This window comes from Psychroflexus longus (genome assembly GCF_020164595.1).
Lineage (GTDB): Bacteria > Bacteroidota > Bacteroidia > Flavobacteriales > Flavobacteriaceae > Psychroflexus > Psychroflexus longus.
In genome coordinates this window covers 1-57671 of record NZ_JAIQZE010000004.1, presented here as the reverse complement: position 1 = coordinate 57671, position 57671 = coordinate 1, and the positions used below count along the sequence as shown (strand labels likewise).

At 37.2% G+C, this 57671-nt stretch carries 49 protein-coding genes and 2 other RNA genes (1 of these 51 running past the window's edge); 18 read left to right on the top strand and 33 right to left on the bottom strand.

The features are described from left to right. Positions 1-805, top strand: the 3' portion of a protein-coding gene (locus tag LB452_RS05280; RefSeq protein ID WP_224460686.1) for a lysophospholipid acyltransferase family protein. Its footprint begins 68 nt before the window's first position; the window shows 805 of its 873 coding nt (coding positions 69-873); its start codon lies beyond the left edge, outside the window; the stop codon is at positions 803-805. A gap of 204 nt (positions 806-1009) precedes the next feature. Here the strand turns inward: LB452_RS05280 and glmM are convergent, their stop codons facing one another. Beyond that, a complete protein-coding gene (gene glmM / locus LB452_RS05275) occupies positions 1010-2395 on the bottom strand; it encodes a phosphoglucosamine mutase (RefSeq protein ID WP_224460685.1) in 1386 nt (461 codons plus the stop codon). A gap of 101 nt (positions 2396-2496) precedes the next feature. Between glmM and LB452_RS05270 the strand changes: the two genes are divergently transcribed. Both LB452_RS05270 and LB452_RS05265 read left to right on the top strand, forming a co-directional pair. Beyond that, positions 2497-3084 (top strand): acyl carrier protein phosphodiesterase, encoded by a 588-nt coding sequence (locus tag LB452_RS05270; protein ID WP_224460684.1) that lies wholly within the window; start codon positions 2497-2499, stop codon positions 3082-3084. A 5-nt stretch (positions 3085-3089) separates the two neighbouring features. Beyond that, positions 3090-3782: a hypothetical protein gene (locus LB452_RS05265; RefSeq protein WP_224460683.1), complete on the top strand. Its 693-nt coding sequence runs from the start codon at positions 3090-3092 to the stop codon at positions 3780-3782. Here LB452_RS05265 and LB452_RS05260 read toward each other — a convergent pair. The 5 genes from LB452_RS05260 to LB452_RS05240 form a co-directional block, all read right to left on the bottom strand. Further along, positions 3779-4147 carry a DoxX family protein gene (locus LB452_RS05260; protein ID WP_224460682.1) on the bottom strand — a complete coding sequence of 123 codons (369 nt, stop codon included), beginning with the start codon at positions 4145-4147 and terminating at the stop codon, positions 3779-3781. The genes LB452_RS05265 and LB452_RS05260 overlap by 4 nt on opposite strands. An 80-nt stretch (positions 4148-4227) precedes the next feature. Further along, entirely contained in the window at positions 4228-4764 is a 537-nt protein-coding gene (locus LB452_RS05255) for a DUF4252 domain-containing protein (protein ID WP_224460681.1), read from the bottom strand. Between the two features lie 2 nt (positions 4765-4766). Then, positions 4767-5300 (bottom strand): DUF4252 domain-containing protein, encoded by a 534-nt coding sequence (locus LB452_RS05250; protein ID WP_224460680.1) that lies wholly within the window; start codon positions 5298-5300, stop codon positions 4767-4769. A 6-nt stretch (positions 5301-5306) separates the two neighbouring features. Continuing rightward, positions 5307-5738, bottom strand: coding sequence for a hypothetical protein (locus tag LB452_RS05245; protein ID WP_224460679.1), 432 nt, complete (start codon positions 5736-5738; stop codon positions 5307-5309). After that, on the bottom strand, positions 5725-6234 hold the full coding sequence (locus LB452_RS05240) for an RNA polymerase sigma factor (RefSeq protein ID WP_224460678.1): 510 nt from the start codon (positions 6232-6234) through the stop codon (positions 5725-5727). The genes LB452_RS05245 and LB452_RS05240 overlap by 14 nt, the downstream gene beginning before the upstream one ends. A 98-nt stretch (positions 6235-6332) precedes the next feature. Between LB452_RS05240 and LB452_RS05235 the strand changes: the two genes are divergently transcribed. Together LB452_RS05235 and LB452_RS05230 are read left to right on the top strand one after the other, a co-directional pair. Continuing rightward, positions 6333-7757, top strand: coding sequence for a S41 family peptidase (locus tag LB452_RS05235; RefSeq protein ID WP_224460677.1), 1425 nt, complete (start codon positions 6333-6335; stop codon positions 7755-7757). After that, positions 7754-8437, top strand: coding sequence for a hypothetical protein (locus LB452_RS05230; protein ID WP_224460676.1), 684 nt, complete (start codon positions 7754-7756; stop codon positions 8435-8437). The genes LB452_RS05235 and LB452_RS05230 overlap by 4 nt, the downstream gene beginning before the upstream one ends. On the opposite strand, the gene LB452_RS05225 is transcribed toward LB452_RS05230, so the two are convergent. Continuing rightward, positions 8430-9077 (bottom strand): response regulator, encoded by a 648-nt coding sequence (locus tag LB452_RS05225; RefSeq protein ID WP_224460675.1) that lies wholly within the window; start codon positions 9075-9077, stop codon positions 8430-8432. The two genes, LB452_RS05230 and LB452_RS05225, sit on opposite strands and share 8 nt — an antisense overlap. 169 nt (positions 9078-9246) lie before the next feature. Between LB452_RS05225 and gcvT the strand changes: the two genes are divergently transcribed. The 4 genes from gcvT to LB452_RS05205 all read left to right on the top strand — a co-directional run bounded on the left by gcvT (position 9247) and on the right by LB452_RS05205 (position 12268). Continuing rightward, positions 9247-10329 carry a glycine cleavage system aminomethyltransferase GcvT gene (gcvT, locus tag LB452_RS05220; protein WP_224460674.1) on the top strand — a complete coding sequence of 361 codons (1083 nt, stop codon included), beginning with the start codon at positions 9247-9249 and terminating at the stop codon, positions 10327-10329. 100 nt (positions 10330-10429) lie between these two features. Then, positions 10430-11230: a sugar nucleotide-binding protein gene (locus LB452_RS05215; protein WP_224460673.1), complete on the top strand. Its 801-nt coding sequence runs from the start codon at positions 10430-10432 to the stop codon at positions 11228-11230. Between the two features lie 48 nt (positions 11231-11278). Then, positions 11279-11563, top strand: coding sequence for a 4a-hydroxytetrahydrobiopterin dehydratase (locus LB452_RS05210; RefSeq protein WP_224460672.1), 285 nt, complete (start codon positions 11279-11281; stop codon positions 11561-11563). An 81-nt stretch (positions 11564-11644) separates the two neighbouring features. After that, entirely contained in the window at positions 11645-12268 is a 624-nt protein-coding gene (locus LB452_RS05205; protein WP_224460671.1) for an NAD(P)H-dependent oxidoreductase, read from the top strand. 208 nt (positions 12269-12476) lie between these two features. On the opposite strand, the gene LB452_RS05200 is transcribed toward LB452_RS05205, so the two are convergent. Beyond that, a complete protein-coding gene (locus LB452_RS05200; protein WP_224460670.1) occupies positions 12477-13682 on the bottom strand; it encodes an NAD(P)-dependent oxidoreductase in 1206 nt (401 codons plus the stop codon). A 182-nt stretch (positions 13683-13864) separates the two neighbouring features. On the opposite strand from LB452_RS05200, the gene LB452_RS13525 reads away from it, so the two are divergent. Further along, the gene (locus LB452_RS13525) at positions 13865-13993 is read left to right on the top strand and encodes a hypothetical protein (protein WP_262902969.1); all 129 of its coding nucleotides are present in this window, start codon (positions 13865-13867) and stop codon (positions 13991-13993) included. Continuing rightward, positions 13952-14353, top strand: a transfer-messenger RNA (tmRNA) gene (gene ssrA, locus LB452_RS05195). The genes LB452_RS13525 and ssrA overlap by 42 nt, the downstream gene beginning before the upstream one ends. Positions 14354-14474: 121 nt before the next feature. Here the strand turns inward: ssrA and yjjX are convergent. The 8 genes from yjjX to LB452_RS05155 form a co-directional block, all read right to left on the bottom strand. After that, complete coding sequence (gene yjjX / locus LB452_RS05190; RefSeq protein ID WP_224460669.1) at positions 14475-15002, bottom strand: inosine/xanthosine triphosphatase; 528 nt, start codon at positions 15000-15002, stop codon at positions 14475-14477. 38 nt (positions 15003-15040) lie between these two features. Next, a complete protein-coding gene (locus LB452_RS05185) occupies positions 15041-16399 on the bottom strand; it encodes an NAD-dependent succinate-semialdehyde dehydrogenase (protein WP_224460668.1) in 1359 nt (452 codons plus the stop codon). A 70-nt stretch (positions 16400-16469) separates the two neighbouring features. Beyond that, entirely contained in the window at positions 16470-17612 is a 1143-nt protein-coding gene (locus tag LB452_RS05180; RefSeq protein WP_224460667.1) for a C45 family autoproteolytic acyltransferase/hydolase, read from the bottom strand. Between the two features lie 62 nt (positions 17613-17674). Beyond that, complete coding sequence (locus tag LB452_RS05175; protein ID WP_224460666.1) at positions 17675-19321, bottom strand: biotin carboxylase; 1647 nt, start codon at positions 19319-19321, stop codon at positions 17675-17677. 7 nt (positions 19322-19328) lie between these two features. Then, on the bottom strand, positions 19329-22076 hold the full coding sequence (locus tag LB452_RS05170) for an aminotransferase class I/II-fold pyridoxal phosphate-dependent enzyme (RefSeq protein ID WP_224460665.1): 2748 nt from the start codon (positions 22074-22076) through the stop codon (positions 19329-19331). 3 nt (positions 22077-22079) lie between these two features. Further along, positions 22080-22484, bottom strand: a complete 405-nt coding sequence (locus LB452_RS05165) for a VOC family protein (protein WP_224460664.1) — start codon at positions 22482-22484, stop codon at positions 22080-22082. A gap of 15 nt (positions 22485-22499) precedes the next feature. Next, positions 22500-23438, bottom strand: coding sequence for a carbon-nitrogen hydrolase family protein (locus tag LB452_RS05160; RefSeq protein WP_224460663.1), 939 nt, complete (start codon positions 23436-23438; stop codon positions 22500-22502). A 61-nt stretch (positions 23439-23499) separates the two neighbouring features. Further along, positions 23500-24840, bottom strand: a complete 1341-nt coding sequence (locus LB452_RS05155; protein ID WP_224460662.1) for an aspartate aminotransferase family protein — start codon at positions 24838-24840, stop codon at positions 23500-23502. A gap of 714 nt (positions 24841-25554) precedes the next feature. Here LB452_RS05155 and LB452_RS05150 point away from each other — a divergent pair. Continuing rightward, positions 25555-27759, top strand: a complete 2205-nt coding sequence (locus tag LB452_RS05150; RefSeq protein WP_224460661.1) for a DUF5916 domain-containing protein — start codon at positions 25555-25557, stop codon at positions 27757-27759. Positions 27760-28169: 410 nt separating this feature from the next. Here the strand turns inward: LB452_RS05150 and ggt are convergent, their stop codons facing one another. Next, on the bottom strand, positions 28170-29906 hold the full coding sequence (ggt, locus tag LB452_RS05145) for a gamma-glutamyltransferase (RefSeq protein WP_224460660.1): 1737 nt from the start codon (positions 29904-29906) through the stop codon (positions 28170-28172). Between the two features lie 163 nt (positions 29907-30069). On the opposite strand from ggt, the gene LB452_RS05140 reads away from it, so the two are divergent. Both LB452_RS05140 and LB452_RS05135 read left to right on the top strand, forming a co-directional pair. Beyond that, the gene (locus tag LB452_RS05140; protein ID WP_224460659.1) at positions 30070-30960 is read left to right on the top strand and encodes a transporter substrate-binding domain-containing protein; all 891 of its coding nucleotides are present in this window, start codon (positions 30070-30072) and stop codon (positions 30958-30960) included. A 55-nt stretch (positions 30961-31015) separates the two neighbouring features. Next, on the top strand, positions 31016-32221 hold the full coding sequence (locus LB452_RS05135) for a PorT family protein (RefSeq protein ID WP_224460658.1): 1206 nt from the start codon (positions 31016-31018) through the stop codon (positions 32219-32221). 28 nt (positions 32222-32249) lie between these two features. On the opposite strand, the gene LB452_RS05130 is transcribed toward LB452_RS05135, so the two are convergent. The 3 genes from LB452_RS05130 to LB452_RS05120 form a co-directional block, all read right to left on the bottom strand. Continuing rightward, positions 32250-33470 (bottom strand): Nramp family divalent metal transporter, encoded by a 1221-nt coding sequence (locus LB452_RS05130; RefSeq protein ID WP_224460657.1) that lies wholly within the window; start codon positions 33468-33470, stop codon positions 32250-32252. Beyond that, the gene (locus tag LB452_RS05125; RefSeq protein ID WP_224460656.1) at positions 33467-34573 is read right to left on the bottom strand and encodes a DUF2891 domain-containing protein; all 1107 of its coding nucleotides are present in this window, start codon (positions 34571-34573) and stop codon (positions 33467-33469) included. The genes LB452_RS05130 and LB452_RS05125 overlap by 4 nt, the downstream gene beginning before the upstream one ends. Before the next feature lie 72 nt (positions 34574-34645). Beyond that, on the bottom strand, positions 34646-35596 hold the full coding sequence (locus LB452_RS05120) for a calcium/sodium antiporter (protein ID WP_224460655.1): 951 nt from the start codon (positions 35594-35596) through the stop codon (positions 34646-34648). Positions 35597-35696: 100 nt separating this feature from the next. On the opposite strand from LB452_RS05120, the gene LB452_RS05115 reads away from it, so the two are divergent. Then, positions 35697-36452 carry an SDR family NAD(P)-dependent oxidoreductase gene (locus LB452_RS05115; RefSeq protein WP_224460654.1) on the top strand — a complete coding sequence of 252 codons (756 nt, stop codon included), beginning with the start codon at positions 35697-35699 and terminating at the stop codon, positions 36450-36452. Between the two features lie 197 nt (positions 36453-36649). Here LB452_RS05115 and LB452_RS05110 read toward each other — a convergent pair whose 3' ends face one another. Beyond that, positions 36650-38143, bottom strand: a complete 1494-nt coding sequence (locus tag LB452_RS05110; protein ID WP_224460653.1) for a sodium/proline symporter — start codon at positions 38141-38143, stop codon at positions 36650-36652. A 159-nt stretch (positions 38144-38302) separates the two neighbouring features. On the opposite strand from LB452_RS05110, the gene LB452_RS05105 reads away from it, so the two are divergent. Continuing rightward, entirely contained in the window at positions 38303-39769 is a 1467-nt protein-coding gene (locus tag LB452_RS05105) for an aminoacyl-histidine dipeptidase (protein WP_224460652.1), read from the top strand. Positions 39770-39979: 210 nt separating this feature from the next. Here LB452_RS05105 and LB452_RS05100 read toward each other — a convergent pair whose 3' ends face one another. The 11 genes from LB452_RS05100 to katG all read right to left on the bottom strand — a co-directional run bounded on the left by LB452_RS05100 (position 39980) and on the right by katG (position 53828). Continuing rightward, positions 39980-41128 (bottom strand): TonB-dependent receptor, encoded by a 1149-nt coding sequence (locus LB452_RS05100; protein ID WP_224460651.1) that lies wholly within the window; start codon positions 41126-41128, stop codon positions 39980-39982. 83 nt (positions 41129-41211) lie between these two features. Then, positions 41212-41865 (bottom strand): hypothetical protein, encoded by a 654-nt coding sequence (locus LB452_RS05095; protein WP_224460650.1) that lies wholly within the window; start codon positions 41863-41865, stop codon positions 41212-41214. Beyond that, positions 41852-42415, bottom strand: coding sequence for an RNA polymerase sigma factor (locus LB452_RS05090; RefSeq protein ID WP_224460649.1), 564 nt, complete (start codon positions 42413-42415; stop codon positions 41852-41854). Before LB452_RS05090 ends, LB452_RS05095 begins: the two co-directional genes overlap by 14 nt. Before the next feature lie 177 nt (positions 42416-42592). Then, positions 42593-42922: RNase P RNA component class A (gene rnpB, locus LB452_RS05085), an RNA gene on the bottom strand. Between the two features lie 421 nt (positions 42923-43343). Then, positions 43344-44264 carry an SMP-30/gluconolactonase/LRE family protein gene (locus tag LB452_RS05080; protein WP_224460648.1) on the bottom strand — a complete coding sequence of 307 codons (921 nt, stop codon included), beginning with the start codon at positions 44262-44264 and terminating at the stop codon, positions 43344-43346. Between the two features lie 182 nt (positions 44265-44446). After that, complete coding sequence (locus LB452_RS05075; protein WP_224460647.1) at positions 44447-45355, bottom strand: glycerophosphodiester phosphodiesterase; 909 nt, start codon at positions 45353-45355, stop codon at positions 44447-44449. Continuing rightward, positions 45355-46311, bottom strand: a complete 957-nt coding sequence (locus LB452_RS05070; protein WP_224460646.1) for an alpha/beta hydrolase — start codon at positions 46309-46311, stop codon at positions 45355-45357. Before LB452_RS05070 ends, LB452_RS05075 begins: the two co-directional genes overlap by 1 nt. A 24-nt stretch (positions 46312-46335) precedes the next feature. After that, positions 46336-48840 (bottom strand): TonB-dependent receptor, encoded by a 2505-nt coding sequence (locus LB452_RS05065; RefSeq protein WP_224460645.1) that lies wholly within the window; start codon positions 48838-48840, stop codon positions 46336-46338. A gap of 139 nt (positions 48841-48979) precedes the next feature. Further along, positions 48980-49993, bottom strand: a complete 1014-nt coding sequence (locus LB452_RS05060; protein WP_224460644.1) for an endonuclease/exonuclease/phosphatase family protein — start codon at positions 49991-49993, stop codon at positions 48980-48982. A 149-nt stretch (positions 49994-50142) separates the two neighbouring features. Then, complete coding sequence (gene ald / locus LB452_RS05055; protein ID WP_224460643.1) at positions 50143-51231, bottom strand: alanine dehydrogenase; 1089 nt, start codon at positions 51229-51231, stop codon at positions 50143-50145. Positions 51232-51506: 275 nt separating this feature from the next. Further along, positions 51507-53828: a catalase/peroxidase HPI gene (katG, locus tag LB452_RS05050; RefSeq protein WP_224460642.1), complete on the bottom strand. Its 2322-nt coding sequence runs from the start codon at positions 53826-53828 to the stop codon at positions 51507-51509. 286 nt (positions 53829-54114) lie between these two features. On the opposite strand from katG, the gene LB452_RS05045 reads away from it, so the two are divergent. Further along, the gene (locus LB452_RS05045; protein ID WP_224460641.1) at positions 54115-54534 is read left to right on the top strand and encodes an ABA4-like family protein; all 420 of its coding nucleotides are present in this window, start codon (positions 54115-54117) and stop codon (positions 54532-54534) included. A 99-nt stretch (positions 54535-54633) separates the two neighbouring features. On the opposite strand, the gene LB452_RS05040 is transcribed toward LB452_RS05045, so the two are convergent. Beyond that, positions 54634-56724 carry a M28 family peptidase gene (locus tag LB452_RS05040; RefSeq protein WP_224460640.1) on the bottom strand — a complete coding sequence of 697 codons (2091 nt, stop codon included), beginning with the start codon at positions 56722-56724 and terminating at the stop codon, positions 54634-54636. Between the two features lie 183 nt (positions 56725-56907). Here LB452_RS05040 and LB452_RS05035 point away from each other — a divergent pair, with 183 nt between their 5' ends. After that, positions 56908-57144, top strand: a complete 237-nt coding sequence (locus tag LB452_RS05035) for a hypothetical protein (protein ID WP_224460639.1) — start codon at positions 56908-56910, stop codon at positions 57142-57144. The last annotated feature ends 527 nt before the right edge of the window (positions 57145-57671 follow it).

Here is a 57671-nt window from a genome sequence, read left to right as displayed (position 1 = left end):
TATTTACCTTCTCTCCGATGCAGTTTACATATTGGTTTACAACATATTCGCTTATCGCAAAAAAGTAGTTCTCAGTAATTTAGAACTCGCATTCCCTAACTATTCAAAATCACAACAAGAAGCTATCGCTAAGAAATTTTATAAGCATTTGTGCGACATGATTTTCGAGGCAATAAAATCGATTTCAATTTCAAAAGAAGAAGCCCAAAAGCGTTTTCAGTTGGAAAACCTCTCCATTTTTTCAGATTTGGAAAAGAAAAATAAAAGTGCAATTTTAATTTTAGGACATTATGGAAATTGGGAATGGATTTTCATTTTACAAACCTTCATAAATCATAAAGGTTACGGTATTTATAAGCGATTGAAAAACAAGTATTTTGATAGATTAGTAAAACGTATAAGAGCAAAATATGATACTTACCTCATCACTACAAAGGAAACAGTGAAAGTATTAAACGAAGTCAATGCAAAAGGGGAACTCACAGTTAGCGGTTTTATTTCGGACCAATCTCCAAAAAGAGATAAAGCCCATCATTGGCAGAAATTTATGGGAGTAGAGGTCCCAGTTTACACAGGTGCCGAGATGATGGCCAAAAAACTAGACCATGCCGTTGTATTTACAAAAATCTCTAAAGTGAAACGTGGGCACTACAAATGTAGTTTTGAGCTGATCACCAATCAACCTAAGAATGTTCCTGACTACAAAATCACTGATCAGTTTCTAAATTTGCTGGAACAACAAATACATGAGGAACCCGCATATTACCTCTGGACCCACAAGCGCTGGAAACACAGGAAGGTATAAATTCAATCATATCTTTTACCTAAACTGCATTCCCAGCTAACCATCCTCTAATTTTTTCTGATTTTGCCATAGTTAACACCAAACTATATAGAAGTAAAGTATTAAAGCAGAAAATGAATTGAAAGCTAGCGTCTGATTTAAAAGAAAATCATCTATTCAGAAGACCTTAAAACTCTGCGTTCACCTGAAGTCTTATCAGGTTTTTTACTTGCTTAGTTCTTCAAGTTCAGATATAAAACGCTGAGCTAGCTCATCGGCTTCTTTTTGACTTTTAGCTTCAGTATATATTCTAACAATAGGCTCAGTATTCGATTTTCTTAGGTGAACCCAGTTATCTGGAAAGTCAATTTTTACACCATCAATCGTTGTTATATCCTCGTTTTTATATTTTTCCTGAATTTTATCCAGTAATAAATCAACATTAAGATCCGGAGTTAATTCTATCTTTTCTTTGGCCATGTAATAAGAAGTATAGGTTTGTCTTAGTACAGACACTTTCATTTGTTTCTCAGTTAACAAACTCAGAAACAAAGCAACACCAACCAAACTATCCCTTCCGTAGTGCAGTTCAGGATATATGACACCTCCGTTTCCTTCTCCTCCTATCACGGCATTGACTTCCTTCATTTTAGCAACGACATTCACTTCACCAACAGCACTAGCAAAGTACTCGCATCCATGTTTTTCAGTAATATCTCTTAGCGCTCTGGACGATGATAAATTACTAACCGTAGCACCTTTTTTTCTGCTCAGAACATAGTCTGCTATGCTTACCAAAGTATACTCTTCACCAAACATTTCACCATTTTCGTCAACAAATGCTAGTCTATCCACATCGGGGTCTACGGCGATCCCAAAATCTGCATGTTGATCTTTTACCTTTTCAGACAATTCAGAAAGATGTTTGGCAAGTGGCTCTGGGTTATGAGGAAATTCTCCATTGGGTTCACAATAAAGCTTAACTACCTCAACACCAAGCATCTCTAAAAGTGGTGGAATGGAAATCCCACCAGTGGAATTGACCGCATCTACCACAACTTTTATGTTAGCTTCTTTGATACGATCTACCTCTACTAATTCCAAATCTAATATTTCTTCAATATGAAGATCGATGTAAGCATTGTGATAGGTGATCTTACCCAAATCGTCTACGTCCGAAAATTCAAAATCTTCTTCATCTACAAATTTTAAAATCTGTTCGCCCTCCTCTGCATTCAAAAACTCGCCATCCTTATTTAGGAGCTTTAAAGCGTTCCATTGTTTAGGATTATGACTGGCTGTTAGAATAATACCTCCGTCTGCATGTTCCATTTTTACAGCTACTTCCACTGTTGGGGTAGTAGAAAGTTCTAAATCGACAACATGAATGCCCATTCCAGACAAAGTTTGCATAACAAGAGATTGAACCATTTTACCAGAAATTCTTGCATCCCTTCCAACGACAACTTTGTAGTTTTCTTTATTCCTTTGAGTCTTTATCCATTGGCCATAAGCTGCCGAGAATTTTACGACGTCGAGAGGGGTAAGATTGTCTCCCACTCTTCCGCCAATAGTTCCTCGGATTCCAGATATAGATTTGATAAGTGTCATAATTTTGGTTTTGATGAAATTTTTGTGGGGTAAAGATACAAGTCAAAAGATTTAACTCATAAAATATTTGCTAAAACTGCTTAATAATATACTTTAGAGCAATGAATTATTTGGCTCACATCTATCTTTCCGGAAATAACGATTTGCTGAAGCTTGGAAACTTCATGGCAGATGAAATCAAAGGGAAGTCTTACTTAAAATATCCTGAAGAAATTCAGAAAGGAATTTTGCTGCATAGAGCTATTGACGACTTTACCGATCATCACCCATTAGTTTCCAAGGGAGCTCACCGCTTTTTTCATGAACTTAGACATTACAATGGCGTTGTTATCGATATGATTTATGATCATATTCTAGCTAAAAATTGGGATAAGTATTGTGATGTGAAATTATCTAGCTTCGCCGAAGAATTCTATCTTCTGCTGGATAGTAATCAGCATTTGCTGCCAGAAAAAATTAGCAAAGTTGTTCCTTACATGATAGAACACAACTGGCTTCTCAGTTATGCTGACCTTGACAACTTAACTAGGATTTTAAAACAGATGAACAACAAAACCAAACATGAAACTCAGCTTCACAAAGGCGTTGACATCTATTTATTGCATCAAAATGAATTTGAAGCAGAGTTCAAAAGTTTCTTTGAAGATATAAGAGCATTTTGCATGAAAAAGATTAATGAACAGAAATAACAGTTATGAAACTCTTACTTAAAATATTAAAGGTTATTGGAATAGCCTTACTTAGTCTCATTTTAATAATAACAATTACAGGCTATTTCTTATCAGAAAAATTACCAGAAGGCCAACAAGGTAACGAGGCAGATAAGCTTGCAGAAAAAATTTTGGAAGAATTAAATTATGAAGCCTATAAAAACACGAAAGTAATAAGTTGGACATTCGCAGGAATTCATTCTTACGAATGGCATAAAGCTGAAAACTTCGTTATTGTAAAATCAGATGACTATCAAGTAAAACTTGATTTAAAGGACTATTCAAATAGTGAAGTAATTTCATCAAAAAAATCAGATGATGATAAACTCATTAAGTCCTCCATCAAAAACTTCAATAACGATTCATTCTGGTTGATTGCCCCCTATAAATTGATGGAAGACAATGTAGAAAGAAGAATTGTTGAGGAAAATGGGAATAAAGGCTTGTTGATCACATACACCTCTGGAGGATCAACACCTGGAGATTCTTATTTATGGACAGTAGATGAAAATAACAGACCTAAATCTTTTAAAATGTGGGTTTCAATTATCCCTGTGGGTGGGATTGAAGCAAAATGGAAAGACTGGGTAGAAACCCAGTCTGGAATGATTGTATCTACTCAAAAAAGTGTCTTCGGAATACCTATCGATATTACAAATTTAGAAACTAAGCCTTAAGAAAAGGCTATAACTGCAGACATTACCAACATTAAAAAGGCTGGTAATGAGCGCTTTAATTCGTCATTGACTTTAATGTGCATGCCGATGGCCCCAATCATTAAAACTCCCATACCAATAGATCCGATAAGCGCTAAATTATAGCCTGTTTTAAATATACTGATAACAAGTAGGATTGCAAATAATAGTTTTAGAAAACCAATAACTGGTACAAACCAAACGGGTAAACCATACTTTTCAAATTCTTCATTCATACTCCCGGCACCACCTCCACGCCATTCTGTCTTTTTATTGAATCTTAACAGCCAGACGTTTAATATTCCTAAAGCAATAATAACTTTAAATATTATAATTAGTGTACTCATAATTAAATTTAGTTTTGGTTAAATATCTTAAATATAGTTAGAAAATAAAGTAATCTAACATAACTTTAATGTGAAATTTCTTATTTCTCTAAATTTTCAAAAATATTTCCAAAATCCTGAGGCAGGGCACCCATATTTAAGTTTTGAGTAGATTGACTGATTTGATAAATATCACTAGCATTCACATCATCACCTCTCATTCTCAATAGCAATAATCCTAATTCAGAATCAAATCCAAAAAATATGAGTTCATCAATTTCATTCTCCGTTCCCACATAAAGCAACTTAGCTTCTCTATTACCACTGCTAAAGCTTATCAGAGGCTCATAATCTGGTTGATTCAGAATCAATTTAAGATCACGCCTTTCTTTTTGGAGTAAAACTGAATCTTTGTTTTTGGAAAGTGCGAGCAGATTTATTTTTTCAATTTTCTTCAAGCTATTATTTTGTTCTGCAGATAAGCTATCCAAATTCTGAAATAAAGTTCCTGCTGGAAGACTCGCAGATATAAATTGTGCTGAATTTTCCTTTTCCACAAGATACTCTTGCAAACTCTTTTTGTTGTTACAAGCGCCAACAATAAAAATACAGGATAATAAGCATATCAACTTTTTCATATCTATTGATTTTTGAGATTTTCCAAAGACTTGCCTCCAGGAATATTCATTTGGCTCGTAAGTTTTGATATATTTTTAAGGTCGATATTCCCGTTGATGAGCATCAAAACAGATTCTGTATCTGAGGTCTCTGTAGAATTAATGAACATTAAAAGTTGATTCACAAAATCATCTGACTTGCCAGGTTTAATGTAAAAATTTACATTTTTACCTTCGCTTTTCACTTTCATCAACTCTACTAAATTGTTTTTTGATTTCAAAGCATCAAAATCTCCCTGTAGCTGTTTACCATACTTGGGGCTTTCAGTCATGTAAATTCTAATATCATCAAGATTGTCAACAAGTTCGAGATAAGCTTTTATATCTTCATCTTCACTGTCTAAATCCAGTTTACTCATGAGTTTAAACATGCTTTTGCTTATGACAACCGCATTGACTTCTCTCACACTGTCATATTTACTAAAATCTTGAGCAACCACTGTTTTGCTCATAAAAGCGGTGGCCATTATAAGACCCAATAATTTAATTTGTTTCATAGTTTTTTATTTTATTAATTTATTTTTCTGTGTTCTGAATACTTCGACATATTCCAATTTTTCCAAACCATCATTCATATTGCTAGATAAGAGATTGAGAGCATTTTGAGTAGTTTCAAAGGCTTGTCTGGCTTCTTTCATTTCCTGTTGAGTTTGATAGTGGTCGTAAAACCAAAGTCCTCCCAGGGCAATACATAGTGTTGCTGCGATATTGATCCAGAAAGAACTGGATGTTTTTTCATTGCCTGTAACCTGATCTTCCATTTCAGTTTTAGATTCAAGTTCAAAAAACTTAAAAAGCTTTGCATAAGGTTCAAACTCCTTGTCATAAACTTCAGAAGAAAAGTATAACTTCAACTCCTGCTCCTGCTTGAGACTTGTCTCTCCCTCTTCATATAAGTTCAATAATTCACTTATATAGTCTTTATTGAATTCCATAAGCTGATGTTTTTTTCAATTCATTCATGATTTTCTTTCTTGCTCTAGAGAGCGCTACGCGAACAGAAGTTGAGTTCAAACCCATTATTTCTTCTATTTCCTGATTGGAGAATTGCTCCACATCTCTCAACTGAATAATCGCTCTTTGCTGTTCTGGTAACTCATTGATCAATTTTGAAACTATGCTAGCTTCATCTCTAGCTTCAATTTGTGAATCTAAGGAAGAACCTGGCTTTGTATAATTGCTATGAACAAGCTCTAAAGTCCTGCTGTGCTTTGATTTAAGAAGGTCATAACAATGGTTTTTGGTCATTGTCATAGCATATGCTTCAATGTTTTTTATATCGTTTAGTTGTTTTCGCAATTTCCACAACTTCAAAAGCACATCTTGAGTCGCATCTTTAGCAGTGACTTCTGAAGATAAAAGACGACGAGAAAACCTAAAGATTTTATCTTGTAGCGGTAATACTTGTCGAGAATAAATTTCAGAAGTCATAAAACCTATTTGAAAGAAGACGATACAACAAAGGATTTGTTACATCATCTTATTTCTAAAACAAATTTGATTATTTTTATCTCAAATTCGGATTGTATATGAAAATGAATAAATTTCTGCTAATAAGCTTTATTAGTGCTTTAGTTTTAACTTCCTGCCAGGACGATAGAGATGATAACATTTCAAACATAAATGAGTTAGCCAACCAAGAGAATATAAAAGATTTTATATGGAAGGCTATGAATGTTTTTTATGTCTACAAAAGTAATGCTCCAGATTTGGCTGATGACCGTTTTGAAAACACACCGGATTACAGGGACTTTCTCAATAGAATAGACTCACCTATAGACTTTTTCTTCTCTCTTCTTGCAAGGCAAGATCGTTTTAGCTTTATCGTATCAGATTTTGTAACCTTGGAACAAAGCCTGGATGGTATTTCCAGGTCTAATGGTATGGCTTTTGGATTGAATCAATTAGGAACGACAAATGCTGTTTTTGGATATGTAAGATATGTTGTACCAGGGTCTCCTGCGGACGTAGCAGGCTTGGAGCGTGGTGTCATCTTTAATAGAATAGATGGAAATTTGCTGACAATAGAATCAAATTTTAATCTTCTTTTATCTCCAAACACTTATACTATTGGTATAGCGGAGCTGCAAAACCGTAATTTGACATCTATAGATCAGGAAATAAGCTTAAATAAAGTTCAACTCACTGAAAATCCGATTCATGAACATAAGGTTCTGGATGTGGATGGTCAAAAAGTTGGATACTTGATGTATAACAATTTCAGAACTCCATTTAATGCTGAATTGAATTCAATATTTTCAAATTTTGCTTCAGAAGGTATTACAGATTTGGTTCTGGATTTAAGATACAATTCTGGTGGTAGTATCGAGACCTGTAAAGATCTATCCAGCATGATCACGGGTCAGTTCAATGGTGAAGTTTTTGCAAAGCAACTATTTAATGAAAATTTTTCACCTGAGGATATCATATTTGATAATGAAATTTCTACAGGAGAAACGATTAACAGCTTAAACCTTACTCGAGTTTATGTTCTTACTTCACCATCCTCCGCCTCTGCGAGTGAGCTATTGATCAATGCTCTAAATCCTTACATCGACGTTATTCAAATTGGCGATACAACCGAAGGAAAATTTGAAGGTTCAGCTACTTTATATGATTCCCCGGACTTTACGAGAAGGGATGTCAACTTAAATCACACCTATGCGATCCAACCTTTAATCTTAAAAACAGCAAATAAAGTAGGTTTCACCGATTTTTTTAATGGGCTTGAACCTGATATTTTACAAAAAGAAAATTTTGAAAACCTAGGTAAGCTTGGCGATCCTGAAGAACTTTTACTCAATAGAGCTTTACAGGAAATTAGTCCTGGTTTTGCTCCCTCTTCTTTATCTCAAGAAAAAAATCAAGTTCCTGTTAATAGAATTGGAGAGAACCAAATGTTTGATCCAACATACCAACGTATGTATATAGATTCAAATTCATTATCATTTTGATTTCTAAAAAACTCGATACACAAACACAACTTGAAAACTATATAAGTTTAAGAATCAGCTATTTAAAAATTCAAGATGATTATAAGTCTCTAGTTTCTACGGTTTCTCATGATTTAACTTCACCTTTAGGTTACCTGAAATTTTCAACAGATATTCTTACCTCACAACTAGGAGATGATGTTAATGATGACATAAAAGAAACTACGAGGGTTATAGCCAATTCGACATTCAAATTGAGTGAGGATGCTATACAAATTATCAGTGATGCAAAATTAAAACTTGAAAAGCAGAAAAAATCTTGGCTAATTAAAGATATGCTTATTACAAGCTTTAAAGATTTTAAAATTAAATTAGCCGAAGATCGCATCATCGGAAAAATTGAAGCAGAATTAAAATCAGATCTTGTTCTCAACAACTATTTGATAAGCTTTATACTTACCATGTTATCTGAGCAGGAAGTAGGTGTTAATTCGATTCAAATTGTCGAATTGGATGAGATGATGATAGTTAACTTAGATATTTTAGAGAAGAAATCCCCAAACTTTGAATTATTAGAGAATAAGCTAAAAGCTTTGAAACAGAAAGAAATTTTTAGTGATGTATGCAAATATTTGAATGTGGAAATAAATTTATGTAAGAAAAAATCAGTGATCAGGATAAGTTACAATCTACTTAGTTAGAACTGATTTTAAAATCAGTTCGATAAGCATCTACCAAACCAATATTATTATCAATATTAAGTTTTTGCATAATTCTCTTTTTGTAAGTGCTCACTGTAGATTTTTGTAAATTAAGCTCTTCTGAAATATCTATATTGGATTTACCTGTGGCAAGCAAAGACAATATTTGAAACTCTCTGTGAGAAAGTAAATTTGATAAGGAAAGGTCTTTTTCTCCTTTTCTGTTGATGAGATCCTCATCAAATGCTTCATCTACAAACCGCTTTCCATTTTCCAATACCTTGATAGCCAAAGCTATTTTCTCTAGAGGTTGAGATTTACTTAGATAACCATCAGCTCCATTTCTAATGAAGTTTACAGCATACTGAGGCTCATCGTGAGCAGAATACATCAGTATTTTGATGTTTTCATGGTTCGCTTTAATATCTTTTACAATATCTACGGTGTTTCCTCCTGGCATTTTAATGTCAAGAATAACCAGGTCAATGTCTTTATGAGCTAAAAGTTGGTTTCTCAACTCGTTCGTTGAAGCTACCTTAATAACGATTGGTCCGGAAATATTCTGACGAATGATGGCTTCAACCCCATGTTTTACAACATCGTGATCATCGGCTAGAATAATTTTTGTTATTTTCTTCAATTTAGATTGACGGTTTGGTAGTACCAAAATACAAAAAGTAGAAATAAAACTACATTTTTATTTAAATACTTTGCAATTATTATTTCAAGGTGCTCATCTGGAAATGAAATCTAATTGAAAAGTGCTCAATCTTTATTTTAATCTTAAATTTGCGAACGAAAAAAAACATATGAAAACTACAGCACTCAATCATATACATCAACAATTAGGTGCCAAAATGGTTCCATTTGCAGGTTATGAAATGCCAGTATCTTACACAGGTGTCAATGAAGAACATGAAACTGTTCGCAAACACCTAGGCGTGTTTGATGTATCACACATGGGAGAATTTTTTGTTGAAGGCAATGAAGCTTTAAATCTTATTCAAAAAGTTACAACCAACGATGCATCGAAGCTTGTAGACGGTCAGGCGCAATATACTTGTATGCCAAATACATCAGGGGGAATTATAGATGACCTTATCATCTATAAATTCAATGATGAAAAATTCATGATGGTTGTGAACGCTTCCAATATTCAGAAAGACTGGGAGTGGGTCAATTCTCACAACTCTTTTGATGCAAAATTATCAGACCTATCTGATGAGTATTCACTTTTGGCCATACAAGGACCTAAAGCAGTGGAAGCCATGCAGAGCATTTCACCACATAATTTATCAGATATTAAATTTTATCATTTTGAAGTCGGAGAATTCGGTGGTGCTGAGGAAGTAATTATTTCAGCCACTGGTTACACAGGAAGTGGTGGTTTCGAGATTTATTTCAAAAATAAAGACGCGGAACAAATCTGGGCTTCTGTCCTGGAAGCTGGTAAAGACTATGGTATTCAACCTATAGGTCTGGCTGCAAGAGACACTTTGAGATTAGAAATGGGAATGTGTCTTTATGGTAACGATATTGACGAAACTACTTCTCCAATAGAAGCAAAATTGGGCTGGATTACCAAATTCACCAAAGACTTTATCAATGCGGAAGCTCTTAAAAAAGAAAAAGAAAGTGGGCCATCAAGAAAATTGGTTGCTTTTGAAGTCTTAGAAAAGGGAATTCCAAGACATGGATATGAATTGGTAAATTCAGATGGAGATAGTATAGGACATGTCACCTCTGGAACTATGTCACCTAGCCTCAAAAAAGCAATTGGCATGGGTTATGTTACCGCAGAAGAGGCAAAATTTGGAAATAAAATTTTCATACAAATTAGAAAAAAACAAGTGAAAGCTATTATTGTAAAACCGCCATTTTACAAGAAATAGCTTTAAAAAAAGCTAGAGAATTGAGCCATTTCTAGTTTAGGAATGGCTCAATTCATTTAGAAAAACAAGGATTATCAAACATTCTAAAAAAATATTGATTTTGGGAGCCAGCGGCTTCCTAGGAAACGCTTTATTCAAAGAATTATCGCCATATTATGATGTCTACGGAACATACTCCAGAGACAATTCTACATTGGATAAAAACAAACGCATGTTCCAGTGGGATACAGAAACTGAATCTGTTAGTCTACTGCTTAATGAACTTGCTCCAGATATAATTATCTCCGCTATAAGAGGTGATTTTACAGCACAAGTACATAGTCATTTTGAAATCATTGATTACCTGATCAGATTTCAGAAAAAATTGATCTTCATATCATCTGCAAACGTATTTGATGTCTTCACCAATTATCCTTCATATGAATATGATAAAACGCTGTCTGACAGTGTTTATGGAAGATTTAAAATCAAAATTGAAAATGCTTTACTAAGGCTGCCTAATCATCTCTACAACATAGTGAGGTTACCAATGATATATGGTCATAACTCTCCCAGAGTAAAAGAATTAAACGTTCTTCATAATATCAAAGAAGCTATTGAAGTTTTCCCCAATGTAGTGATGAATGCAACAACTCATGATAAGTTTGTTCAGCAAGTACATTATATAATTAACAGAGACCTAGAAGGGGTTTTTCATCTCGGCAGTAAAGATTTGATACACCATAAAGAATTAGTGTATGAAATCTTAAAAGGATTACATCTTGAAAATCCGATTTTCAAGAGCGTTTATAATTCTAATGAAGATCGATACATTGCTGTAATTCCGAAAGAAAATATACTCCCAAAAAACTTGCAAATTAGTATAGACGAAGTGTTAAAAAATTCTGTGAAACTTTCATAAACACTAGTTTGTTCCCCGTTGAATATTGTAAATTGTAAATAAAAAGATATGAAACCGTTACAAGACGCAGAAATAGAAGCAAGATTAGAAAAGTTTGAAGGTTGGACTTACAATGAAAATGCCATCCACACCAAACTAGAATTTGAAAACTTTAAAGAAGCCTTCTCTGCCATGACAAGAATTGCTTTTGAAGCTGAAGCTCAGCAACACCATCCCAACTGGTTTAATGTTTACAATAATTTGGAAATTTCTTTATCTACACACGATGCAGGTGGAGTTACTGACAAAGATTTTAAATTAGCTGAAAAGATAGAAGAAATCATCTCTGCCTAGTTTTAACAAAAGTTGAGTTAATTATTTCAAAAGTTAAACACTGTAAAAATCATAATTCTATATTTGCCAAAAAGATTGGATATGATTAATGCATTAGAGTGGAGGTATGCAACTAAGAAATTTGATGAGTCTAAAATCATAGATTCAGATAAGATCGAGCTTTTAAAAAATGCTTTTAATTTAACTCCAACTTCATACGGGCTTCAGCCTTTAAAGTTGGTTGTTATAAAAAGCCAAGAACTAAAAAATAAATTATTCGAACATAGTTATAATCAAATTCAAGTCAAAACAGCTTCTCATGTTTTAGTTATTTGTATTGAAAACACTATAGATGAGAAGTTCATCAGACACATTTTTGAATTACAAAAAGAAATCAGAAATGTAAAAGATGAAATAGTTAATCCCTTTCGTGAATTTCTCATTAAAGATTTTGACAAAAGAAGCGAGCAAGACATAAAGGAATGGGGCAAAAACCAAGCTTATTTAGCAATGGGTAATCTTTTGACTGTTTGTGCTGCTGAAAAAATTGATGCTTGCCCAATGGAAGGATTTGTAAGCTCTGCTTACGATGATATCTTAGGATTAAAGGAAAAGGATTTGTCTTCAGCATTGGTTTTACCAATTGGATATCGTGCCAAAGATGACAAATTTGCTGACTTCAAAAAAGTAAGACGTTCTCAGGAGGAAACTATAATTGAATACTAAAGTTTAGAAGTTAGATTTCAGATAATAGAGATTCGATTTATTAAGAAATTCAAAAAAAGAATATTGATTCAGGATTATGGTAGGTCGAGCGCAGTCAAAACCTATGGATAAAACACTTAGTAAAAACTTCATTAAATTGAATCAGGGCTTCTAAACATTGTTCAGGAGTCAATTTTGAAATTGTTAATTCAAAATTAATGATTTTCAACTATTCTTTTTCGTCGACAAAATCTTTTAAATAAGTATATCTAGATGTCAGTTTTCCATGTTTAGTCATTCTTGCCCGATCTAAAATCCCATCTAAATCTCCATTGAAAAAAGCTGGAATGACATGCTCGGCGAACATTTCTCCAAAGCCTTCACTGGCATCTTTGGGTAATTCACAAGGTAAATTATCGACGGCCATAACTGTTATGGCTCCTTCAGCATCAAAGTCAACTTCAGATTCGGTTTTAGCATTATAGCCGTAAAAAGGCTCGGCGATAGTAGACGGCCGAATGGTGGATGCTACTGGTCCATCGATATCACAACTAATATCGGCGATCAAATCAATTTTAAAATCTGGTTTTTTTGCATCTTCTCTGGTGAACAAATACGGTGCATTATCGCCATAGAAATGACCAGCTATAAAATAATCAGTCACTTTAGCAAAACGCATGAAATTAGATTCGTAAGGAGTTGGATCTAAGAAAAATTCTGAAATTTTTCCTTGCTGACCATCTTTACGCTTGTTGTAATCTAAGACGTCTATCACTGTATAAACTGCTTCATCGAATGTTAAATGAAGGTATTCCTCTACTCCAACTTCTTTAATTTGAAGATAATCTAGAATTTCTTTTGCTCCTCTAGCAACTTTTCCAAGTCCCGAGAGACAGATTTTGAGGTTAGGAATTTTGATGTTGTCGAGTTCTTGCTTTAAAGCATCCAAATCTGGAAGATTTTCAACTTTGGGTAAGTCAAAAAGTTCGTCGCGTAAACCCAAGGCTCTAAAACCATTGTAAGCGCCAACCAATCCTGCATATCGCCCAAAACCTATCAACCGGTTGCCATTGATTCCTGTGATGACCTCATGATCATACAATTCTATGTTTTTATCTAAAACGGCTTTGAGTAAGTCTCTGTTATAGGGTTGTTTTTTGATGGTATGGGAGAAGAAAAAGTAGGATTTATTTGGAATCAGTGCCTCTATGGGAACTTCCTTGACCCCTAAAAGTACATCACAAGCTGATAGATCTTCTGAAACATCAAGACCTGCTTTGGCGTAGGCTTCATCTGAAAATATACGAATGTCTGAAGGCTCTACGACAAATTGTAAACCCTTAAACTGACTTTGGACTTCGGCTGCTTTTTGTGGTAAAAAGACAACTCGGCGATCTGGTGGGTTTTTGCGCTCTTTGATAAGTCCAATTTTCATAGATTATATTTTAAGATGATTTTGACTTCAAATATAGTATTTATATCTACTTTTGCATTCCTGTTTTGGGAAGGTTGTGTTTGTTTTAAGTTTTGGCTTAAAGTGAGTTGACCAGTCTGCGTTAGGGATAGAAGCGGCATCCCCCGATAACTATCGGGGATACAGCGAATAGCCCGGCACTTATGGAAGCGATAGCGAACATAAGAGGCAACGCCCAAACCATGTTCATTGACGTGATAGCTAGTTATAATGCTTCACTCATTTTTTATGGGGTCGATTTGGTTTTGACAGCAAGACCAATTGAATGGTAAGCACGCCGAGCGCTGGGATATAGCTCGTAAATCTCATATTTCACACTTTTTTAAACGGCGAAGATAACTACGCCTTGGCTGCATAATCCGAATCACAGTAGGATATGCTTAATCCCAACAAGGTTGGGAGCTAAGATGTCTCGCAAAAGCCTTGATTTACGGCGTTTGCAACAGAGGCACCGGTAAAGTAAATATAGCTAAAGCAGGGCCTTGATGCTTTGGTGAAATTTAATCGAGGATAAGGATAAGGTAGGTGGTTTTCAGCCAGTCTTATCTCGAAAACCCAAGAGAAAACTAAGCGTGTAGAAGGCTGTTGAATTGCTTGTTTGGACGGGAGTTCGAGTCTCCCCGACTCCACAATATACCCTCATATACCCAGTGTATATGAGGGTTTTGTATTTTTGGCGAAAAATTAGGTTGTTGTTACAACAACTTAGTCAAGAAATAAAATCAACTAAACCCTGAAAAGGATATAGAGAGGTTAATATAAATCCACATTCCTAAAAGGAATCAAAGCTAAAATGACAGCTTCAGTATAATAAGTTGTTCTGTCAATAATATCTCCTGTCAAAATCCCCACTGCTCCGCTTTTTTGTTTAGAATTATCGCGTTTAAAAACAATGTCATCAGCTTCACCAAGCTCCTTACCTTCTTTGATCAAATCAACTACTTGTTTGGGTAGAAAGAACGTGCCTGTTCTAGACTTACCGTACTTGCCATTCGATTTAATAACTATCCAGGCAAAGGCCTGCATTTCACCACCAGTAATTTCTATACCTCCTTCAATGCCAATATAAAAGTCAGCGCCTTCATATGTTTTAGAAGCGTTATCAGCTCTATTTTTTGCTCCAAGAAAAGTCTCATCGTCGCTCATAGGCTGATCGGATACGTTGGAAGGCACAGAAACTCCGATACACTGAAATTCCTGGCTAGGAAACGTCTTTTTCAAACCATTTTTGGCAGCTTGTATCTTTACAGGATTTTTCGAAGCAATAATTACTTTTTTCATGAATCTACTCAATGCGAAAACATTATTAAAATATTCCGTTATGCTTTTACATAAACTGTTTTACGATTGATAAATTCCATTATACCATCTTTAGCTAATTCACGACCAAAACCAGAAGTTTTTGTTCCACCAAAAGGCAAACGGGGATCTGATTTTACCAACTCATTAATGAAAAATGCACCGTCGCTGACTTTCTCAGCATAACTCAAAGCTTTATCAATATTTTTAGTAAACACACTTAATCCAAGTCCAAACTTAGATTGTTCAGCTAATTCAAAAGCCTCATCTGCAGATTTTACCTTGACCATTGCAGCCAGTGGACCAAAGGTTTCTTCCTTAAAAGCAGACATTTCAGAGGTTACTTCCCCTAAAACTGTGGGCTCATGGAAGCATTCATTTTGTTTCCCTCCAAGTAATAATTTAGCACCTTGTTTAATGGAGTCCTGGACTTGCTTTTGAAGTTGATCTGCCAAATCTTTACGTGCCAAAGTTCCAATTTGAGTATCTTCTGAAATGGGATCTCCCACTTTTAATTGTTTTGCTTTTTCAATAAACCTAGATACAAACTCATCATAAATGGAATCCATCACCATAAAACGTTTAGCTGCAATACAGCTTTGACCACTATTCATCATTCTAGCCTGAACTGCCGTATTTACGGCTTGATCTAAGTCAGAATCATCTAAAACGATAAACGAATTGCTCCCTCCAAGTTCCAGCAAACTTTTTTTGATGTATTTGCTAGCAATTTGTGAAACAGCAGAGCCTGCAGCTTCACTGCCAGTTAAAGTTATAGCCCGAACAGCATCATGTGACACAATTTTTTCAGTTTCATCGTGATGAACAATCAAATTCTGAAAAACACCTTTAGGGTAACCTGCTTTTAAAAAGATTTCTTCTATTTTTTGAGCACAGCCAAAGACATTTGGGGCATGTTTTAATAGTCCCGTATTTCCCGCTGTCAAGGTAGGTGCGGCAAAACGAAATACTTGCCAAAATGGAAAATTCCAGGGCATCACGGCGAAAACTGCTCCAATCGGGTCGTGACGAACAAAACTTTTAGAAGCATCAGTTTCAATGCTTTCGATAGCAAGAAACTCTTCAGCGTGTTCTGCATAATAATCGCACACCCAAGCACATTTATTGACTTCAGACTTTGATTCTGAAATAGGTTTACCCATTTCTAAAGTTATAATCTCAGCGTATTCATCTACATTATCTCTAAGTATCTGTCCTGTCTTTTTAAGAAGATTAGTTCTTTCAGTTAAAGGAGTTGTTTTCCAATGTTTAAATGCTTCTGCTGAAGCTTTGAGTTTTCCATGGAGCTCTTCAGAAGTAAGTGCAGTATATTCGGCAATATGGTTACCATTGAAGGGATTTTTACTTTGAAATTTCATTTGTATAGATTTTTATGAGATTCATTCAATATAGAAATTGAATATAAAGTCTTCTTATTAAAAGACATGATCAAGATTTTGTAATTGACCAAACTTCTTTTAAAAACTCGTTTGTAATTTCTTTAGGCTTTTTAGAAACTGCTTTATTCAGAATAGGGTTAGAATAGGTTATAGTTTTGGCAGTATAACCCTGATAAGGAATTGAAAACTGATTATTTTTGGATCGCTTTTTCCTTCTCTGTTGGAGGGTGATGATTTCATCCTTCTCTTCAAAATTATCAAAACTTTGCCTTATTTTTTTATTGGGCCAATGCAAGTCCACTTCTCCCAATTTTGGAAAATATGACGCGGTAAATAAAGTGCCAAAACCTTCTCTGAAAAGATCATTATAAAGAGGTTTCCTAAGAAAGGCAGAGACTAAATTTTCTGTTGATAGATCTTGTTCTTCCAACAGGTGACTTAAAAATAGAGAACGTTCAATTGTTTTGTTAAATCTAGCATTCTCTGGCCAGTCCACTTTCTTTTGATGGTTGGTCGTGTAAGCTGAATTTGTAATAACTGCTTTTTCTCCAGGTGCCACTCTCACAGTTTTATAGCTCCCCGACTTATCAGCGATACTCACGTTATAAGCCATATGGGAAGGAATTCTGATTAGAACTTCAATCGCCTCTTCCACATCAGAGCAAAACTCAAGGATATATCTTAAAATAAAAGGAATTCCAAAACCTTGTCCTGTAATTTTTCTACCCCCAAAAGTTAAGGAAACTACTAATCCATCTTCATTGATCCCGTCAAGGACACCAATCAGACAATCACTAACTGCAATAACCCTTTTCTGGTTCCATTTTGTAAGTATTTGAACACCTTCAAACAAGTCTGGATGATGATCATAATTTCGAACAAGCTGAAAATCATCACCTTTTAATATTGCATTTGAACAACCACTGACGTAAAATGGCGGCTGATAACCCGTCAGAAATTTGGCTGCCAACTCATCTGTATCTGCAAGTTGACAAAGCCGCTCATAAGTGTCCCACGATTCGGGCATGTATGTCTTGAGAGCTGATTGAGAAGTTTTTAAATCTGAAGTTGGAACTTCTTTTTCATTTTCGATTAACCACTTTTTATAAGCCTCCCAATGCGTAAAGAACAAGTTTTGCCACTTTAAGCCTGGTAAACTAGGTTCTGAAATGGTCTTAAAATTAATCTGCATATAGAGATTTAAAATATTAATACAATTAAGCCTATCAACAAAAATATCGACAGGCTTAAAAATTATTTTGTAAGGGATCCGGATAAATTTGACTTTCGCTTATCTTCTACCATAACCGAAGAAAATTGATTACGGATCGCTTTTATCCAAGCTTTTGCTCTATCATTTAGTTTGAAATCGTCTGTCATCATTCGACCTCGGGTTACCAAAATCCCCATGTCTGCTCCTTCATAAAGGTAATCTCCTTTTTTTGCAATTCTCATAAAAAAGGCTTCCCCTTCATTTTGGACAGCACGTCTATGGGTATCCATTCTGTCAAATTGAATATGACCAGTATCGTACAATCTCCAAATACCAGATTTTGCTGATTCGGTAACATATTCTATCGAATCGGTTGTATGTTTTACAATCAGTTGGCTCCAGCCATCAATATTGTCTTGATTAGCCCAACGCTTATTGATTTCTTCAACATCTAAAGCGTAATCTAAATTCATCCACTCTAAAATGTGAAATACGAATAATGGAGCATCAGCTAGTGCAAATACAGCATGATTTGTAATTGAACTCGCTCCAGTGACTCTTGGATTCAATTCTCCTAAATAGATTTCTCCATTGTCCTGATCGATTAAAAAGTCAAGTTCAAAGTAGCCTTTATAACCTTCTTCACGCAATTGATTTCCAAAAAGCTGAGTAAATTCTGCTGCTTTTTTTCTTAGTTCTGGTGTAAACGCATCCGGATAGATTTCATTACCACACCATCCTCCTTCGTAAGGTGTCAGCTCTTCAAATCCTACCAATTCGGTCATCAGAGGAGCAACAATAGTTCCGTGGCGAGTAACACAGGCTTCAATAGCAGTTCCTTTACAACGGATACGCTTCATGATTTTCACTTCCTCTTCAGCTTCAATTTCTTCAGCATATTCATCATATTCTTCTTCATTAGATATAAAGAAGGTGGTATGCCCGGAATCTCCAAAAGGAGTTTGTATTACCAGTTGATGACCTAGATGTTTAGAGATTTCACTTAAATGCTGATAATCATTCACCTTGGAAAGAACGTAAGGAACACACGCGACTCCTGCTTTTTCTGCAATACGATTGGTATTGACTTTATTGTCTAGAAAAGTTCGCATTTCTGCCTTAGGAAACATGATTTCTAAACCCAGTTTTTCTGCCAGGCGCTCCGTTTCTTCATTAAACATGAGGAACATCGCTTTGCCGGCTCTTCCATCAACAGATCGTGTTTTAATATAGTCTTGAACTTCTGGATGCTGAAGCAAATAATTATTGATGTCTTCTATCCCTTCAAAATCATCATGTGGAATTTCATTTTTAGGGGAAAATACGTTGGGATGTTGACCATCAAAACATTCAATATAAGTGATAAATCGAAAACCTTTGATCCATTCATCTGCACCAAGTAGATTAAAATTGGTAGCACTTATAAAATAAAGTGGTTCTTCATTTTTATGAAAGGCCCTACGGATATCTGAAACTCCTTTCAACTCTCCTTTTTTAGGTCTTCCCCGCTTTTTAGGTATGTTAGTAGCTATAGGTTTAGCCCCAGATTTTTTGGCTACAGATACTTTTTTGGTTTTATTTGACTTTCCCCGGCGGGGAATTTTTGTCTCATCCTTTCCTGTAACAGTAGCATGTTTAGGGGTTTGATCTTCTTTATTTGTTGATGTATTTTTATCGTTTGAATCCATAATATTTTTATTCAGTTAAATTCTTTTTTTTGAAACTTCCATTGCTTCCCATAGAAGACACTGTTTTTTGTCTGTTCAAAATGTTATCCTTGAACACACGTAGTCCCAATTCAGGTTGGTAGCCGTGAATTTCAGAAACATCTAAAGCTGTTAAGAAATGAATGATTTCCTCACTTACAACCTGACCAGGAACGAGTACTGGAAATCCAGGAGGATATGGTATAATAAATGAAGAAGCAACTAGAGTTCTACCTTCACTCATGGATGGTAAACATTCCTCAAGTGGAACATATTCATAATTTTCCTCATCATAAGCCAAAGTAAATGCTCCTCTAATATTCCCCCCCGGTACACCAGGAACTGCCTGAAATGAACTATGAAAGTAACTAAAGTCTGGCAATGGTGGGAAATCTTGTATTAGGGAGTTTACTCTATTTTTTAAGATAGTCTGTTCTTTTGAAGAATGAGATAACTGCTCGGCATCCAACTCATCTGCAATTTTCAGCAATGCATTATAAAGATAGGTTATACTACTTCTCGTGGTTCCAATATTGGTCATGAATAAAACCGTATTCCTTGACGTTTTATTGATTTGAATACTAAACTTATCCATGAGATACTTATTCTTAAAGGTATCGCCATCAACTCCTGTTTTTCCTATATGCAAGGTGACTTTGGTAGGATCTAACACAAACTCATCCTCTTTCCAAGCCGTTTCCATTCTGTTCCAGCCAACGTTGGGTTTGTAATATTCTGCTAAACCAGATGCTCTGTATTTGTCAGGAATAAAATCACCTACAGTCAAAACATCAAAGTATTTATTCAGTTTTGGGTGATCATTGATCTTAGCCCTTAAAACCATCGCCAGTTCAATGCTCTTTTCAACAAGCTCGTAACCTTCAAATTGAACCTGCCTTCTTCCAGCGTCTAGCGATGCTAAAATCTGGTAATTTGGAGAGGTAGAACTGTGAGTCATATAAGCTTCCATAAAAGTGTTCTGACTTTTCTTTCTAAAATCTTCGTCCCAAACATGAATCATAGACCCTTGCCTAAAACTGCTTAAGGTTTTATGTGTACTTTGAGTAGAATAGACACGTATTCGAACTTGATCTGGGTCTGGAAGTTTAGGTATTTCTCCTTTCTTAAGACTCTTAATGTGTTCTTCGTATTCTATTCTATATTTTGAGCTTTTGTATTTCTTATGAAGTTTACTGGCCACAAACATTCCCGATCTTTGCTTATAATTGTATGTGAATCCGGCAAAAGCAAACCAGGCTTCATCCCAAAGAAAAATCATATCAGGTTTGATCGCAAGAATTTCTTCCATGACTTTTTCTACGTTATAAACTAACCCATCAAACGTACAATTGGTCAACAATAACATCTTAACCAGATTAAGCCGGCCAGCTTCTTTAAGTTGAAGTAATTTTTCTTTCATCTGTTCCAAAGGAACGGCACCGTACATAGAGTATTTCTCGATAGGATATGAATCCAGATAAACTGGATATGCACCAGCCAAAACGAGTCCGTAATGATGAGATTTATGACAATCTCTGTCGATCAAAATAACATCACCAGGCTTCACCAGCGCTTGCACAACAATTTTATTGGAAGTTGACGTTCCATTGGTAACAAAGAAAGTATTGAGCGAGCCATAGGCGTCACTTGCCATTTCTTGTGCTTTTTTTAGAGTCCCCGTAGGTTGCAAAAGAGAATCCAATCCTCCTTTAGTAGAAGAGGTTTCTGCCAAAAACATGTTTCGGCCATAAAACTTTCCGAAATCATTGATCCATCTGGATTTAAAAACTGAATTTCCTCGTGAAATAGGCATAGCGTGAAAAACGCCCGTCGGTTTTTTACTGTATTCTTTTACAGCTGTGAAAAATGGAGTTTGGTAACGTTCGTAGATACCCCTTAGTATCGTTAGATGCAATTCCTGAACATCTTCTGCTCTGTAAAATATTCGATTAAAGGTTTTTAAAGTATTATCTTTTAAATTTCCAAGCGATGTATCGGTTACGTAATAGGTATCCAATTCGGGTCTGAATTTTTTCACAAGCCGACCGAGTAAAGGACCAAGTTCACTTTCAGGCTTGGAAGCCATGTCCAAGCTTAACACATTTTGTATAAAGGGTTCTATAACCGATCTGATTTTTTTTGACCTAAAAGGAGGTGCGTAACGAATGACTACTGCTTGAATATTACTGTTGAAATACAAGGCAATCAATGCATCTTGAAAACTTCTTTGAACAATGATTTTATAATCAAATTCATCGTTTTCAGTGGATACTTCATTTAAATCTGACTTTAATTTTAGTTCCTCTTTTATAGAGATGTCCTCTACAAATAATACTTCAAAATAATTTTTGCTTTTTTCATCACTATTACCAGAATTCTCAATCAACTCACCATTCGTATCATCATCATCAAAAACATCTGGATTGCTTCGGTATCTATCACTTACCAGCAACTTAGTAATTTCAATAATTTTATGTGCTAAAGATGTAAACTCGTTCCTTTCGAGCATATCTTGAAGCATTCCCATTTTAGAAATCCCTGGTAATGCAAAATAACTTTCAACAGTTTCAAGTTTTTTAAAAAGGGATTTAACAAATTCCTTTTGCTTTTTATTTTCAGGAGTATTTCGTTTTAAAGTTTCCAAATGGGAACATTCACTTTTAAGCTCATTCCATGATTCTAACCTTAATTGATTGATATTATAATGACTCGAACTCTTTTGCTTGTTTTTTATCATAGTTTAATTACTTGAATGCAGAGCTAACTTATTTCCTTCTGGATCTATAAAAATAGCAAAGTATCCAGCATCATCACTTATAAAAGTCTTTGGCATAACAATTCGACCACCAGCTAGCTCTACTTGATTAAGAACTGGATTCAAATCCTCACCTGCATTAAGATATACCAAAGGACCCGCCTCACCTGGAGTTGACCCCGGTCCAGCGACTATGGAACCTCCAACACCGTTTTTTACAGGAAAAAATGCCATTGCATAATTATCATCAAGTTTGGTTTCCATATCGATACCAAAAATTTGATTGTAAAAATTGACTGACTGTTGAAAATTAAGCGCAGGTATTTCAAACCAGCTCACTGCATCTTTCATACTTTCTTTTTTCTTGTGTTTCGGTGCTGTACCGCCCATATCTATTGTTTTTTATTATTTTGAAAATCCTTTATATCCCTGTGATTGTATAGGATTATTCTTCTCGTATTCGTGTTCTTGCAACTTCAGTTTTGCTAAAGTATCCATTTTTGTAGGCTTAATTAAAGGTCCTAACGAATCCAAATAAGGCAATTGAACACCTTGTTGATAAATATTAAATTCACCAATATGGTCTCTGAAACTTTTTAGAGGTTGTCCTAACCTAAGGACACCTAATTCTCGGCTTCGCTTAACGCGTTCTATATTTAACTCTATAGGGAAAATCTCTTCGTTTCCTTCAGCTTGATAAATGACTCGTCCATCTGGTCCACAAACCAGAGATTTTCCATTACCTCCGGATTCCAGCCCATTGACATCAAAGAAATAGCATTGATTGCAAGCTGCCATCGCACGAACTATAGAAAGTTCAATATCACGATCTATTGTTCCAGTCATTGTAGGGTGAATAATTACTTCGGCTCCCATAACTGCCAAAGTCCTTACTGTTTCTGGAAACCACATGTCGTAACAAACGGATAGACCAAATTTCGCGACTCCGGGTACATCAAATACGCAAAATCCAGAACCTGGTGTTACGCCAACTTCGTAAGGGTAAAAGGGGAACATTTTTCTGTATCTAGTTACAACTTCACCTTGTGGATTGATTACCGTTGCTGTATTGTAAATATGCCCTTCACTCTTTTCAAAAATGGTCCCTGGTAGTAACCAAATGCCGTGCTTTTTTGCTGCAGCCTGCATTTCTTCCTCAAACGATCCTGGTATTTCTGTTGCTGTATGAGTAAGAGGTCCGTAACCACATAACTCGCTAAAAACTACCATTTCTACCCATGGATAAAGGCTCATTGTTATATCTAGTTTCAACTTCATCAATTCTACATTAGAATTAACCGCTGAAACTTTCATTTGTATTCCTGCTATTGCAAATGGTCTCATTTATTGATTTATTAATTGTGAGTAGCTATTCATTATGAATAACCAGTTTATTATATTGTTATTAATTTTTTTTGAACCAACTCAAGACTTTTTGAGTTGTGCTCCGGGTATTTTTCAAAATATGCTTTTCTAAAATATCCAGGCCTTTATTTAATTCGTCATCAGTTATGACTAGAGGGGAAAGTATCCGGATCACATTTTTATAGGTACCTGCACTTAAAAGTATAAGGCCATCGTTTGCACAGCCTTTAACAATTTGATCGCAAAGTTCAGTATTTGGAGAATTAGGATTTTCATCTTTAATAAATTCGATACCAATCATGGCTCCAATTCCTCTTACCTCTCCAATTTCTGAAACCTCTTCTTGCAAATCTTTCATGCGCTGCATTACGATTTGGCCAATATGTATGGCTCTTTCATTAAGATTTATTTCTTTCATATATTTTATGGTTGCTAAAGAAGCAGCACAACAAACTGGACTGCCAATATAGGTTCCACCTATGGTTCCAGGTAATGCAGCGTCCATAATTTTAGCTTTACCAACGACTGCTGCAATTGGTAATCCAGACCCCATAGATTTGGCGTAGGTGCTTAGATCTGGTTGTACACCGTAGTATTGCCAGCTAGCCCAGTGTCCGGTTCTACAAAAACCACTTTGGATTTCATCACAAATCAACATCACGCCATATTCGTCACAAAACTTTCGCAAACCCTCGAGGTATTTTTGCGGAATAGGATTAAAACCACCTTCCCCTTGTATTGGTTCAACAATAATAGCTGCTACAGTATTGATGTCAACCAAAGTCTTGGCACTTTCACGGAGATTTCTCAACTCGTTTTCCACAAATTCATCCATAGAAAGATTTCCTGCATTTTTATAGAAATTTGGAAATGGCAATCTATAAACTTCTGGAGCGAATGGACCACAAGAAAATTTGTAATTCACTTTACTTGTTAAAGTCATTCCCATTAATGTTCTACCGTGATAAGCTTCGCTAAAACATAATACTGCTGGTCGTTGTGTAGCTTGTCTAGCAATTTTGATTGCATTCTCTACAGCTTCAGCGCCAGTACTTATGAGCATGACCTTCGTATGATCACCGTGAGGAAGGATTTCTGCAAGTTCTTCACATAATTCGATATATGGCTCATAGGTAACGACATTGAAACTGGTGTGCAAATATTTACCAGCTTGTTCGCGTATTGCTTTGACTACAGGAGCAGGACAATGACCCGCATTAACCACACCGATTCCACCTGCAAAATCAATTAACTCATTTCCATCAACGTCGGTTATAATTGCTCCTTTTGCATCACTTACAGTGGCTGTATTAAAAACCCCAACACCATTGGCGACTATATTTTTTCTCCTGTCAAGGAGCTCTTGAGATTTTGTATGCATTTTAGTCATTAAATTATTAGTATCAATTGAGAATGATTTATTAGAATCTGTCGTAAATAAAAACTTGTTTGGATATAAACAATATACGATTATATTTCATTAATCAAAATTACTTAGTGATTATTTACAGATAATTAATAAAACGAAAGGAATTAACATTGGTAATAAGTTATTTTAATTTTGGATTGATATTGAATTATTTTTCTTTAAAAGTGTACTGCAAATATCTTAAATATTTTAATATAAAATTAAGAAATTTCATTGTAACATATTTCTCACTAAATGAATATCGATTAAATGGAATCTTAGATTTTTATATGTTCAATGGTGCTAACCTAAAGGCATTAGTTGACTAGAACAAATCACTTCAAAATATAATTACATCTATCCAATCAGGTGTAGAATATTTAGAAAACAACGGATTTAAAGTGTTTGCATCGAAAACACTTATACATATTTAAAACTAATCATGATTCAAAATTGATTCTAACAGTTATGCCTCAAAATATTTGTGTTAACCTAAACCAGTAAAACTGTTATGTTTTTTCATTTAGGTTGAAACCTAAAGTTTCCTTAATAGCATTGCAAATTTTACTTTTGAATTAATGTAAAGTCTGAATTACAGATTTTAGATAAAAATGGATTTATTTTACCAATTGATTCTTTAAAATTACAGTTTAAATATTCTTATTACACGAAATAATATAAGACTCAATGAATCGTTTCTTTACGTTCCTTTATTTTATAATTTGTTGCTCATCGTTTATAGTTTCCAACGCTCAAGATTTGGATAAAAGTTTTACTGTAAAATACACAGAAGCAGACTTTACTATTGACGGCATTTTGGATGAAAGTGCCTGGGAAAGTGGAGAAAGCGTTGGACCGTTTCAGGAGTATTTTCCCAATGATGATATTCCTGCGAAATACCAAACTGACATTCGAATGTTGGTAGACGACGAAACTTTATATGTGGGTATAAAAGTTTACACTCCTGGGAATGACTATGTGATTCCTTCGCTTGAACGTGACTGGAGGTCCGGAGGAAGTGATAACATCAGTGTTTTGTTTGACACATTCAATGATGGAAACAACGTTTTTCTTTTTGGAATCAACCCCCTTGGAGTGAGACGTGAAGTTTTCATTTCTGGAGGTGGTCAAAGCATTGGTGGCTTCACCACTTCCTGGGATGTAAAATGGACTGGAGAATCCAAAATTTATGATGGATACTACACTGCAGAAATGGCCATCCCGCTCACCTCCTTTAAGTTTGCAGAAGGGGAAACCAAGTGGCGTTTTCAGAGCTATCGCTACGACATGCAAGCAAATGAACGCAGTGTTTGGTATAATGTCCCTCAAAACCAAAGTGTAATTAACCTGGCCTTTATGGGCGACATGTATTTTGAAAAACCACTTGGCAGATCAAGAACTCCTTTGGCGATAATACCGTTCATAAATGGTATCACCGAAAAAGACTTCACAGCTGATGAATCTAGTAGCAATTTTACATTCGGTGGTGATGCCAAAATATCACTGGGGAACAGCATGAATCTGGATATAACCCTCAATCCCGATTTTTCTAACGTAGAAGTAGATGATATTTTTACAAACCTAACTCGGTTTGAAGTTAATCTGCCCGAACGCCGTCAATTTTTCATCGATAACAATGATTTGTTTGGAAATTTTGGAAATACCAACCTAGCTAATCCTTTTTTTTCACGCCGGATAGGTATTGCCACAGATCGTTTTGGTAACAGAGTTGAAAATGATATTATAGGTGGTGTTCGCCTAAGTGGGAAAGTCAATAAGGACTTGAGACTAGGCTTTCTTAATCTGCAAACAGCCAAAAGCGAAGAACAGGAAGTCGCTTCAAACAATAACATGATGTTTGCTTTACAACAAAAGGTGTTTAGCAGATCCAACATTGGTGTTTTTATGATCAATCGGCAAACCTTTGATTCTGATAACTTTATAGATTCCAATGATAAATACAACAGAGTTGTTGGGCTAGATTATAACCTGGCGACCAATGATAATGTGTGGTTTGGCAAGTTTTACGGCCATAAATCTTTTCAGGCAGAAGAACGCGATGGACATTCTGCAGGGGTATTATTAGGGAGAAATACAAAAAACTGGAATGTATCTTCAGATCTTTCATTTATTGAAGATGATTTCCGTTCAGATTTAGGATTTATCTTACGAAAAGACATCCTAAGATCAACAACTACTGTCAGCAGGTTGTTTTGGCCAAAGGAAGGAAAAGTCAACAATCACAGGATTGATTTTAATCCAACGGTCATCTGGAGACCCAAACTGGATTATCAAAAATCAGATCATGAGTTTAGACTAGGTTACCGGGTGAGGATGAAAGACTTTACAGAATTTGGTTTGAACATCACCAATAACTACATTTTTCTAAATGAACCTTTTGACCCTACAGGAACAGAGGGAGGCGAACAACTTGAGGCCAACCGAGGATATAACTTTAATGCTGTAGACTTTAATTACAGAAGTAATAACGCTGACGTATTTTCGTTTAGAAGCGACGCTGGATTTGGAGAGTTTTTCAACGGGTATCGGTATTCGGTTGGTGGAGAAGCAGTTTTGAGACTACAGCCTGTTCTAAGACTTAGCTTAAGTGTAAATTATGATAGGATTGAAATGCCCAACCCCTTACCAAGTGCCGACTTATGGCTTGTCTCTCCGAGAATTGGATTCACTTTTACGAAATCTATTTTCTGGTCTACGGTCTTTCAATACGCCAACCAGCGTGATAATTTAGGAATTAACTCAAGACTTCAGTGGCGCTTCGCCCCTTTGTCTGATCTTTTTATTGTTTATAATGACAACTACTTTGTGAATTCCTTTCAACCTAAATTTAGGTCGATCAATTTAAAGTTGACATATTGGTTGAATATTTAAAGAATCGATAGAGCTAAAAGCAAAACGTATCTTAAAACATAAATTTTTTGTTAGTGTTTCTTTTGAATCTAGGATTCAATAGGAAAATGAACTTTTTTACTTATTATTTTATTTTATTTAAAATTAATTTTAAGACCTCGCAGATTTTAAAACCTGTGAGATCTTATGGATGATTATTCATATTTAAAATATAAGCTAAATTAAATAATTAGTAAACTGAACGGAGAAGCAATTAATCGATTGATTTGTCAGCTTGCTCTTCAAAATCTTTAGATACCTAAAATTGGAAACCCATAAATAAAACTTTATATTTTTTTGCATCTTCTCCTTTGTGGTCTTTGCGAGAAACTTAAAGCTCTTAGCATGAAAAAGACATCGGGAATTTTATAATAAACTTATTTTCATTACACCTAATATCCTGCAGCTTGACCATCGACTCTCGACTCTGAAGCACCATAATAAATTTCTTTATCATGATCGCGCATAATGCCTTGGTATCTTCCGAAGAAACTATTCCCAACCTCAACCTTATGCCCTTTAGCTCTAAGTTGACGAACCACTTCGTAAGGAATTCCAGACTCTAGATTGACTTGTCCCGAAGAATTCAACTGGTCGGTTATTTTCCCGGTTGGTTCCGAAGAGCCGGAATGATCCCAGCGCGCTGCATCTCCTGCTTCCTGTATATTCATCCCAAAATCGATGATGTTGGTTAGAATACTCACATGACCAATAGGTTGATAGGCTCCTCCCATATTGCCATAACTAAAAAATGGCTTGCCATCTTTCATCACAAAACCAGGAATGATAGTGTGAAAAGGGCGTTTTCCTGGTTCGTAAACATTAGGATGTTGAGGATCGGTAGAAAACAATTCCCCTCGATTTTGAAAACTGAATCCAAGTCCTGGCACAACAAAACCTGTCCCCATTCCTCTAAAGTTACTTTGAATTAAAGACACCATATTCCCTTCGCTATCTGCTGTTGTGAGATAAACCGTATCGCCATCTTCAATGACTTCAACACCAGTACTGACATCGCTCATCGCTGTTTCACCAATTAATTGTCGTCGCTGTTCTGCATAGTCTTTTGAGAGTAAAATATCATATGGTACATCCTGAAAATCAGCATCAGCATAATGCTTGGCTCTATCTTCGTAAACCAGCTTTTTGGTTTCAATAAAAGCATGTAGAGTTTCAACAGTTCCATACCCCATTGATTTCAAATCGTAGCCTTCCAGTATATTCAGCATTTGTAATACTGCTGTGCCCTGGACGTTCCCTCCTACTTGGTATACATCGTAACCTCTATAATTGGTGGTAACCGGTTCAATCCATTCTGATTTGTGATTTGCAAAATCTTTATATCGCAAATAGCCATTATTTTCTTTCATCCATTTGTCTATTTTTTTGGCGATTTCTCCTTTATAATAAGCATCCCTTCCACTTTTGGCCAACAAACTCAGAGTCTTTCCCAAATCGGGATTTTTGAAGATTTGACCTTTCTTTGGGCCTTCCCCGTCAATGGTAAATGTACTTTCAAAAGCGCCGGGCTGCGATTTTAAAAATGGAACACTATTTCGCCATCTGTAGGATATCGCTTCGGTGACAGGAAATCCGTTTTCCGCATAATGAATTGGAGATTTTAAAATCTCCTTCATCGGTAAAGAGCCAAACTTTTTATGCAGCTCAAACCATCCATCTACCACTCCAGGGACTGAAACAGATAGTAAGTGATAAGGCGGAATAGTTTCACTATCAATCTTATCCAGTTCTTTCATCAAGTTATCATAAGATAAGCCTCTTGGCGAACGACCACTGGCATTGATGGCATATAACTTCTGACTTTTCTCATGCCAAATGATGGCAAACAAGTCACCTCCTATCCCATTACCTGTTGGTTCCATAAGTCCGGTTGCCGCGTTGGCAGCAATAGCAGCATCAATGGCATTCCCCCCCTTTTTCAAAATATCCAACCCAATCTGAGTGGCTAGTGGATGACTAGTAGCCACCATACCGTGTTGTCCTATCACTTCAGATCTGGACGCAAAATTAAGACCATTTGCTTCTCTATCAGCTTGGGCAAATGAGAACATAGAACAAAAAATCATGACTGACATTATAAGGCTAAAAACTTTTGAAGAAAGCGGCATATCTGAATTGTTTTAAATGAATTAAAAGGTTAAATATAAGTGTATAATAAATCAAAATGAATAAAGTATATATGAATTCTAATTCAAGTTTAAACTAAATACCAACAAATAAATACAATTCTCTAACTTGCCAAGAAATACAATAATGCTGAAACCTTTGCTTATGTTGACGATATTTTTCTGTTTGTTTTCTTGTCAATCCAATCCAGAGAAAAAGAATACTCATGAAACTGCTGACTCTAATGTAGATACTCTAACGGTTGATTTTTGGAATGGAAACCGGTCTGAAATCAGACAAGATCACGAAAGAGAAATTTTGGAAGCTATTCTTGAAGCTACCTTTGCTGAATTTGGCCCTTGGAAGATTAAAGAAAGTTGTGAAGAATATCCCGGAGATGAAGAATCTAAAGCATTTAGCCAAAAGAATCATGATGTCTTAGTCACCATTGCAGGTAATCAAAAGTTCAATGATGATGAAGTGATTGTGATTAATAAACCTTTAGCAAAAAATCTTTTGGGCTACCGTGTTCCTATTATCAACCAAAAAGATGCATTGAAATTCCCTAAGATTTCGGAAGCCAACATCAAACAACTCACTCAAGGTATTCCTGAAACCTGGAGCGACGCCAATATATTCAGACATAATGGATTCAATGTAAGTGAGGAAGGAACATTTGATGATATTTTTTATAGACTAGCCAATGATAGCTTTGATTATGTCACTTTAGGAGCCAATGAAGTCAAGAGTATTTTTGAAAACAGAGCCTCCAAGATTGAAGGACTTATCATCGAGGACGAACTGATGTTTTTTTATCCTTTTCCTTTGGTATTCTATGTCAATCCTGATCAATCAGAATTGGCTATGCGCCTGGAAAAAGGATTATCAATTATTGAAAAAAACGGCACTTTAGATGCTATTTTTGATAAGTACTACGGAAATTTAGTCGAAAAACTGAATTTAAAAAACCGACAGCTTATACAGTTAGAAAATCCGTTTATCCCAGCAGTATTCGACGATTTAAAGCTAAATTTTAAATTTGTTAATAATCAATAAATCTAAATAGACTAAATATATTTATTTTCTGAAAAATTAAACTATACCGCTATTAATGAAAACAACCATTTCAACCATTTTCATCCTTTTGTTTTGCTTTAAAATTAACGCTCAAAGCACATTCAAAGACGGTTATTATGTGAATAATTCAGGTGACAGCATTCAAGGACTGATCAAAGATTTGGACTGGAAAACAAATCCAGACGAAATTCAGTTTAAGACAAATTCAGCATCAAGAATAAAAAACTTAAAACCAGAAGACATCAGTTTTTTTGAGATATTTAATAAAGTAAAGTATAAATCAGCCAATATCGATGTCGATGTTTCTGAAAATAGCATTTCGGATCTGAGTAAAAAAAGACTTCCTCAATTTGAAAAGAAACATCTTTTTCTCAAAGTTCTTGAAGAAGGAGAGGCGAACTTATATCAGTATACAGAAGGTTCATTAGTACGCTATTTTATAGAAACTGATGACGCTGATTTACAACAACTCATTTACAAAAGGTACTTGAATAAGTATTACAGAATCAGAGAAAATAACAATTTTAGGCAGCAGTTACTAAATGCTTTGAAATGTGATGAGCTTTCGGAAAGTGAGTTTTCAGATCTCAAATACAAAGAAAAAAGTTTAAGAAAAATAGTGTCCAAATACAATTCCTGCTCGAATAATTCAACTTATAGTTATGAAATCAGAGACTCAAAAACATCTTTTCATTTAGCCATCCGACCAGGTATTCAATTCGCTACTTTTGAGACTAAAGAAGGCGTAAATAATAGTAGTGGAACTACATTTGATTACGAGACTAGTTTCCGGGTAGGTATAGAATTTGAGTTTATTCTCCCTTTAAATAATAAAAAATGGGCACTAATATTGGAACCTACTTATCAGGAATACTCTTCAAGAGTTGATGTTTTGGTAGATGGATTTTTCCCCACTTTTCGAGAAGCTGAGTATGCGTCGATTGAAATCCCATTTGGTGTCCGATACTATATGTTTTTAAATAAAAAAAGTCAAGTGTTCGTCAATGCAGGAATGGCTTGGGATATTGGCATTGGCGATAATGAAGTTAATGGCAATCGAGGCGCAAGATTGGACCTTAAAGGTTCTTTAAATCCCATGTTCGGAATTGGATTCAGATTTATGGATAAATTCAGTTTTGAATATCGATTACAAACAGGTAGGGATTTGTTAGGGGAATACGCCGCTAAGAAGTCTACTTTCACATCCTCTCAACTAATTTTAGGCTATAGATTATTCTAAAGCTAGCCAAAAATTCAAATCACTAAAGTTAGATAAACACTCCAACTAAACTCTTCACACTCAGAAATAAGCAAAACAAGACAATCAAAATACCCAGTAAATTTTGAAACCACGAGTTTTTGAACTTACCCATCAAATTTTGGTTGGAAACGATAAACAACAAAATAACGGCGATGAACGGAAGTAAAATCGCGTTGCTGACTTGAGCAACCTGTATCAATTCAATAGGATTAATGCCTAAAGAGGAAAACGCGACACCGAGTAGTAAAATCAATCGCCAGGTCCATTTGAATTTGGGATGTGTCTTATCGACTTTCCATCCCAAACAGCCTTTCAAAACATAAGCTGCTGCCAAAGCAGCCGTCAAAGTGGATGTAATTCCTGCGGCAAAAAATCCAAAGCCTAGAAGATACTTAGCATATACGCCATAAAGTGGTTCCAGGGTTTGTGCCATCTCCAAGATAGAACTCAACTCCTCTTTTGGTAATCTAGATGCCGAAACCACAACGGCAATTGATACCAAACCGCCTAAGCCTATAGCTATAGTCGAATCCAATTTGGCTGCTTTTAAACCCTTTAAACCTTGCCATTTTTCCTGAACAATGGAGGAATGCAGAAACAAATTATAAGGTACAATCGTCGTTCCTACGATAGCCAACACCGTCGTTAAAGATTCTGATGGCAATCTAAAACTAAATATTCCTGAAATTATTCCGAGATAATCTGGTGAAGTGATGATTGCTGTAGCCAGGAAAGACAAACTCATGAGCACCACCAAAACAATTAGAACGTTTTCAATTTTCTTATAACTATTCAAATTCAGAATAAGAAAGCATATCGTTCCAATAATCAGGGGTAAATAATCTACTCTAAAACCACCCAAGCTCACTTGCGTCTCCGCATAAATCACTGAAAATCCCATCACAGCTCCGCTGATGTTTCCAGCTTCATAAGCAGCGTTACCAAACACAATGGCAATAACGACCAACACCATCAAAATGCCTTTCAATACCCGATGTTTAACAATATGCCGCATGGCTGTGCCTAAATCCTTCTGAGTCACCAAGCCTACTCTAGCTGACATGTTTTGCAAAATTATGGTTGCAATAATAGATAAGACCAGAGCCCACAGTAAATCAGTTCCAAACCTGACACCAGCCAGGGAGCAAATTGTAATAGTACCAGGCCCTATAAAAGCGGCTGCTACAAAAGTACCCGGACCAAAATAAGACGCTAGTTTTTTGATCATTCAGGTCGGTTATCTAGAGCGTATAAAGCAAAAGTTCCCAACCAATGCGCGCCTTCGTAAGTGTCTCCAAATAAATTGGGATAGGCTTTTATGAAATGCTTATCTGCTGTAGTTTTTAAATGATAAAGCGCTTCGTAGCGATCGGCCAACTGATAAAGATTCCAGGCTCTGCTGAAATTAAGCCCGTCCAGATGCACCAATTTTCCATCACTTCGATCGCTCACCTCAGCCACATCCAATAAAAAATATTTTGAAAATAAACCCGGCATAAACGTTCTAGCCCAAGGTTCAAATTCAGATTCTGGCAAAACTTTAGCCATCAGAGCAACTTCTTCCAGACACGGTGATAAGAAATCATAGCCGCTAGGCTCCCACTCGATAGGACAGTTCTTGTCATTTAAATAAAATGCTTTCGAACGCTTGATAATCAATGCATTCAGCTCCTCTTTCTGAAACACCTCCGCATAATCCAAAGTCAATGACAACGCAAAAGCGGTATTGGGATGCTCGCCTACTCGAATAGGATACACTAATTTGGGAAGAAATTCAATCATTTTTCCTTCTAAAACCTCCACTAAAGGCATCAAATTTTCAAACCATACCTGAGCTTGTGGATCCTTCCAGGTTTTTAATTCTTTAGCTAAAGTAAATAACCAGGCCCAGCCGTAAGTACGTTCGAAATTTTTGTTATGTTCAGTTTCAAAAAATTCTATTTCTTTCTGAATATTTTCTTCAGTTAGCCTTAGAGACAAAGCGCTTCTGATGCTATCGGCTTGTTTAAGTTTAGGAAACTCCTTTAACAATTTCACCAAAGACCACTGACTGTGCACTGCAGAATGCCAGTCAAAGCAGCCATAAAACGCTGGTCTTAAGTCTTTAGGTCTGGCTAAATCCTCTTCAGACCCCAACACCTGACCCAATTTGTTGGGAAATTCCTGAGTAATACATTCCAAAGGAAGTTCTGCTAGTTGTTCAGCTTCAATAATACCAAATTCAGGAAAATTTTTGTTCTCAAAAGGAGATTTGCTTCCGCCTTTAGTTTCTGGCGAATTCTGGCAACTCCAAAATACAAGAGGCAACAATAAAAATAGAATCCGTTTCATAAGTTTTGTTTTGGTTCACAAGTTAGCTAAACCAAAACATCCTTTCAAAATTGAAATTCAAAAATTAGAAGATTAATTAAGTATCATATAACTAGTATATACTATAAATCCTACCAGAAGAATCAAGGCCTCCCAACGATCCAATCTTTTCGCTTTGCCGCTAAACATTGCCAAAAACAAGAATAGTGTAGCACTGGCTAACAGATACATTTCAAAATTGAAAGAAGAATTATAAGTTATAGGTTTAATCAGTGCGCTGATAGGAACGATCAAAAGAACATTAAAAATATTGGACCCAATTACATTACCAATAGCAATGTCCGCATTTTTCTTGATCGCTGCCACCACTGAAGTCACCAATTCTGGCAATGAGGTTCCCGCTGCAACTATCGTTAAGCCAATCACTTTTTCAGTTACGCCAAACTCTAAAGCGATGTCTGAAGCATTGGTCACAACCAAATGGCCGCCGTAGACCAATCCACCTAAGCCAAGTACAATCAAAAGCGTCATTTTAAAATTGGAATACGAAGGTGTTTTTTGTGTTTCGGAGGGGATCTCATTTGAAAGACCTTTATAGATGTAAAACATAAAACCAGCGAATAAGAGAAGTAAGATCACTCCATCAAATCGGGACACAGAAGCCAGATCACTGTCAAAAAAAGAATTGCTTAAAACATAAAGAACTATAATAACAACCAGTGAAATCGGGATTTCAATCCAAACCATACTTTTTTGAACAGTTATCGGCTTGATCAAAGCGACAATACCCATAATCATCATCAGGTTAAAAAGATTACTCCCCAGCACATTTCCCAAAATCAAATCAGATTGTTCCTTTACCGAGGCTACCGAACTGACCACCAACTCTGGTGCAGAAGTTCCAAAGGCCACTATGGTTAGTCCAATTGCTAGGTCGGACATGTTTAACTTTTTGGCCAGAGCCGAAGCTCCTTTTACGAGAGCATCTGCACCAAAAATCAACAGGACAAAGCCTAAAATCACCAAACCTATTTCTACTAACATTACTTTTTTTATACAGCTAAATTAGTCTGAATTTACATTCAAAAATCATATCCACTCAAATATTAAAAAGCTTTTTCTTACTTTTATTGAAAACAAATTCATGTCCGACATAGTACTTATTACAGGAGCCACCAGCGGAATAGGCTTAGCTACAGCTCAACGATTTGCAAAGGAAAAATTTAACCTTATACTTTGCGGTCGCCGCCAGGAACGCTTAGACCAATTAAAATCTGAGCTTTCTTCACATACCAAAATCACGACGCTCAACTTCGATGTGAGAGATCAAAAAGCGGTCAACGAGGCTTTAGACTCACTGCCTTCAGAATTTAAAAAAATTAGCATTCTTATCAACAATGCCGGCAACGCCCACGGACTGGATTTCATTCAGGATGGCTCGTCAACCGACTGGGATGCCATGCTGGACATCAACGTCAAAGGCTTGCTCTATGTATCACAACCAGTTATTCAAACCATGATTGAAAATAAAAACGGTCACATTATCAACATTGGCTCTACGGCGGGTAAAGAAGTCTACCCCAAAGGCAACGTCTACTGCGCTAGCAAGCACGCGGTAGATGCCATCAACCAAGGTATGCGCATGGACCTCAATCAACACGGTATTCGCGTGGGCGCTATTAACCCAGGCCTGGTCGAAACCGAATTTAGCAAAGTTAGATTCAAGGGCGACGACGATCGAGCAGAACAGGTATATAAAGGCTTCAAAGCCCTGCAACCCGAAGACATCGCCGACATTATTCACTTTACGGTTACCCGCCCCTACCACGTCAACATCGCTGATTTAGTTGTGATGCCTACCGCCCAGGCCAGCAGTACCATGGTGAAAAAAGCAGAATAATTTCTATTGAATTTGAGTAAAATTAGCTTATGGATTTAACGATATCACCAGCTTAAAACCTTTAAGTTGACTTAATGTTTGTAGCTGAAGTTTGAACTGAAACTGATGATTAAAGTTTTAACTCCAGCATTGTACTCATCTGAAGTTAATTCGTGAGCTAGCTTAAATTTATGTCATTAGCGCAACTCATTACTTATTCAGTCAACTGGATTAGTACCTCTAGGAAACAGTTTAGTAAACAACCAACCGAAGCCTAAAGCAATAAGAAAAGAAGGAAGCAGTACATCTATCTTTTCAAAGTAAGCGCCGTAAGTTTCAGATTCCTGTAAAACGAATTTCACCATCGCTACACTGATAAAGCCTGAAATCATGGATGCAATAGCCCCAGCTTCAGAATAAGCTTTCCAAAATAGAGATAATATAATAACCGGACAGAAGGTGGCTGCAATTCCCGACCAGCCAAAAATGATCACCCAAAACACCTGCCGTTCTGGAGCTACGATAGCAATAATCATAGCCAGGCCTAAGGCCAATAAAGCTATAACCAAAGTCACCAACCTTGAAGTCTTGGTCAGTTGACTATTGGTTAAATCGGGTCTGAAGATTTTTTGATAAAAGTCTCTCACAATGGCACTCGAAGCCATCACTAAAAGTGAATCAATAGTAGACATTATAGCTGATAAGATGATAGCCACATAAATTGCAGTCAGCACCAATGGTAGAAAGAATTCTGTCATCATTCCCAGAACATCCGCGCCTCCAATCCCTAGAATAGCTTCGGCATCCTGACCAGAGTCAGTAAAAAAGACTCTGGCTAAAATACCTATACTTACTGCAGCAAAATCAGTAAGCAAGGTAAATAATATAGCTACTCGGCTTCCTTTAGTGATCTCCGTTTCGTTTTTGATCGACATGAATCGCACATAAACCTGTGGAGATCCTAGAAAACCAAGTCCAATGGCTGCAAATCCTAGTATAGTGGCTACATTAAGCCAAACATCAGATTGTCCACCCCAAATATTAACCAAAGCAGGATCGATTTTATGGAGTTCAGGGATAATTCCATCACCTAAATCCATACTGAACCAAACAACAATGGGTAGAATGACCAATCCCAAAAACATCAAAAACCCCTGAAATAAATCAGACCAGACTACAGCTACAAAACCACCAATAAAAATGTAAACCAGGACAATTAAAAAACCTAAAATCGCTCCATGATAATAGTTCATATCCAGCATGGATTCAAAAGCAATACCGGTCGCATCAATTTGAGAACTTACATAAATCACCACAAAAATAGAAAGGACTGTCGCTGATATTCCTCTTAACCAGTGGGTCTTGGTTTCAAAATGGCTTTCCAGATAATCTGGTACGGTTACAGAATCGTATTTATCGGTTAGACGTTTAAAAGGTTTGGCCATAAATAACCAGGAAATAGCGACACCCAGTACTTCACCTACAACAACCCAGTAAGCCGAAAGTCCTGCCATGGCCCCCATGCCTGTAAGACCGATAAGAATCCATCCCGATTCACCGGTTGCCCGTGCAGAAAACGCTACCGCCCAATAGCCAATTTTTTTACCACCCACATAAAAATCACTTATATTCTTGATGCGCTTGGAGGCGACGTAACCGATTAGAAAAAGGATTAAAACATAAATACTGAGGGCTATAATTTTGGCTAACATCAACTTCAGTTTAAATTTCAAGCACTAAAATACACTTTAGAAACAAAAAAGCTTTTTGATCCATCTGATTTTTGAACATTACCAGGAATCTAATTTTATCACTTTCTTATCATGGTTTTAAGTGCAGCTGACTAACTTTGTGAAAAACAAAATTTAATTATGAGCACCACTATACAAGATCTTGAACCTAAAGCGATTTGGAAACACTTTTCAAAACTCAATGCAGTACCGAGAGCTTCCAAAAAAGAAGAACAAGTCATCGAATTCATGATGCAGTTCGGTAAGTCTTTAGGTCTGGAAACCACCTTACAGGATAAAGTTGGCAACGTCATCATCAAGAAGCCAGCGACTCCAGGTATGGAAGATCGTAAAACCACCGTTTTGCAATCTCACCTTGATATGGTGCATCAAAAAAATAACGATACAGAGTTTGATTTCGCCACTGAAGGCATACGTATGCATGTGGATGGCGATTGGGTGAAGGCAGATGGGACTACGCTTGGTGCGGACAACGGACTTGGAGTCGCTACCATTATGGCGATTCTGGAAAGCAAAGATCTCCCCCATCCTGCTTTAGAAGCTTTATTCACCATTGATGAAGAAACAGGAATGACTGGTGCAAAAGAACTAGACGGAAGTATTTTGAACGGAGAAATTCTGCTAAATCTCGACACCGAAGAAGATGATGAAATCGGTATCGGTTGTGCTGGTGGTGTGGACTTAACCGCTACTCGCTTTTACATTGAGGAATCCATCCCGGAAAATTCTTTAGCTTACAAATTAAAACTAAATGGTTTGCAAGGCGGTCACTCAGGTATGGACATCATCAAAGGTTTGGCCAATGCCAATGTATTGATGAATAGGTTGCTTTATTCAGGCTATAAATCTGTCAACTCTAGAGTTGCCTCTATTGAAGGTGGTGGATTAAGAAACGCCATCCCACGCGAAAGTGAAGCTGTAGTGATTTTACATCAGGATCAGAAAGCTAAATTCGAAAATGAATTGGAACGTGTTTTTCACGAAATCAAATCAGAATTTGCCAGTCTGGAACCTGATATGAAGTTCCGTATGGAACAAACCGAATTGCCTAAGAAAATCATGAGTAGCGATGTGCAGGATGCGTTCTTAAAATCCATTTATGCAGCTCATAATGGTGTGTACAGAATGAGTCCTGACATCGAAGGCTTGGTGGAGACGTCCAATAATATCGCTAAAATTTCACTTGGTGAAGGCAAAGTTGAAGTCTTGTGCCTTACCCGATCTTCTGTAGATTCCTCAAAAGATGATTTGGTAAATTCCTTATCCTCAGCCTTCGATCTGGCGGGATTTCAGGTCAATTTATCTGGAGATTACCCTGGTTGGTCTCCTGATCCATCTTCAGACATATTAAAGGTTGTCGATCGCATTTACCAGGAACAAAATCAGGAGAAAGCCAATGTCGCCGCTTGTCACGCTGGCTTGGAATGTGGAATTCTAGGAAGCCATTACCCGGAAATGGATATGATCTCCTTTGGCCCGACCATTCGCGGAGCCCACTCGCCAGATGAACGTGCCAGCATTTCCAGCACTCAAAAATTCTGGAAATTAACCAAAGAAGTTTTGAATCAGATTCCGAAGAAAGGATAATTTTGTGTCATTCTGAAAGTAGAGAAGCGTAATGAAGAATCTCTCTTACTGTAAAGCAAAGATTCTTCCTATCGTCGAAATTATAAACGATGATGTCATTCTGAATGAAATGAAGAATCTATTTTATCGCAAAGCAAAGACCTGCGGGGTTTTAAAAACCTCACAGGTCTAATTTGTAGATCATACTAAATTTAAATCCTTAAAAAGTCCTTAATCGTATTGATGCCTTCTATCCATCAATAATCTTACCCCGATTTGGAAGTTATTTAAATCTCTCACATTATCGGTGAAAATTGGATTTAAGTTATACTGAGCAAAGATGGAAAACGTTTCCCAACCTACGTAAGCACTTAAGCCGTAGAGGAGGTTATTAGTATTAAAATCATCGCGTTGTTTAAGTTTTTCGTCTCTACGACCATCATCAAATTTCAATTTTTGGGTGTTGAGTAAATTAAAGCCTACAAAACCACCAAGCCCCACTTTAAAGTCGTGATCGGTAAATCGTTTATTACCATTATCCAAAACAGTTGTTTCGGAGCTTCCGAACTGCAGGTGAACAGGAAGAATCAAATTATCCATTCTGAACTTTGATTTATCTAAATCAAACTCAAAGGTTTCCAATATTGTTTGATCCCCATTTTCTACAAAAATCTGATTGTCTTTTGGCTTTAAGCCATTAAACTGAAAAGAGAAACCATAATTGATTCTCAGGAAGTTAGTTTCTTTAAAAACACGAGTACTCCACTCGTAACCAATCTCAAAACTACGGCTACCCCCGAATTTAAACGGCGTGTCATCTATACTTCCCCCATCCAGCATGGCATTATTGAAAGAAATACTGATGAATATATCGCTGAATGTTCTGTTAGAATAAGGTAAATCTCTTTCTTTTAGAGGTGTTTTACTCGACTTCTCCTTTGATTTTTTACTGCTGAAAAGGTCAAATTCAAAATTTAATTCAGACGGACTAAGCCCAAGCTCATTTATCACCGTCATATAAGAGTCATAGTCTTCAAATTGTTCCAAATCAAACTGACCATATTTTCGCTTCTGAAACGACGCCCAATTGTAAACTACCTCCTGTGCTTCTTCAATATTCTGAGCCGAGTCTTCTGCAGCTTCCAGTTTTTGATCTTGAGCTTCAGCTTCAGAAAGGTTACCGTTTTCTAATTTTGAATTGATACGCTTTACTGTCGTCTTAAGAAGCTCTTTTTCTTCACTTTCAATTCGTGAGAGTAAGGCTTTGAGTTCAATTGTTTCCTCTTCGTTAAAAGCAGAGAAATCCCGGTCTTGCGCAAGAAGCTGCTGGCTCCATATACTTGCTAAGAGGGCTAAAATAAAGGTAATTTTTACAGACATGCTTGTTTTTTTTAAGTTGAACGATTAATTAAATTGGCAGTATTGTCTTTATAATGTCGCAGACCATACTTATTTTTCATAAGCTATCTGGTTCCTAAGCTGGTTTTTAATTCTTTAAAATTCACTTCGATAAGCGTCCAGATTTTATCTCGAAAGGAATTTGAATCTTTAAGATCGATCTCAGCCAAAAGCTGTTGAGCAGAGAGTTGGTCGAAAATTTGCTGATCCTTTTTGGATGATAATTCTGATCTGGCTTGTGCTAGTAAGTTATCGACCTCATCAATATTTTGCTGACTAAACCGCTCGTGTTCTATTTCCTGCTCCACCTCAGCTAATAATGTTTTGGCTTTAAGCTGTGTAGGGGTTTGATTTTGAAAAGTAGAAGGTTCAATGACATTAAATGTTGATTTTGAAATCTGAATTGGTAAAACCTCTATCCCTCTACTTTGAAGTTGGTTGACCGAAACAATAATTTCTTGTTTAATTTCAATAGTCTGAGTTTCCTTTTCTTCTGAATTTACCACAGGTAAACTATCTTTTTCCGATAAATACAATGGTGTAAGTAAAACTAAAAGCCCGATGAACCCAGCAGCAATAACGCTCCATAGCCAAAGACTTTTAGTTTTGCTTGTGCAGGAAGTGGCTAATTCTCCCGTTATTTTTCCCCAGGCTTCATCCGTCGGTTGAATCTCCCGCTGATTGAATTTATGCTGTATATCGTTTTTAAACTTGTCCATGAGATTCCGATCTAATCGTTTGTAATTTGGTTTTGAGCATTCGCTTGGCTTTAAATAGCTGAGACCTTGAAGTCGCTTCTGTAATGTTGAGCGTTTTAGCGATGGCTTTGTGCGAATAATCTTCAATGACGTGCATGGTAAATACTAACTTATAGCCTTCCGGCAATTCATCAATCATCTTCTGTAGCTCCTCGACAGACCATTCGGTTAAGCCAGGCATCTGTACTTCCTCGTACTGATCGAAGCTGTCGGTTGAAAACTCTAGTTTTTTTTGTTGTCGTAGGAAATCTATGGCGGTGGTTACCATAATCCGGCGGATCCAGCCTTCAAAACTTCCTTTGTTTTCGTACTGCTTTAGATTCTTGAAGACTTTCACAAATCCTGAGGACATCACATCTTCGGCATGATGCAGGTCTGAAATATACATCCTGCAAACCGACAACATCTTGGGCGCAAATTTTTTGTAAAGCTGATACTGAGCCTTTTGATTATGGCGCTTTGCTTCCTTTATGGTTTGCTCAAGATCCTTATGTAAGTTGATTAGTTTCACGATTGGGATGTGTGTCTGTACATATAGACGAAAATAAAGCCTTTAGTGTTGCCTGAATGTTGAAATATTTTTTAAAAAATTTTTATATGTCTTCCTTACCAAGTATCCGCATTCAAGTTTTACGGGGGTTAAGGGGTTGTCGTAAAGATTTAAAATTTCTTCTACGCAAAATCAAAAAAAAAAAGCAGGTCTATAAGCCGGATTTTGTACCCGATAAGATCGGGTCCCTATCATTTATCTAGGATTTTTGTCGCCAAAAACCTCCATCTGTTTACCCTCCAAGATTGGGCGCACAACCCTCGAGCCTTGGTTTACATAACATTTCACCACATAGAGTTTACCGATTTCACTACAGCCGAACTGTACTTGCTTTCTGTTGCACTAGTCCTTTCCCATCCCAATAGCTATCGGGACGGGACGACGGGTGTTACCCGCTATGTTTGTGCTATGGTGTCCGGACTTTCCTCTCTCCCGATTGTTCGAGACAGCGATAGGGCGACCTGCGGTGCAAAAGTAGGGTTAATTTTGGGATATTCGTTTGTTTGTTTAGTCGTGTAATCGATTAGTCGTTTATTTGTGGACTGGTGGAATGAAAATGTAATTTTAAATTTTGAATTGAAGATTTTGAATTTTCCTAAAAACTTAGCTTCGATGCAATTCCTACGAAACTATCGAAATCACCGGACTGAATGAGATCGTCGGGCAGGCTCAGCTACCATCTTATATATTAATTGAAAATTTAGAATTATAAATTATTAATTTTTTGAACTTCCTACATCCTATTCCCTAAAACCTACTAAAAGACTCACTAACCCACATGCTAATCAACTGGTTGACTGGTTGACTAACATTAAAATTATTAATTTATCATTCCTACAGACAAATCCCTATTCTCTAAAACCTCTTCAAGGACTCAAAAACTCAAGAACTACTGAACTCCTTCCCGATTCAATCCTACACGATAAAGTGAAGTACGAGCGGTAATGTATAACTCATTGCGGTCTTTGCCGCCAAAAGTCACATTTGAAGGTTGCTCGGGGACCTTAATGGTTTTTAGTAATTCTCCTTGGGGTGAAAAGATATCCACCTGAGGTTTACCACTTGTAGTTAAATACACATTTCCTTGCTGGTCGATGGTCATACCATCGCCCCCAAACTCTACAAATAATTTTTTGTTGGATAAGGTGCCGTCACTTTCAATGTTGTAGTTATACGTTTTTTCTGCACCTGGGTCAGTGATATAAAGCATTGTTCCATCTGGGGTTCCAATCAGACCATTGGGTTTCACTAAGTCATCGGTGACTCGAATCACAGAATTTTTATCTGGTGTAATATAATACACCTGCATGCTTCCCTGAGGTAGATTTTCTAAATCTCCGCCGTATCTGGGATCGGTAAAATAAGCACCGCCTTTAGCATCTGGCCAGATATCGTTGGTTGTGTTGAAAGGATTGTCATTGTATTCTGAGGCAACTATAGAACGTTCTCCCTCCGGAGTCGTTAGTGTGATTTGTGCTTTGCCACCTTCGCACGCCCATAGATTTTGATCTTTGTCAAAATACAACCCATTAGCTCCGTTAGTGTTTTCTTTATGCAATTCCAAACTGTCTGAAGTCCTCCATTTGTATATTCTACTTTCTGGAATATCTGTAAAGTACACATGACCATCTTTGTCGACCGCTGGGCCTTCCGTGAATTTAAAGTCAGTTGCCAGCTGCTCAATTTCACTAGTGACTTCAATTTCTGACTGGGCTTGGGTTTTCGCCTCAGAATCAGTGGGTTTTTCCTTGCCTTTTTGGTTACAAGAAAAAAGGACTAAAGCTATAAGTGAATAGGTAATGGTTTTCATTGGATTGTTTTTGAATATTCGATTCGAAAGTTAAGGATTTCTTTGATTGTGGGAAAATTACTTGCTGGTGGACTAAAGTAAATAATTTTAAATTTTGAATTAATAATTATGATTTATCCTTCCTAAAACTTAATTCCTACAACCTAAAAACCTCCTCAAAAGCTCACTAACTAATAAACTGATTAGTCCGTTTTTTTAAACTTTAGCGCCCGATCCGGATAATCAGTGATCAATCCATCCACGCCCATTTTTAAAAGGTTTTTCATTTGGTCAGGTTCGTTAACGGTCCATGGAATCACCTTCATCCCTTCTTTATGAGCGTCTTTCACCAAGTCTTTGCTAACTAATGGAAAATATGGACTATAAATTTCAGGAAAAAAGCCAAGTTCATTTATAGCGGTATCAAAATCCATATCATACACCAGTGCCGCTAAGCTAACGTCTGGATAGGATTGGTGAAGTTCTTTTAAAATTCTAAAATCAAAACTCTGTAAATTCACACGCTTCAATTTGGTTTCTGATTGAAGCAAATCCATCATTAATTTGACAAATTCAGCAGGTTTTGGATGATAGATATCATCTCCTTCTAGCAAACTTTTCAATTCAATATTATACTTGATTTTCTTGCCGTGATTTCGACTAATATTGTCAGCCATATTTAGCACTTCTTTCAGTAAAGGCTTGTAGGCCGACTCGAGTTTTTGTTCAGGAAATGCAGAGTAGTATTTGCTTCCGCAGTCGTAAGTTTTCACTTCTTCATAAGTCATCTGAAAGATGTTAAGCTTTTTTTCAGTTCCTTTATCGATAGTATTTCCTTCAGGATTTTTACAAATGTCCGCATTCATCCAGGGCTCGTGAGAGACTACCAATTGACGGTCTTTTGTAACCACCACGTCAAGTTCCAGGGTGTTCACACCAATATCTATCGCTTTCCTAAAAGCTTGTAAAGTGTTTTCTGGGGCTAAACCTCTGGCGCCTCTGTGGCCTTGCAGATCAAATTTATATATGGTTGATTTAGAAATACCTTTATCGTTTTGTGCCTGAGTTTCTATTAGTGGTAAGGTAAGTAATAACATGAGGATATATTTCATTACTGCAGTATTTTATGATCAATGAATTTCTGACTAGAATTTAGTACCGATTCCCAATCTTTGGACCTCAGCTCACTGGCAATGACATGATTTGCAGCATTTGGAAAAGCTTCTTTCTGTTTGTCATCAACAGAAGTTCCAAGTTGATCAAACATAGAGAGCATAGCCGCAACCGAGACGACTTGATCTTGCTCTTCTTCATTTTTATAATAGTAGGCCAAAAATACAGGACAGGTCACTGCTTCAAAAGTCTCTTTTGTCATTGTTTCCTGCAACATGCCAATCAAAGCCACGTAGGCGTTAATATGATATTCAGTCGACCAGTATTTATTTTCTGGCTCTTTTCTATCCATATGTTGTACTTCGCCGCCAATCATCGATTTGAACATCTCACGACCTTTAGGCGTTGTGATTTGTCCCATCATTGGATTTTTGAGTCCAACAAATGGCGAGTACAAAAGCAATCCTGCGATATCTTTATGTTTGGAAGCTAAATGCAAACTCAAGGTTCCACCAGTTGATGTACTTATCAGCACTATTTTTTTTCCTAAAAGCCTACCGACCTTTAAAGCGTCTTCGGCGGAATCCAAGTATTTTTCTTTGGTCAGTTCCTCAAAACCCTCAACTCCACTTCTACCATGACCTTTGAGTCTTGAGTAATACACGTTAGCATTGTATTCTTCAGCCAATTTAGAAACTACAGGCTCTGCTTCCATCCTACTAGCACCAAAGCCATGTAAATAAACAAAAGCAATATCAGTTTGAACGCCTGACTCACCTGACCAGGAAATCATAGCATTATTGTCGGTTTTTAAATCCAGGACTTTTGACTCTTGTTCCTGAATCCATTGTTCAATAGTTTCCAAGGAATAATCTGAGGAAGATTGAGCAGAAAGCTGTGGAGAAATCCACAGCATCCAACTCATCATAACTATAATTTTAAAGCTGTTTTTCATGTCTGAATTTTCTTATAAAACTACTTAAAATCTAATTGAAAATTGAGCTCCAAAGAATCTAGGTGGCCCCGCTATAAATGTGGGGATACCAAAAGCTTGACCTGTGTTACCCGCATCGATAATGAATTCTTCATCCAAGGCATTGGTGACAAAAAAGGTCAATTCTTTAGTTTGATCCAATCTAGCACCTAACCTTAAATTCAACAAGCCATAGCCGTCCTGAGAAATAGCTTCTAAATTATCTTCCTGGAAAAATACTTTTGATTTATAAGAGTAAGTAGGTAAAAAGAAGGCTTCTAGTCGGTTAGAAATAGGTACTGAAATATTTCCTCCTATAGAATAAGAATGCTCTGGGGTTAATCTAAATCGATTCCCGGCAAGTGCTTGTGGATTTCCATCTTCATCTGTGTCATCAAAAGTAGCATCTGTGTAAGCATAATTGGCAAAGAAGCTTACATTTTCACTTAAGGCATATTGCAAAGAGGTTTCAAATCCATAAGCGGTAGCACTACCACTATCATTTGGAACTGCTATAAGCCCGAGTTCAGGGTCTAAAGTAGCGATAGTGGTTTGAAAATTTTGGTAATCGTAATAATACGCATTGGCATCAAACTGAAGCCTGTTATCCATAAACAAGGTTTTTAAGCCCAATTCGTAAGACCAAACGGTTTCATCTGATAAAACATTTACATCTGTAGCAGTTACATTGATCACATTAGGTCTTCGCCCACGAGCAATATTTCCAAAAGCAGACACCTGCTCATTAAATTTATAATCTAGCGCAAAACGGCCTACAGCCGACGTAAAGTTTTCACTGGCTTTTCTTCGTTCATTGTTGGTTGAAGCAAAAATATTGTTAGGAAAGCTTCCAATGAAATTACCCAACAAGCCAGGAACAGGTGCATCTTCCACTTCCAAAGCAGCATTGATGTTCTCCCAGGTAGCGCGTAACCCCAGAGTTGCCGTTAACTTATCAGTAACATCGTAAGAACCGTCAATAAATATATCGCCAGAATAATTTTTTCCAAAATTGGTAGATCGCTCAGAGTTGAATTCTTGCAAAGGTGCACCAGCTAGAGGGCCGAAAGTTGCCGGATCATTTGGGATGTTAGGAATTAATGTTGGAACACCATTTACCACAAAATTGTCACCTGCTAGAAGTAAAGCGGCATAACTCTGTTCATTGATTTCTAAAGGAACCGATTGAGAACCGTCTTCAGCAAAAAAATTGGCGCCAAAAAAACCTCTGAAGCGATCATTAGTATCAAAATTGAACCTTAGTTCTTGGCTAAATTGATCACCTTTAGACTGTTCTCTAAAAAATAAAACTGGAGCAGCTGTACCATCAGCATCAAAAGCTTCATCCGAATCAAATTCTCTATATGCAGAAATGGAAGTGAAATCCCAGTTTTCATTGAAGTTATGCTTAAGAATAGCCGTAAGCCCCCAAACATCTCTATCGACTCCAAGCTCTTCTCCTCGTTCTAAATCTGCATAGGTGTTGGGATTAGTATCGCCCCCCAATGGCGCAAAACGTCCACTTTTAAAAGAAGTTCCAGGAGGTGTGTCTCTTTGCCAGTTAGCAATAAAATCTAAAGTAGTATTATCGCCAATAAGGTATTTTAAAGACGTCCTGAAGGCTAAAGTCTCTTTACCATTCAAATCACCACCTGAGCGGTTTTCTAAAAATCCGTCTCTGGCGTTGTAAATCCCAGCGACTCTTACAAATAACTTATCTTCTATCAACGGTGTATTCACATGTCCTGTGAGAATACGTTGATTATAATTCCCGTAAGCAGCTTTTAGATAGCCTGAATTTTCGTTTTTAGCTTTATTCTGAATCAAATGCACGGCGCCTATTTGTGCACCACGACCAAATAAGGTTCCTTGTGGTCCTTTTAAAACTTCCACCCGCTCCAAATCATAAAGCTCTACTACCGATCCTCTGGATTTACTGATAGATACACCATCCTGAAAGACAGAAACACGAGGTTCTACTCTAGAGTCGCCACTATCTGAAGTAATTCCACGAATCACAATACCCGGATTATTGACACTCTGGATTTGTATTTGAAGGCCTGGAACAAATTCAGAGAGGGCATCATATTCAAATGTATTGGTATTGTCCAAAAATTTACCACCATAAGATGTAATCGCAATGGGTACATCCTTATTCATCTGTTCACGTTTTTGAGCAGACACCATAATGCCATCCAGCATATAACTGGCTTCTTCTAGTTGAAAGGATAATTCCATGTTTTCAGAGACTTCTATCTGCTGTTCAACGGTCTTAAAGCCTAGATAAGTTATCTTTAAAATATAGCTACCCTCAGTAATGTTTTTAAGTTCATACTTACCATTGGCATTGGTAACAGCACCTTTGTTTAATTCTGGAATCATCACATTTGCTCCAGGAATTAAATTTTGATTGGAATCCATCACCTCACCAGAGATGGAATAGGATTGAGAAAAGCCTGATAAGCTGAAGAAGCTTAATAATAGTGTTAACAGGTAAATCTTTTTCATCATTGTTTATGTTTTTCCCAAAAGTACTTGGACAAAACTGAGCAAACATTAAGAGAAAAGCATTAAACCGTTAACAGAAATAGAGTAGAGATTATATAAGCGTTAAGCACTTTAAGAGTATTTGATTTTATTACTAAATTCATTAACGTAAGCTTAAATTTTTATTTACATTTCTAAATTTAAACCGCATCATCACTGCTAAGTGATCTGAAAGTAAATGAGTTTTTGTTATGGTTTTTGAATCTACGATCTGAATGAATTCTTTAGAGAAAAAAATGTAATCTATCTTCCTGTCGGGATCTTCTGCACTGAAAGTGTAATGTTCTTCTTTAAAATTGGATAACTGATCTGTTGAAATAGTATGACCAAAATTGGGCTCCTTATAAAAAGGACTCATCAGCGAAGACGCCAAAGGATGTAAAGGTTCATTAAAATCGCCTAAAAGTATGGTAGGACCTTGTGAAGCAAGTTTTTTAAATTCATCAAAAACAATATCTAAATGAACCGCCCTTGTTTTTTCACTGAAAGCCTCAAGGTGAATATTCATCACTGTCAATTCTCTTCCGTTTAATGAAATTTTTGAAGTCTGTATCAATCTATCCAGATAGAAATCATTGTAATAAAAGGGCTGATCTATTGGCTTTTGGAGTATATCAATATCATTTGTCAAAATTTTGAATTGACTAGCAATCGCTTGTCCCGATTGTATTTTCCCATACTGAAGTGATATGGGCCAATAGGGAAAAGGAACATAGTTTTTATCCCAATTTATGGCTTTTGCTCCATAATTAAAATTTCCCTGGTTCTGAATAAGTTCAAGTTGATCGATTTCAAAACTCCTGGAACTCGCAAAATCGATTTCTTGTAACGCTAATATATCGACAGATTCTTTATCCAATAGATCTAATAAATAATTGGCATGAGTATCAAACATATTTTTGCTTCTCTCAACGGCCTTATTATTGGTCATTCCGGATAAATATCCAATATTAAAGGTCATGATAGAAAATATATCCTTTTCTGCTTCTATAGTGTTTTGATAGTCATAGATCACATAACGCTCTTCATTTGAACTGTATTCACCTGAAGTTGCCCACACATAAAATCCTAAAAAAGAGATTACAATAATTATCAAGCTGTAGCTAAGTTTTTTCATGACACTAATTTTGCTTAAATAAATCAAGTTTCACTTTATTTAAGGTTAAGCCTGTATCATGAAAAGTTTAAGTTTGTTGAGATATAGAATTGCTTACAGTAAATTTTGCTCAAAACCTGATAAAATCGCTTCCCTGCAAGTGCTTGTTTTTATGCCATGGCTCTGTCTTTCAAAATCTCCTTGCAGATGATTTCACCTTCATCTAAACTCAATCCTTTCGCCAATGCGGGATTGAAAGCACAGGCCTCTTTCCAGCCTTTGTTGGCGATTTCGAATATAAATGGAAAGGTCACGTTAGTCAGGGCCAATGTTGATGTGTAAGGGACTGCCCCGGGCATATTGGTCACACAGTAATGCACCACATCATCTATGATATAAGTAGGGTCTTCGTGTGTGGTTGGTCGGGTAGTTTCAAAACAACCGCCCTGATCTACCGCCACATCAACCATGACCGTTCCAGGCTGCATGTCTTTCAACATATCTTTGGTAATCAATTTAGGTGCTTTGGCTCCAGCTATTAAAACGGCGCCAATAATTAAATCAGCATCTTTAATATGCTTTCTGATATTATATTCGTTGGAGAAGGCAGTAGTTACATGACTTGGCATGATATCATTAACGTAACGCAGTCTTTTCATACTGATATCAAAAATGATGACATGTGCACCAAGACCTGCGGCCATTTTAGCAGCCTGAATCCCAACAACACCAGCACCTAGTACAAGAACTTTACCAGGGGTGACTCCCGGAACTCCACCTAAAAGAATTCCCTTTCCACGTGTAGGCTTTTCAAGATATTTAGCGCCCTGCTGGGTGGCCATTCTGCCGGCAACTTCAGACATTGGAGTGAGAAGTGGTAAACTTCCGTCGGCGTCCTGTACGGTTTCGTAGGCGATGCATATAGCTTCAGAAGCTATCATGGCATCCGTAAGTTTTTTACTAGAGGCAAAATGAAAATAAGTGAAAATAATCTGACCTTTTCTGGCTAACTTATATTCCTCTTTAATCGGTTCTTTTACTTTGACGATCATTTCTGCCACCTCATAAACCGATGCAATATCCGGTAAAATCTCAGCCCCTGCTTCTCTATAATCCAAATCTGTAAATCCACTGGCGAGTCCTGCTTCAGCTTGAACGTATATCTGATGATTTAGCTTTGATAGTTCAAAAACACCAGCCGGCGTAATTGATACTCTGCTCTCATTATTTTTGACTTCAATTGGAACACCTATTTTCATAAATCATTATTTTAAGATTACACCCCTATTTATTTAGGGGTAAATATAAAATTTATGACAATATGTAATCAACAACCCCTTATTTTTTTAATTTAATAATTACTAAAACATGATTTTTGAACAACACCCCCCCTTATATTGAATATGATTCAAAGTATCTAATCAAATTTTAAATTATAACAAATGAGGATAATTTAATTGTGTACAAATGGAAATGTCTTAAACATAAAAAACCCTGCAAATGCAGGGTTTTTAGATAATCAAATGAAATCAACTTACATTTTTATATCAAATCGATCAAGTTCCATCACTTTGGACCATGCGCTAACAAAATCGGTTATGAATTTGTCTTTAGCATCATCAGTAGCATAAACTTCAGCGAGTGCTCTTAACTCTGAGTTGGATCCGAAAATCAAATCCGCACGAGTGGCCGTCCATTTCATTTCACCAGTATTTTTATCTTTTCCGATAAAAACCTGTCTGAACTCATCTTTTGGTTCCCATTTGGTACTCATGTCCAATAAGTTCACAAAATAATCATTCGTTAACTGCCCTTCTCTATCAGTGAATACACCATGGTCTGTATTGTTATGATTTGCACCAAGAGCTCTCATTCCACCAACCAATACGGTCATTTCTGGTGCAGTCAATGTTAATAACTGAGCTTTATCTACCAACAACTCTTCAGTGGTTAGCGTGTACCGCTTTCCTTGATAGTTGGTAAATCCGTCTGCCATAGGCTTCAACAATTGCATAGATTCAACATCGGTTTGCTCTTGTAAAGCATCTGTTCTCCCTGGAGTGAATGGCACTGATACAGTATGACCAGCTTTTTCCGCAGCATCTTCAATAGCCGCATTACCTCCTAGCACAATCAAATCTGCAATAGACACTTTTTTACTAGAGTTATTCTTGTTGAATTTCTTCTGAATAGACTCTAATTTTGAAAGCACTTTATCCAATTGTTTTGGATTGTTTGCTTCCCAGCTTCGCATCGGCTCTAATCTTATTCTGGCACCATTGGCTCCACCTCTTCGATCTGAATCTCTATAAGTTGAAGCAGAATTCCAGGCTGTGGTCACCAATTCTGAAGTCGTTAAACCAGAATTTAAAATTTCAGCTTTCAAAGCATCAATGTCAGATGCAGTGATCATTTCATAATCTGCTTCTGGAATTGGGTCTTGCCATATGAAATCTTCTTTTGGAGCTTCAGGTCCAATATAAGTTGAATTTGGCCCCATATCTCTGTGGGTTAGCTTAAACCAGGCCTGAGCGAAAGTTTTGTTGAATTCCTCTGGATTCTCATAAAAGAACTTTGAGATTTTTCTGTATTCAGGATCCCTGATCATGGTCAAGTCGGTAGTAAACATCGTTGGCTTGTGAAACTTACCTTCAATATGTGCATCCGGATAATCTGCTTTGGCATCGCTTGCAATCCACTGGTAACCTCCAGCAGGACTTTTAGTCAATTCCCATTCGTTTTCGAATAAAGACTTAAAATATCCCTGACTCCACTGCGTTGGCGTTTTTGTCCATACTACTTCAAGTCCTGAAGTAATAGTATGCTCAGCTTTACCAGACTCGTAAGAACTCATCCAGCCTAAACCTTGTTCCTCAATAGCTGCGGCTTCTGGCTCAGGTCCAACGTTGGAAGCATCACCAGCACCATGGGATTTACCTATGGTATGACCACCTGCGATCAAAGCTACAGTCTCCTTATCATTCATACCCATACGACCGAAGGTCTCACGAATACCATTTGCAGCCATTGCTGGATCTGGTTTTCCATCCGGGCCTTCTGGGTTCACATAAATCAATCCCATTTGCACAGCGGCTAGTGGACGTTCTAAGTTTCCTTCTACATCATAGCGCTTATCATTAGCCAGCATTTCATTTTCTGGACCCCAGTAAACACTACTTGCAGGTTCCCAAGTATCTTCACGACCACCGCTGAATCCTGCGATTTCTAATCCCATATCTTCATAAGCTACAGTACCAGCAAGAATCATCAAGTCTGCCCAGGAAAGGCTCTTACCATATTTCTGCTTAATTGGCCATAGCAATCTTCTCGCTTTATCCAGGTTAGCATTGTCTGGCCAGGAGTTGATGGGTGCAAAACGCTGCTGACCATCACGTGATCCACCACGACCATCTGCTGTACGGTAAGTACCAGCACTGTGCCAGGACATACGAATAAAAAACGGACCGTAATGACCGTAATCTGCTGGCCACCAGTCTTGAGAAGTGGTCATGACTTCCACTAGATCTGCTTTTAGCTGTTCATAATCCAAAGCAGCAAAAGCTTCTCTGTAATTGAAATCTTCACCCATTGGGTTGGATTTTGAAGTGTGTTGTCTCAATACACTCAAGTCCAAACTATTTGGCCACCAGTCTTTTCCTCCAGTTCTTTTGGTTTTGTCATTTTCAGCTGGCTCTTGCTTTGCATTGGCCTGCATGCTGGCGTGAGGATTTTCGCCATCCTTTACTTTGATTTTAATACCTGTAACCGGACAGGTTTTGTATTCAGCTTCAGCACTCTGTTGAGCAAACACAGCTACTGTAAACAAACTGAATACTGCGATTAATAAATTTTTCATAGATATATATTTAAGTGTTATCAATATCAAAGATACAGTGAGAATGCTCTCATCAACACAAAACTGAATTAGTAGTTCTAATTGATATATAGGTTTATCCTATAGTTATTATAACCCAAAATCAGATATGGCTATAATTCAAGCATTTACATGTAATTCATTCACATTTATAATTCACTGCTTTTATAAAAATACTAATTTTATGTATTGTTCGTAATAAATCCTTCAATTAAAGTCTAATATTGAGGTTGAAATCAATGCTAACTTTATTTTAAAAATCATTTATATGTCTCCATCTGTAGTTTTTCAAATCGTCAATACCATCGTCTTACCTGCCTGGTTGATATTAATTTTTTTCCCGAATAAGCACTGGAAAACTCCTGTCATTTATACGTTTGCCGCTGCCATGTCGGTGGTTTACGCCATTTACGTCATCCAGGGACTTGGTGACTTCGACATGGAATCCTTCAGTAAACTTGAAGGCATCAAAGCCATGTTTACCTCCGACGAAGCAGTGGTCACTGGCTGGGTGCATTATTTAGTATTCGATTTGTTGGTTGGTCATTGGATATTGAAACAATCCCAAAAAGAAAACATTAGCCATTTCCTCATCATCCCCTGTTTGCTGCTTTGCTTTATGTTTGGCCCCGTTGGTTATCTGCTGTATTTTATGATCAGAACGGTTAAAACGAAAAAGTTGGGGTAGTTTTCAGTTATCAGTTTACCGTTTTTAGTTTTCAGTAAACGGTCAACCTACAATCGTCAACAGTGAACAGTCAACTGTGAACCGACAGCCGACAACCGTCTACAAACTCTCCAATATCTCTTTCATCTTGGCTTCCAAACTCGTGATGGCTTTAGCGTAGCGCTGGTCCATAGCATCAAGTTGGTATTGGTTTTGCATTTCGATTTGGTATTGAATGCCTGGCAAAATCCAGGAAGCGTAGCCGCTAAACGGATCGGAGGACGCATAAAGTGATTTGTACCAGTCGCCGTAAGGCATGCCTTCAGAATCAAGGAAACTTTTTTCCAGAGCGAGCAGCTTCGCATTCAGTTGTCTCGTTTTCTTTTTGCTAAGTCGCTCGGTGTTAAGGAGTTCCTCAAGGGCTTTCGCCACCGATTCAGCAGTGGGTTTTAAGCTGGATATCGCAGAGCTTGAAGCTTTGAACCCAGCAAAATCCGAAGAAAAATGTTTCACCTGCTGTGTTGCGTTCTCAAAGTGTATCTCCAGGTCGGTAGCGTACTTCACGAGGTCGTAGGGAATCAACCGGGCATTGGCCAGGCGTAAACTGAGTGTCCCCATCACCGCCTCCACGGTTGGTCCCATTTGGAATTCGGGGTCGACGAAATTCTCGTAAAAAAAGAAGTCATCGTAGTTGGTGTGGTATAGGGTAGGTCCGCTGGCACCTCCGCTTAAGGAAGGAACACCGGCGTGCATGTAAAACGCAATATGATCTGATCCGCCGCCTAGATTACCGATTCTTGGCTCGTCGTTTCCTCTCGACCAGTGCTCGTAAACCGTTTCATCGGTGTATGGATAATCCACCTGTTTGGTCGCATCGGCAAGGATGGTTTTAAGACTTGGAGCCGAAGAAGCGCCAAAATTTTTGCCCGAAACCGCGGCATCAAGATTGATGTAAGCCACAGCCTTGGCTTTGAGCTCATCCTTGAACTGCTCCGCCCATTCACTGGAGCCAATCACACCGTGTTCCTCAGCATCCCAGTGGGCAATGAGGATAGAGCGGTCTGGTCGGTCGCCATTTTTGGCCATCTTGCCCAAAGTTTCGGACAGACTCAACAGCATGGCGGTTCCCGAATTGGGATCTGTCGCCCCAAAGGCCCAGGCATCGTAATGGCAACCCAGTATAATCCACTCATCGGGATGGGTTTTCCCCTTCAGTGTGCCAACGATATTGTAGACTTTGGTAAACTCTTTAGGCTGCTCGACTTTCAATCTGACTTTCAAATCGGAGCCGCCCTGAAGCCTGTAGGTATAAGGCAAACCGCCCTGCCAGCCATTGGGTACAGCATCACCTTGCATGTGTTTAAAAATATGATCGGCTGCACCATAGGAAATGGGCGTCACGGGAATGGTATGCAATCCCGCGTCTTTGGGGTCAAGACGCTCCGGAGAGTCTTTTCGATTTCGGGGCAAAGCCGCTTCGTAAGGCGTTAAGGGATCCCCGGTCCAATCGGCAGTAAGCAAAGACCCCCGCTGAATTCCACTATCGTTGTAATACACGCCTTCTGGAAAGACCAATCCGCGGGTAAATCCTGAATCCTTGGGGTCGGTATAAATAATGAGTCCGGCAGCGCCATGAGCTTCGGCAAATTTGGCTTTATAACCGCGGAAGTTGCCACCGTAGCGGGCAATAACGATTTTACCTTCGATGGACACACCGAGTTCTTCGAGTTGTTCAAAGTCAGCTTTGGTGCCGTAATTGGCATACACCACCTCAGCAGTGACATCTCCATTTCCAGAATAAGCATTCCAGCCTTTCACCAGTTCAGGATGACTGGAGTACGGATCCTCTTCCAGAGCGTTTTCCTGCTGATCTAACATCATAGTTTCCGGAGAAATTAGTTCTACTAAAGATTCTCCTGGCCCGCTACTCATATAGACTTCGTAAGGATAAGATTTCACGTCCAAACCTGCCTGACTCATGCTTCCCATAATGTAATCTTTTACCTTTTCATTGGCTGGCGTGCCAGCAATGTGTGGGTTCTCGGTTAAGGTTTTCAGATGGGTTTTGAACCGGCTTTTATCGATGCTTTCCCGAAACTGAGTCTCTAGTTTTTCTTGTGTTTTGGCGCCTTTAGCGCTGTATCCGGTGAGGTCTTGTGCTTGCAGGGTAAGTCCTGCGAGTAAACTGAAACTGAGTATAAGTCGGTTCATGTGCTATTGATTTTTAAAATTCTGGTGATGAATTTACGTAATTTTTTTTCGTTTTTGGTTGCACGTTGTTTGTGTGCTGTTTTTCTTTTAATAATTTAGAATCGGTACCTGAGTTTTTGAGTGAGTAGTGAGTGGTGATTAGTGAAAAAAATAAAATTGATGATATTTGCTTGTCAAATTTTAATGCAATCAGATCTAAGAAGTAAATCGTTTAAAAATGGCATATCAAAAAGAATATTGAAAATCCAGGAAGCAGCTTGGCTGGAAGATGAAAATCTGTTTGAGATCGACGTTAGTCGATTGAGTTATTTTTCATCTGTGGTGGAGGGTTCCTTTAGATTTTCTTATATTATTTTTGTAAGCCTAGCGTTTTTTGGTTCTTTTTTGGGCAATGCAAAAAAGAATGAAAGCTTAAAGTAATAACGTCCATTTCACTTCGAGACTGTCCGCCTCAGGCGGGCACGCGGGCAGGTCTACCTTCCAAGGTAACGCAGGGAGGTACAATCCCAATTTCTATCGGGACTACTAATGGCTTTTTTTTTATAACTAGTCCCATTTCTGTAATTTAATGTACTCTTAAAAGTTTTCCCTTTGAGGGAAATGCCGATAGGCAAAGGGTGTTATTCCGTGATTAAAATGCGCTTGATAAACACCCTTCTCCCCTCTTCCCTCTGAGGGAAGAGGCTTGTTTCAGTTATTTTTTATTATTCACTAAATTGTATCGAGAACTGGTTTGGACTCAAAGCATGAAATAACTAGAAAAAAGTCTTGCGTTGGGTCGAGTTCTCGACTCCGCTCGAACTGACAGTGGTCGAGAAGCTTGTCACTTCGATTTCTATGACGTAACCAAACGATTTTGATACAAAGTTTGATTTTTTATAAGTGCAAAAACAATATGTATTATTTTATTTCTGACAGCATTTAAAACACTCATTTTATTCTTGCCT

Bases quoted from the DNA above. Each gene is read 5' to 3' on its own strand.
- glmM (WP_224460685.1), bottom strand. From the start codon at position 2,395: ATGACACTTATCAAATCTATATCTGGAATCCGAGGAACTATTGGCGGA.
- LB452_RS05270 (WP_224460684.1), top strand. From the start codon at position 2,497: ATGAATTATTTGGCTCACATCTATCTTTCCGGAAATAACGATTTGCTG.
- LB452_RS05265 (WP_224460683.1), top strand. From the start codon at position 3,090: ATGAAACTCTTACTTAAAATATTAAAGGTTATTGGAATAGCCTTACTT.
- LB452_RS05260 (WP_224460682.1), bottom strand. From the start codon at position 4,147: ATGAGTACACTAATTATAATATTTAAAGTTATTATTGCTTTAGGAATA.
- LB452_RS05255 (WP_224460681.1), bottom strand. From the start codon at position 4,764: ATGAAAAAGTTGATATGCTTATTATCCTGTATTTTTATTGTTGGCGCT.
- LB452_RS05250 (WP_224460680.1), bottom strand. From the start codon at position 5,300: ATGAAACAAATTAAATTATTGGGTCTTATAATGGCCACCGCTTTTATG.
- LB452_RS05245 (WP_224460679.1), bottom strand. From the start codon at position 5,738: ATGGAATTCAATAAAGACTATATAAGTGAATTATTGAACTTATATGAA.
- LB452_RS05240 (WP_224460678.1), bottom strand. From the start codon at position 6,234: ATGACTTCTGAAATTTATTCTCGACAAGTATTACCGCTACAAGATAAA.
- LB452_RS05235 (WP_224460677.1), top strand. From the start codon at position 6,333: ATGAAAATGAATAAATTTCTGCTAATAAGCTTTATTAGTGCTTTAGTT.
- gcvT (WP_224460674.1), top strand. From the start codon at position 9,247: ATGAAAACTACAGCACTCAATCATATACATCAACAATTAGGTGCCAAA.
- LB452_RS05210 (WP_224460672.1), top strand. From the start codon at position 11,279: ATGAAACCGTTACAAGACGCAGAAATAGAAGCAAGATTAGAAAAGTTT.
- LB452_RS05205 (WP_224460671.1), top strand. From the start codon at position 11,645: ATGATTAATGCATTAGAGTGGAGGTATGCAACTAAGAAATTTGATGAG.
- LB452_RS05200 (WP_224460670.1), bottom strand. From the start codon at position 13,682: ATGAAAATTGGACTTATCAAAGAGCGCAAAAACCCACCAGATCGCCGA.
- LB452_RS13525 (WP_262902969.1), top strand. From the start codon at position 13,865: ATGGAAGCGATAGCGAACATAAGAGGCAACGCCCAAACCATGTTCATT.
- yjjX (WP_224460669.1), bottom strand. From the start codon at position 15,002: ATGAAAAAAGTAATTATTGCTTCGAAAAATCCTGTAAAGATACAAGCT.
- LB452_RS05185 (WP_224460668.1), bottom strand. From the start codon at position 16,399: ATGAAATTTCAAAGTAAAAATCCCTTCAATGGTAACCATATTGCCGAA.
- LB452_RS05180 (WP_224460667.1), bottom strand. From the start codon at position 17,612: ATGCAGATTAATTTTAAGACCATTTCAGAACCTAGTTTACCAGGCTTA.
- LB452_RS05175 (WP_224460666.1), bottom strand. From the start codon at position 19,321: ATGGATTCAAACGATAAAAATACATCAACAAATAAAGAAGATCAAACC.
- LB452_RS05170 (WP_224460665.1), bottom strand. From the start codon at position 22,076: ATGATAAAAAACAAGCAAAAGAGTTCGAGTCATTATAATATCAATCAA.
- LB452_RS05165 (WP_224460664.1), bottom strand. From the start codon at position 22,484: ATGGGCGGTACAGCACCGAAACACAAGAAAAAAGAAAGTATGAAAGAT.
- LB452_RS05160 (WP_224460663.1), bottom strand. From the start codon at position 23,438: ATGAGACCATTTGCAATAGCAGGAATACAAATGAAAGTTTCAGCGGTT.
- LB452_RS05155 (WP_224460662.1), bottom strand. From the start codon at position 24,840: ATGCATACAAAATCTCAAGAGCTCCTTGACAGGAGAAAAAATATAGTC.
- LB452_RS05150 (WP_224460661.1), top strand. From the start codon at position 25,555: ATGAATCGTTTCTTTACGTTCCTTTATTTTATAATTTGTTGCTCATCG.
- ggt (WP_224460660.1), bottom strand. From the start codon at position 29,906: ATGCCGCTTTCTTCAAAAGTTTTTAGCCTTATAATGTCAGTCATGATT.
- LB452_RS05140 (WP_224460659.1), top strand. From the start codon at position 30,070: ATGTTGACGATATTTTTCTGTTTGTTTTCTTGTCAATCCAATCCAGAG.
- LB452_RS05135 (WP_224460658.1), top strand. From the start codon at position 31,016: ATGAAAACAACCATTTCAACCATTTTCATCCTTTTGTTTTGCTTTAAA.
- LB452_RS05130 (WP_224460657.1), bottom strand. From the start codon at position 33,470: ATGATCAAAAAACTAGCGTCTTATTTTGGTCCGGGTACTTTTGTAGCA.
- LB452_RS05125 (WP_224460656.1), bottom strand. From the start codon at position 34,573: ATGAAACGGATTCTATTTTTATTGTTGCCTCTTGTATTTTGGAGTTGC.
- LB452_RS05120 (WP_224460655.1), bottom strand. From the start codon at position 35,596: ATGTTAGTAGAAATAGGTTTGGTGATTTTAGGCTTTGTCCTGTTGATT.
- LB452_RS05115 (WP_224460654.1), top strand. From the start codon at position 35,697: ATGTCCGACATAGTACTTATTACAGGAGCCACCAGCGGAATAGGCTTA.
- LB452_RS05110 (WP_224460653.1), bottom strand. From the start codon at position 38,143: ATGTTAGCCAAAATTATAGCCCTCAGTATTTATGTTTTAATCCTTTTT.
- LB452_RS05105 (WP_224460652.1), top strand. From the start codon at position 38,303: ATGAGCACCACTATACAAGATCTTGAACCTAAAGCGATTTGGAAACAC.
- LB452_RS05100 (WP_224460651.1), bottom strand. From the start codon at position 41,128: ATGTCTGTAAAAATTACCTTTATTTTAGCCCTCTTAGCAAGTATATGG.
- LB452_RS05095 (WP_224460650.1), bottom strand. From the start codon at position 41,865: ATGGACAAGTTTAAAAACGATATACAGCATAAATTCAATCAGCGGGAG.
- LB452_RS05080 (WP_224460648.1), bottom strand. From the start codon at position 44,264: ATGAAAACCATTACCTATTCACTTATAGCTTTAGTCCTTTTTTCTTGT.
- LB452_RS05075 (WP_224460647.1), bottom strand. From the start codon at position 45,355: ATGAAATATATCCTCATGTTATTACTTACCTTACCACTAATAGAAACT.
- LB452_RS05070 (WP_224460646.1), bottom strand. From the start codon at position 46,311: ATGAAAAACAGCTTTAAAATTATAGTTATGATGAGTTGGATGCTGTGG.
- LB452_RS05065 (WP_224460645.1), bottom strand. From the start codon at position 48,840: ATGATGAAAAAGATTTACCTGTTAACACTATTATTAAGCTTCTTCAGC.
- LB452_RS05060 (WP_224460644.1), bottom strand. From the start codon at position 49,993: ATGAAAAAACTTAGCTACAGCTTGATAATTATTGTAATCTCTTTTTTA.
- ald (WP_224460643.1), bottom strand. From the start codon at position 51,231: ATGAAAATAGGTGTTCCAATTGAAGTCAAAAATAATGAGAGCAGAGTA.
- katG (WP_224460642.1), bottom strand. From the start codon at position 53,828: ATGAAAAATTTATTAATCGCAGTATTCAGTTTGTTTACAGTAGCTGTG.
- LB452_RS05045 (WP_224460641.1), top strand. From the start codon at position 54,115: ATGTCTCCATCTGTAGTTTTTCAAATCGTCAATACCATCGTCTTACCT.
- LB452_RS05040 (WP_224460640.1), bottom strand. From the start codon at position 56,724: ATGAACCGACTTATACTCAGTTTCAGTTTACTCGCAGGACTTACCCTG.
- LB452_RS05035 (WP_224460639.1), top strand. From the start codon at position 56,908: ATGCAATCAGATCTAAGAAGTAAATCGTTTAAAAATGGCATATCAAAA.